We start from the raw sequence: 57237 nt of genomic DNA, 5'->3' as shown, positions 1-57237 counted from the left end.
TTGCGCGCGCCTGCGTCCGGCTCCAGCGGCGCAGCGTCTCGGCGTCCTCAAGCTGTCCGTGCTCTGTGAGCTGCTCCGCGGCGAGATCCAGGAAGGCCATGGTGGGGGGAGGCTCGCCTTCGGCGTGGTTCATTTGGGCCAGATGCAGGAAGGTTTCCCAGCCAGTCGTGCACCACCTCGGCAGCTCCTGGAACCGCTGCCTACTCACCCGTCGCGCGAGTGCCTCCGACTGCGGGGCCCCCACCGTCGTCAGTGCCGGTCGAAGGGGCCGGAGATCGACGCCGTTGAAAAACTCGACTGCCTCCCACTCCTCCACGAGCGGCCCCAAGGCGGTGGAAGCCTGCGACGAAGGCTCAATGTAATCTAGCGCCCGCGGCAGACACCAGAGATCGCCTGGCACCTGGGTACAGGTTCTCACCACTTCCAGCAGCCAGCCGCGCAGGTGCTTCCCCCCGTACGGCTCGACGCGCCTGCCAAGTTCGTTCGCGAGCATGTCGCACCAGATATCGCGGACACCCGGTTCCGTCACCACGGCCGAGAGCTGGAGCGCGTCCACCATGTCGGCAATCAGCCCGTGGCGCACCCGCTCTGGACGACGTTCGTTCGGCGCCGGAGGCGACTCGGGCCCGGCGCTCGTACTGGGGAGGTCCTCGCGGCTCGTATGCGGTTCGGCAAGGGGCTCGGGGTAGGAGGTTCGGGAATCGCCGCGCATGGTGATCTCTGCGAAGGGTCGGCTGGGCATGGTAAGGGCGACTTCACCCTGCCCAGAGGGCAGCACGGCCAGGGCCTGTGTGTCCCGCGCATCGCCCGCGTGGGCCGCGAGATAGGCGGAGACCTCGTCGTACACGCGACGGCTGTCGGAGCGTCGCAAGGTGCTGAGCAGCACCTCTCGTACTCCCTCCGCGAAGTCGTACACGGGGTTCGCGGAGTCCGAAGGGATGTGGTGGACGAGGCCGCTCAGCAGCACCTCGGCCAGATGAGCCGACCCTGATGCGGGGAGCATGACGCGCTGGACGAGTCGCATCACGGGAAGCGTGAGTGGCAGTGAGGCCAGGCAACCGGCGAGGCGGTAGGCCTGCGCGGACGCGTGTGCGCGGAAGGCGCGCACCAGGCTCAAGGGGTCGGTGGGAGCAGGGGTGGGAGAGATGGTGTCGTCGCCGGATGCGGTGGCGGCGCCGTCGAGGGTGTCGGTCGTCGTGATGACTGCCGGGACTCCACCGGGGGCGGTTGCGGTGACCAGGCGGGTCCATCCGCTGAGCCAGGAGCGGTCGAGTTCGAGGACGGGCACAGGAATACCCGCGGCAGGTTTGCGGAGGAGAGCAGAGCTGTCGGACGAGGTGGTGCGGAGCCGGGAGTTGGGGGCAGCGGGCGAGGCGGTCTGCAGGCGGACCGGCTCGGGACGTAGTCCGGTGCGGCGCCAGAGCCGTTGGGGTAGGGGCTGGATGATCGCCAGTGGGCCGTCTTGTCCCCATGTTTCGAGGAGGCGGTCGGCGCGGCCGTCGTGCCAGAGGGCCGATACGCAGTCGCTGACGCACCAGACGGCCTGCCGTCCGGTCGGGTCGAGGATCTCGCGGAGGCTGTGGAGCGCACTCGTGGGGATCGCCCGGGGATGGAGGCCGCTCGCGCCGTCGGGCGTGGAGTGCAGGTGCCACAGACGGATGTCGCGGAAAGCGCCCGTGCGCTGCAGCAGGACTGTCAGCTCGTTCACGAGGGGGTGCCAGACCGTCATGGTGGGTCCGGTTTCCACGACGAGGGCGAGGCTGAGCCAGCGTTCGGGCTCGGGGCGGGTCGCTGGGAGGAACAGTCGCTCCTCCGCGCTGCGCTCGGCGGTGGCGGTCTCGTCGAGGATCACACGGTGGCGGGAGGGCACCTTGCGCTTGAGCGGGCGCAGGGCTCGCATCAGTTCGAGCCCATGAGGCAGCGCCGGGACATCGGCGACACGGACGGCGATGGCACGCGTGGTGACCGTGCCTGACTCCGCTGTGGCCGCCGCAACGGTGGGGGCGTGCAGGGTGGCAGGCTTGCCCGGGTTAGCGGAGCGGGCTTCGCGCCTCTTCCTGTCACGGGCCGAGGCGTCCTTGCCGGCGGATTGCGCGCGTACAGTCTCCTGTGCGGTTGTGCTCGCCGACCCCGCGATGTGCGTGGCGAGCCAGAGCGCTTCCGCCGCCTCGCGGGCGGTGGGTTCGACCCCGATTCCCTCCAGCGCCGCGAGGACGCGGTCGAAGCCGCCGCTCATGGGGTGGAAGCGGGGAGGTGGCCGAGGAGCTGCTGGGCGAGCTGTTCTGGGTCACCGCCGCCGCGGGCGGCGTGGAAGGTCAGGAACAAGGCGTTCAGCAGGTGGTCGGTGGCCAGGTCGGCGGCGTCGCGTCGGCGCAGGAACTCTGTCACGAGAGCGGCGGCCTCCGCGCTGATCTCCGGATCGAGCCGGGCTTCGACGATACGCATCAGTTCGTCGTGGTCCGGGGGCAGGATCTGCAACGGAACGCAACGGCGCAGGAACGCGGGCGGGAACTCCCGTTCCTGATTGCTGGTGAGCACGACGAAGGGGAAGGCCCGGCATCGGACACGCCCGCCGTGCACGACAGCGCCGTCGGACCCGCGGTCGGCAGTGGACACGCGGACTTCGGTCTGTTCGTCCCGGGCGGCGCGCTCGAGTTCGGGGATGGTGAACTCGCCTTCCTCGAAGACGTTGAGCAGGTCGTTGGGGAGGTCGATGTCGCTCTTGTCGATCTCGTCGATCAGCAGGACCCGCGGGTGCTCGCGCGGCAGTAGGGAGGAGCCCAGCGGGCCGAGAGTTATGTAGCGTCCGATGTCGGTCTCGGCGTCGTCGCGTTCCTTCGCGGTTGAGACGTCGTGGAGGCGCCCGATGGCGTCGTAGGTGTACAGGCCGTCCTTGAGTGTGCTTCGGCTGGTGATGGGCCAGCGGAGTACCGGACCGAGGCGCAGTTCGTGGGCGATGGCCAGTGCCAGCGTCGACTTGCCGACACCGGGTTTGCCCGTGACGAGCAGGGGGCGGCGCAGGTATAGGGCCGCGTTGACGAGGTCGAGGATCTGCGGGTCGGCCTGGTAGAGGGAGGCGCGCACGACGTCGACGGGCGACCATGTGGGCAGTTGGTCGGTGATGGGAGGACCGCCGTCGAAGGCACGCCACGACTGTGGCGGAGGGAGTTGGCTGATCCTGTCGTGGGGCGCGTTGGTTCCACGGAAAATCCGCCAGTCGGTCAACTCGGCTGCCCTCCTTGGGCGGTGCGCTCGGAAATCCGCAGGGTGGGGCCATCACCGGGCAGTTTGCGGGTGGCGTCGTCCCAGAGCAGTACGACCTTCTCCCCGCAGTGGCTGGGTCTCGTGGTGAGAGCGGCGTCGACGCGCAGCCTCATGATCAATTCAGGCAGATCGGTGATGCCGCTTTCGGCGAGCTCCGCGTCGATCTCATTGCGAAAGTCCCTTCCCACACAGGCCTCTGACGTGTCGTCGGACGCGGACGTGTTCGCCCTGCCCTGGTCCGGCCCAGCCTTGAGGCGGCACCGCGTGGAGCATCCGGCCCGTGTCCACACCGCCACCGGGATGCCCGCGTACAGTGCCGTCTCCAGCACGTGCTGACGCGCCGTGGCATCCGGGCTGAAGGGCAGCCCCAGCACGGCCAGGGCCGGCTGCCGCTGGAGCCGGGCGTAGAACTGCTCCGGGCGCACGTCGTTGTGGCAGTCCACCCAGTCCATCGTCGCCGGAGTGCCGTCGAGGGTGGCCTCACGCAAACGCCGCCACCGTGCCGTCCACGACGGGTACGTCTCCGGTTTCCGGTCCAGGACGCGGAGCACCACGGGGTACTGACGACTGACCGGCGCCCATGTCTGCGATAGGTACCAGGTGTCCACGTCCACAGCGCTCAACTTGGCTATCGGCAGGGCGAACTCGATGATGACGTCGCTGCTGATCTCCGCGAGGTCTGCCACGGCCTGGGGGACCACGGCCCGGAACTGCTCCTGTGCCTCGGTGAGCGTGAGTGGCTGATCGTCGCACTGCACGGCGTACGGGGGCTCGGTCACGTCGGGGTACTTCCAGACGCGGAGAAAGTAACGGTCGCTGTCCGCGCCTTGAGCGTCCAGGTGCACGCTGATCGCCGCGACACGGTCGGCGGGCGCGGACAGCGTGGCCCAGGCAGGCGGCGCGGGCACCCCCAGTCGCTGGGCCACCAGGTCGACCAGTCGCGTGAGGGGGCCGGCATCCTTCGGTGGAGTCGCGTCGGTCACCTGTCGGATGAACTGCAGGAGTGGATGCGGCCCGTCCAGCATGGCCGGGGCGTCCGCGACCTCCCGCAGCACGTCGGCCATGGTGTCAAGGCGTCCGGCCGGCTCTCCGTAGTCGCGGTGGACCGAGCGCCAGTACAGGGCGGCGGGCGCCAGACCAGATCCTTGAGCGGCGCGAAGCAGTGTTTCTTCCTCGCGCAGCGACAGCACCGCGCCCGGCGCGTACTCGTGCTGGAGCGCGGCCCGCAGCCGCCAGATCTCCGTGTCCAGGGCGCTCGGAGCCTTGTTCGCCTTCCACACCTCGGGGAATTCGGCCCGCACCGTGGACACGTCGAGTGCCAGGCCGCCCATGTCGAGGTTCTCCCTGCGGGCGGTGGTAACGATCCCGCACACTTCGCCCCTCTCCAGATCGAGCAGTGGTCCGCCCGAATTCCCCGGGGGCAGCTCGCCGTTCTTCAGCTGAAGCGCTGTCTGGCCGGAACCGTGGTTCTTCGGCCCCTCGTACTCCACAGCACTGACTCCCAGCTGGGGGTTCTGCTCGTAAACCGCGCTGTAGCCGACCGCGTACAGGCGCTGTCCCAGGCCCGGCGGCTGTTCGGCCATCGGGATCCACGGGTGATCCGGCACCGGCTCGTCCAGCGTGATCACTGCCAGGTCCGGAGCCTCCCACAGGCGCTGACCGCTGTGTGTCGGAGGCAGCGCGATCACTGATCCCGCGGCGTGGCTGCCCAGCCAGGTGGCCACGGCTCGCTCGGCCGTCGCCTGGCTGCCGCCCGCGGCCGGCAGCGCCACGACGTGCGCGCACGTGATGACGAGTCCACGGCCTACGAAGAAACCGCTGCCCCCGCGCAGGCCAGGTCCACTGACCTGGACGACGAAGCCGCCCAGCAGATCGAGGACTGAGCGTGATCCGGTGTCCATCCGCGTCACCGGCTGTTGGCGACCGAACCGTTCTGCCACTCCAGGCGTACGCGCAACGTGGCCGTAGCCTCACCGCCGACCAGCAGACACACCAGCTGCGATCCCTTCAGGGCGAATTCGAGCCCGAACTCAGCCTCCACCACGTCGGGCTTGACCGACTGAAGGGCATCCTGCACCGTGGTGGCCACTCCGCGCACCGCAGTGCTCACCGCCGTGAAGGAGAGTGCCTCGCGGAGCCCGATGTTCGACGGCCCGCCGTCGTCGTGATCCAGATCGTCGCCGCCGGCCGACACCGACAAAGCCCGCACCAAGAGTGCGCCGCCGTCGGGCAGCTCCAGTTCGACGACCTCACCGTCCCCCATCGTGTGCCCCCCGTGAACCTGCGCCTTCGTGCGGTGTTGGCTAGGCCATCGTGACACGACCCGTACCGGCTGCGGCACCTGTTCATCCGAATCCGATACAGCCGAAGGCGACGGCTCCGTCGTCTGAGCGGTCGGGGTCAGGGTGAGGGGAGCTGTCACCGTGGCGACGACGGCAGCGGATCGAATGGTGCCGAGGTCAATACGAGCGTGCACGGGGGCGAGTGCTCCCTGGTCGGTGTAGAGAGTACGGGCGATCGAGCCCGACCCGGGGCCGAAGTCGGAGGAGGTGGGACAACCGGCGAGAGCCGGAGGGCCCCTACTTGGCAACTGCCTCCTAAAGGCGGCGGGTGCGAAGGGGGACGTCCTTTAAGTGGGGCTGAGAGTTGACTGTTGGGTACACCGCCGGCTGCCAGCTTCACGGACCCGCGTGATGCGCTGGCCTCCCCTGCGGGCCACTCGAGGGGACGACGCAAAAGATCCCCACCCACAGAGCAGTTGAAGCCGAGGAACCGTGGCTGTCCTCGGTGGTCGACGACCTCGGTGCCGGACCATCCGGCCTACCAGCAGATCATGGCGGTGTTCGCCGCGGCCTACGCCCCCTGCGGGCACGGCAGGTGTGCGAGGCGATGGACATGGCGATCGCGCCCAATGCCATCAACAACACGCGCCTGGCTCTGTCGGTGAGTCGCGGGTTCTGGCACAGATCTTGGGGAGCGGTCGCGGAGCGTCACCTCGGCGTTCGATTGCGAGGCTTCGGACTCGTGTGAGACCGGGTGCGCCCATCATCTGGCGGGCGAGAGTGACGCTCCACCAGGTCTTCCGCTGTCTCCTCCACGGTCGGCTGTGGCCGATGACAGTGCCGGTCATGCAGGCGCCGATACGCACACTTCACTGCGCGCCTCAACTACGTCCTGGAACGCATCGGTCTCGCACTCGCCGGACGGTCCGGGGCACTCGCTGATCAACTGAGCCTGCGCGCAGGGCGGATGACCTTGCTGCGTAGGTCATGGCGCTTTCGGACCCACAGCCCAGCACGCCGCGCGCAATGGGCGTGGACGACTTCGCGACGCGTCGGGGCCGAACCTATTCCACTGTCTTGGCCTGCGGAGAAGCCCATCGCGCAATCGATATCCTCCCGGTGTCATCTGCCGACGCTTCGCGGACCGCCGCGCCGCTCCCGAGAACGCCTTTCTAACGGAAAGAAGATTTCCGCCTCCCTGACGATGAGAGCGCTCTTTGCTGTTGCGAAACGCCATACCGCGCCACCCCATGCGCCACCGTTGGTGAACTGCCTTTTTTGGTAGCAGTGAAAGAATTCCGCCCCAGTTTGAGCGAACGTGAAATTGCGCACTCCGCTTCGCGAAGTGATTCAGATCACTTCCCATCATGCGTGGCGGAAACGATTCGATACACCGTCAATTGGCCCACCCTGCACGGCGCGCCGCCTTGACCCGCAATGAAGCGATCGATATTGGCGGTTGCCTCCTCGCGCCGGGCGGATCACTTGGTTCCTCCAGCCCGACCGCACTTCGGCCGTCAGAGGCCTGCCCTTGAAGCCCCAGGTCCCGGCACGTGCGCCCGATATCGGGAGTCCTGAGGTCGTCGCGGCGCACGGCTGCACGCGCCAACGCTGTTTGTCTCTTTGCTGGGGTGTTGAGGGAGACCCGGCACGGTCACTGAGGGCCAAATCGCCGAAGGTGCAAGGTGTTGCACGTCGTCACATCTTGATCACATAATGACGCCTGTCGCACAAGTGTGCGGAACTTTCAGGGGGGTTGATGAAGTACAGGAAGACCTTTGCTGTGGTGGGCGCCGCGCTGCTGACCATGAGTGTCCTCACACAGGCGGAGGCCGCATCCGGGCCGGACGAGCTGCAGCAGGAGATCAACGAGGTCCTCTCGAACACCCAGGGCGGAGTTCAGATCAGCCGGAACGAGATCGCCTGGAACGGTGGGGAAGCGATCATGGCGTTCCCGCTCCCGGGTGAGGAGACGGCACCACCGAGCAGTGCGGCTGCCGTGAAGCTGCAGACCAAGAAGTCAGGTGTATCGGCGAAGTCAGTGCAGAGTGCGTCCTCCGGAAGCGAGGCACTCGCCGCCGATGACGGATGCCCCACGCAGGTTTTCGGACCGGACTGGTACTGCTTCTATCAGTACGAGAACTTCGGCGGCCGGCGCCTGCAGTGGAATGCCTCGCACGGTCACGACGATCTGGTCTTCTTCTCCGAGTACTACTTCGACAACAAGACGTCTTCGTGGTCCAACAGGGGCGGGAACTACATCTACGTCGAGGGCCGGTCCGAGACGGGCCAGGACAGGTCGTGCAACGACAACCCGATCGAACTGTGGATCGAGTCTCCGCACAGCAGCAAGTCCTATGTCGGCGCCGCTGACGACAACAAGGCCGACTGCTTCTGGACCACCTGATTCCACATGAGATCCGCAACAAAAAATGCGAAATGAAGGCGGGACGTGCTGATCACGGCGCGTCCCGCCTTCGTTTGGTCGACTGGCTGATGGCTCTACTTGATCAACCCGCTGGTCACCCCTGCAGGAATGTGACGTAGTTGATGACGGCGGGAATCTTCACGTTCAGGGCTCCCGGGTCTTCGGTGAGGATCTCGTCGTACGCCAGAATCCTGCCGTTGTCCGCATCGATGACGAGCATGTGCTTCGAGGGGAGACCACTGCTGTCGGACTCCACGGTGAAGGCCAGTCCCTCGCGGCCTGCACGGTCTTTAGTCGTGCCGGAGAGTTTGAGATCCTTCCTCGCCGCAAGCGTGCGCAGCATTTCCGCGCGCTGCTCGGGATCGAGGTGATTGGTCATCATCTTCTGGACAAGTGACTCAGAGATGAATCCGGCGGTGTCTCCGGGGGAGCCTTCCTTCAGCCACTGGGCCATTTTTTCGGGCGCGGGCGGATTGCCGTAGGAGGAGCCGCCTTTCCCGGAGCGCGTCGTGGGCTCGTCGAGGGCGCTCCACTGCTGTTCCCACAGCTTCTTTTGACCGGAGTTCTGAAACTGGGGCTTTTCGGCTTTTACCTTCCAGTCGATGGAGCCGTCGGACCTCTTCCACGAGTCGCGGCGCTCAGGGACGACTGCCGAGGTGATCTGATGGCCGCCGATCCGCGTCGTGAGCGACCAGGTGTCCTGGACGAAGTGACCGTCCGACGGTGCGGTTTCCTTGAGTTTCTCGGTGCGACGGGCGATGGCTTCGAGGGCCTGAGGCGCGGACATGTTGTCTTCGGCGCTGACACGGAGCATGGGAGGGGTCGCGGGGTTGGCCGGCTCCGGAAAGGGCTGGTCCAGAAGACCGCTACCGAAGACTGCCGCCGCGGCCCCAGCCGCCAGGAGGCCGACGAGGGAAAGATTCCTGGCCTTGCGCCCCCCGCGCTTCTTCCGGCGGCGTGCCGGCCCTCGTGACTGCTGCGGCTCCAACAGGATCCTTTCCAAAAGAGCATCGATCTGCTGCGGCGTCGAAGGTTCCGGCTGGATGCGGGCGCCCAGTGCGCTCAGAGATCGTTCAATGTCACGCATGAGATTCCCTCCGAACACGTCCGTCGTCACCGCTGAATTTAATCGCTCCAGCGTCAGGCAAATGTTTTCGAAGTCTTTTTCTGGCCCGGAACAGACGCACGCGCACAGTCGGAACGCTGCACTCCAATACCTGAGCGCACTGAGTCAGAGAAATTCTTTCCCAGAGTGCGAGTCGAAGGACTTCTCGGTCTTTCTCGTCAAGCAGGTCGAATGCCTTGGCAAGGTCCATCTCGACAAGAACGTCGTCGGGCTGCCGCTCAGTATTAAGAGGAGGAGGCTGTACGGCCAGCAGTTCGGCAAGGCTGAGCTGGCGCTGCTGGGCTCGCCGGTCATTGGCAAGCGTGCGTCGGGCAACTCCATACAACCAGGGAAGCTCCGTTTCATCAGGTATGTCTGCAAAACGGCGCCAGGCGGTGAGGAACACGTTCGCAACGACGTCCAGCACACTGCTCGGATCGGTACGTCTTGCGACATAGGCCTCAACCGCGGCGTGGTGCTGCCGGTACAGCTCCGTGAACCGCTCTTCGTCGTTCATCGTGTCTATCTGCCCTCCACTCCAGATATGTCCGACCCGCCCTCACGTGTTACACAGGACTCCGAAGCAAAGCATGTGGCGCCAGTCACATATTGCTCAATCTGACGCACCATGCGGGCGGACTCGCAGACGACGACGGAGACCGCCCTGTCATGAGCGGCGCCGACACGTTCTCCTGTGCTGCGGTTCTGGCGCAGATCTTGGGGAGCGGTCTCGAAGCGTCACGGCAATGTTCGATCGCGTTACACCGAGCGTGTGTGAGACCGCGTGCGCCGTGCCGCCGAACGGCGGGTAATGACGCTCCGTCAGGTGTTCCGTCGTAGGCGGCTGTGGCCCGTGACGGTGCTGGGCATGCAGGCCAACGTATCGCTCTGGGACTCGTTGGTGTTCGACGGGATCGACGACCTGGTCGTCGAGGCGGTGACGGCCGTTTTCGACACGGTCGACGTGGTGCCAAGAGGATGGGCGGTCGGAGCCCTCTGTCCGGCCTGCAGTGGCTTCTCGGATCGGGTACACGACTCCTACCAGCGCAGACTCAAAGATCTCCGAGCCGGAGACCACCGCAGCGTAGCCATTTGGCCCGGGGCCTCCGCCTCACCAAGACGATCGCGTCGGCGGCAATCTGGTGCCCTCTCGGGTGATCCCCGGTCTCTCACCAAGACAGCAGCCTTCTGGCGTGCCTGTCGGTCGCGCTACTCGCTGAAGCGAATCGCTTGGGATGGGCACCACTCAGCCGCTTCCTGTACCTCGGGCTCATCTCCGGTGTCCTCACGGTCGGACAGGACGGTGCCGTATCCGTCGACCAAAGCCAAGACGGTCGGAACCCTGATGGCGCAGTCACCGGAGCCGTAACAGACGGCGAACAGCTGGCCAGCAGGCTGAAGATGACCCTCTCGGGTCAGGGACGTCCCCGAGGACGAGGCCCCACGCTGGCGAACAGTCCAGCATCTGTCCGATGGTTCGTGACAGGAACCATAAGCGGATCTCGTGTATGCCCGGGAGCACGGTGGGCCGCCGGGTGCCTCCCGTTCTGATGGACAGCGCCCCCAGGCCAATCCGGCTGCCTCCCGAGATGGTGAACAACCGCTGTCGAAACTCGGTTCTGGCACAGATCTTGGGGAGCCGTCGCGGAGCGTTACCTCGGTGTTCGATTGCGAGGAGACTGGCTCGCGTGAGACGGGGTACGCCTTGTCGTCTGACAGTCGGAAGTGACGCTCCATCAGGTACTGCCGGTCGATGCCCTCGTCGGCTGTGGACGGTGATGGTGCTGGTCATGCAGACCGATGCACCGTTCTGGGACTCGCCGGGGTCGACGATGTGGATGTCGAGGCGGTAACAGCCGCGTTCGGCACGGTCGAGGTGGTCGCGAGAGGCCGCGCGGCCGGCTCTGCATGTCCGGACTGCGGTCGCTTCTCGGACCGAGTCCACGACCGATACCAGCGCAGGCTGAAGGACCTACCGCTCGCTGAACAGGGCTTCGTGATCCGGCTGACGGTCTGGCGCTTCATCTGCGGAGCGGCGGACTGCCCACGCCGAACGTTCGCCGAGCCGTTCTCCCGGCTGGCCGCCCCACACGCACGGTTCACCACGCGGCTCAACCACGCTTTGGAGCGAGTGGGGCTCGCGCTGGCCGGCCGGGCCGGCGCCCGACTGGCTGCCCAGCTGGGATTCGGCGTGGGACGGATGACCTTGTTACGTAGGGTCATGGCATTGCCCGATCCACGGTTCGGCACGCCGCGTGTGCTGGGCGTGGACGACTTCGCGATCCGTCGCGGCCAGACCTACTCCACCGTCTTGACCAGCGTCGAAGACCATCGCGTGGTCGATGTGCAGCCGACCCGCGAAGCCGGGCCACTGGCCACCTGGCTCACTCGGCACCCCGGCGTGGAGATCATCTAATGGGTCCTGAAGGCGGTTCATGAGCCTCCTGTGGGACGGAGCTCTTGCCTTATTTGTGCAGGGCCGAGTCCTAGAGATCATCTGGGCCTTCGAGTCCTATCGGCAGACGGGGCCGGCACCGCCGCGCCGCACGCGATCCAGGTCGCGGATAGGTGGCACATCTGGAACAACCTCGGCAAGGCTGCCGAGCGGTGCGTGACCGTCCACCGCCGCTGCCTGCCGCCCTGGCCTCCGCAGGTGGGGCCGCAGCAGGCCGACAGCAACGAGGAGGAGACGTTCCCCGCTTCGCACCGGCGCACCGCCGAACTCGCCCGCATCCGCTGGCACCAGGTCCATGACCTGCTCGATGCGGGGATGGGCATCCGCGCGATCGCGCACTGGCTGGGCTGGGGGCGGCACACGGTGCAGCGGTATGCCCGCGCCGCACGCTGGCAAGACCAGGTCACCCTCCGACCACGCCGCTCCAGCATCCTCGACCCGCACGCCGACTACCTGCAGCAACGGTGGCAGACCGGCAACGTGATGATCAAGGATCTCCAACGCGAACTCCAGGTGCAGGGAATCAACGTCAGCTACACCACCCTTCGCGACTGGATCACCCGCACCCTCCCGCCCCGCCAGACACTTGAGGCGCCACCGCTGCGACCACCGACCGTCCGTCAAGTGACCGGCCGGCTCACCCGACACCCGGACACGCTGAGCCAGGAGGAGACCCGCCAGCTCAAGCTCACGCTCGCTGCATGCCCTGAACTGGCCACCGCCCACGAACACATCCGCGCCCTCGGCCAGATGCTCCAGACACGCCACGGCACCGAACTGCCGACCTGGATCGAGGAAGTGAGCACCAGCGGGCTGCCCGGTCTTGCCGGCTTCGCCAAAGGACTGGCCATCGACCTCGACGCGGTCACCGCCGGCTTCACCACCGATTGGAGCTCTGGCATCGTCGAAGGCCGCGTCAGCGATCTCAAGATGCTCAAACGGCAGATGTTCAACCGAGCCGGACTCCCTCTGCTGCGAAAACGCGTCCTGCTCGTCGCTGCCTCCCGACACTCACACACCGTGTCGGAGGACCGACGAAATGTAGCTGCCGAGGTGACGGAATGCGCGGAGCGGGGTCAGCGGGCCGTACGGCTGCCGTGTGTTCATTGATCTGTCGCAGGGAATGCTGAGCGCTTCTCGCTGACGACCGAGTGCCGGACCGCGCAGAACCGAGGCGGTGGTGATCCGGGGCGTGCTACTCGCCGTTCCGACGCTACCGATGGGGCTACAACGGCATCAGGCGGGGCATCCTGGGCTTACCGGCCTTTCCCGCTCGTGCTGTGGGTCCGGCCGAGGAGGGGGAACAACATGAGCGCCGACGACCAGACGGGCCCCAGTCAGTGGGGCGCCGCGTCGCTTGAGCATTTCGAGCAGCTGGCTCGCGGGGTGTTGAGGGCTGCCCGCGAGGCGGAGAGGGAGCTGCGGCGAACCTCTCCGGACCCGGAGCAGCCGACATGGGCTCTCGCTGTCCTGGCGGGGCAGGCACAGGCGATGCTGGGGCATGACGGGCCGGCCCACCCGCCGGTCGGGGCCGCGGCGCAGGAGGAATTCGTCTGTACCTCGGTCAAACTCGCCGTGGACGCCCTGTCACATCGATGGGCAGAGGCCGACCTCGGCCTGGCCGGCGTGGCAGGTCAGGCCGATGCACCGCATCTTGGGGAGCGCGAGACGGCCGACGCCTTCGACGTGCTCGGGCGGCTGATGCTTCCGAACTCCACACCCGAGGGCTGGACCGCCGCCGTCTTGACCGATCTGGCCCGCGGCGACGAGACGTGGGAGGCGGTGGTCAAGGTGGGCAAGTACATCCTGCACCCGACCTTCCTGGCCTTCGCCGACGACGCGACCCGTGTCGTCGGCGAGGCCGTGCACAACCTCAATGTGCGCCACCTGCGGGCGCGGGCCCACTTGCTGCGAGACCACATGGGCGCCTCTAAACCCTGCCGCCCGGCAGCGGAACCGACCCTCGCCGTCAAAGAACGAGAACCCGAGCGCAACTGGATGTCCGGGCCGACGCTGCTGGAATCCCCGCAAAAGCGCCGCACCTTTACGCCCCCTGCCAGGCCGCCGAGAAAACGCACGACAGGCCTCCCCCGCACTCCCTGCTTGGAGTTGAAGGACGGAAACATGGCTAGCCCCGGACCTGTTCACACGGCCCCGGAGGAACAGCCGTCGCCGGAACCTCGACACGCCCCGGACTCGGCATCCCCTCAACTGCGCGACTAGCGAGTTCGGCCCTTGACCGGCACCGTGCGTGCCGCGGTTTACCGGGAGACTCCACACGCCGTCACGGGATGCCCATGCTCCAGGAGCCGCGTTTCAGGAGGTCAGCGAATTCCGTCGGTTGGCCGTGTCATATACGCGAGCAGCATGATCGCCTTCACGGAATGCGCGCCAGGACCCACGGAGAGACGTCAGAGCCAGCAGGCCTTGCAGTTCGCTTGGCTTGGCAGACGATGGGTTCTCCGGGTGCGTCAAGCTGCCGTGAGTAGCAGGGCGGCTACCGCGACTTCCGGCGAATGGACATCACCCTGATCATGTCTCGCGAGCGATGGGGAACGCATGAGCCGACGGCAGGGTTCGACACCCGATGACATCCCAGCCTGCCCTTCGATCCATTTTGCTGAACTCTGCCTCGCGGCGAGGTAGGTAATGCGGCGTGGCCGGACGGTCTCACTGGCCTGGTGGGCGTCGGGGCTGGCGATGGCAGCAGCGGCTCCGGCCGTGGTTGTGGCACTTGGTGTCAAGTCCACTGCGATTGCAGCCGGAAGTGCCGTTGTCGCTGCCCTGGCCACGGCGTTGGCGGCTGGGATCCAGCAGCGCTATGCGCGTTCCCTCGATAGTCGAGAGTCCCAGCGGTTGGCGTTCCGTAATGGTTGTCTTACCGACCGGCGTGGGCGGGCATGGCGAGTCCGCGACGTCGCGGATCCCACGCTGCTGGGCGTGCATCCGGCCATCCAAACCACGGCGGACCGGGTCCCCGCGTACGTACCCCGAGATGTGGACGAACGACTCCGCCATCGAATTCGTGACGGCGGCTTCGTGGTTTTGCTCGGAGACTCAGCTGCTGGCAAGTCCCGCGCAGCTGTTGAGGCTATCCGTGCCACTGTTCCAGAACACGTGCTCATCAGCCCGCTGACCAGGGCAGGGGTGAAGGCTGCCGTCGTCGCGACAGGCGAGCACCAAAGGTGGGTACTTTGGCTCGATGACCTGAAACGATTCCTTGGCCCCGATGGACTCACCAGAGCCCTGGTGCTGCAGCTGCTCGCAGAGGCTGGACCGGATCATCTCGTCCTTGCCACGATGCGTGCTATCGAGCACCTTCGATATCTAGAAGCTGCACACCCCCGCGAATCCGCTACGGGTGGCAATGTGAGCGAAGAGCACGCCGCTGTCGAACAGGCTCAGGACGTACGAGATTTGTTGGAGCATGCCGACCTGATACGGGTCGACAGGATCCTCAGTGAGACGGAGCTTCGCAACGCCCTAGCGTATGCCGATGATCTACGCATTGCTGATGCGATTGAGCACGCCCAACGTTATGGCCTGGCTGAGTACCTGGCCGCCGGTCCCGAGTGCCTGGCGATATGGCACAACGCATGGCAGTCCGGTGGACATCTGCGCGGCGCAGCACTCGTTGCCACCGCCGTGGACGCCCGTCGTGCTGGCATCACCGTCGGGCTGCCGCGGACGCTACTCGAACGGTTGCACGGGTACTACCTGCAGCGACATAGGGGCGCGGCGCTACGCCCCGAGCCCCTCAACGAAGCCTGGGACTGGGCCACACGACCGCGACTTGGCACCACCGGGCTCCTGATGCCCACCACCTCGGAGAATCACGTCGACGTCTTCGACTACCTCGTGGACGACGTGGAACGAAGCGAGAGAGCAGATCGCGACATCCCCGCTGAACTGCTGACGGCGCTCCTAGCCATTGCCGACCCCACGGAGATGACCCGTATCGCCGCCACCGCGTCCGAGTTCGGGCACCACGAGGTCGAACTCCAAGCGCACCGCCACGCCTACGACCGCCGTCGAGTCCTGCTCGGGGTTGACCATCCCGACACTGTTTCCAGCAAACACAGCGTCGCCTTCTGCCTGCTTAGTCTTGGGCGACTTGACGAGTCTCGGCCCGTGTGGCGCGGGCTGATCGAGACCTACACACGGACCCTCGGAACAGAGCACGCACTGGTGCTGCGCAGTCGCCAGGGCCTTGCAAACACGTTGGAGCCAGGGTCAAAGGAACGCGAGCTACGCCGAATCTGCAGGGAATACGGACACACACTGGGGCCAGAGCACCCGTGGGTCATCAGTTGCCATCGAAACCTTGTCGAGACGCTCGAAGACCTTGGCCGCCACGACGAGGCGATGACCGAACGGCAAAGGGCGCTCCACGATCTCCAACAGGCACACGAATCAATGCCTGGTGAGCCGGTGAATGCGTCTCACCAGATTGCGTTCCTCCTTACCCAGCTCGGCCAACTCGACGCCGCAGAGGATAAATGGCGCGAAGTGCTCCACAGATACCTCGCCGAGCTGGGAACAGACCACGCGCTCACACTCCGCGCACGCCACGGACTCGCCTGGGTGGAAGCAGAACGCGGACTGATACACCAGGCTCGACGCAGCCTTCAGCTCCTCACCGAAGACTACTTGCGTGTACTCGGTCCAGATCATCCATGGACACAGTCGTGCGTCGACCATCTCGCAAGAATCGAGACGAGCTGAAGACAGCTCGCCAAGCCCAAGTACCGGGACCCACCCCACACCCGTGACCAGTATGTTCCTGCTCCCACAAGGTCCCGTTCAGGGCGGGGCTTCTGCGGTCCGGTGCAGCAGGAGCATGATTGTGGCCAGGTAGATCGCGTTCTCCTGGCTGGAGGCCAGGTACTCATAGTCCTTGGAGAGTCTGCGGTACCGGCCCAGCCAGGCAAAACTCCGCTCGATGACCCAACGGCGCGGAACCACCGCGAACATCGGCACCTCACGTGGTGGAGCGTTGGCCTTGGCCCAGGTGCTGCGGAAGCCGCCGTCCTTGCGCTGCACGACCTGGATGGTGATCCCGGTTTCCTCCTGGACCCAGGTCAGGAAGTCCCGGCCGCGATAGCCCTGGTCGGCCCACAGATGCCTCAGCCGAGGGAACTTCCCGGCACACCGGGCCAGCAGCACCATGGCCCCGTCCCGGTCACTGACGTTCGCCGGGCTGACACAGACCGCCAGGGCCAGGCCAAGGGTGTCGACCAACAGGTGGCGCTTGATGCCCTGCACCTTCTTGCCGCCGTCGTACCCGTGCCAGCCTCCGCGCTGGGTGGCCTTCACACTCTGGCTGTCCACCACCCCGGCGCTCGGCGTCGCCTCACGTCCCTGGCCAGTACGTTCCAGGGCCCGCAGCGCGGCCAGCATCTCCTCCCAGCAGCCCTCGGTGCGCCACTGCCGCCAGTAGTGGTAGACGGTCTGCCAGGGCGGAAAATCATGCGGGAGCAGTCGCCAGGCGCAGCCGGCCCGGATCCAGTACGCGAGGCCATCGATGATCTCCCGCCGCGGATGCTTGGGCGGGCGCCCACCAGGCTTCGGCGGTGGCACGAGCGGCGCCAGCACGGCCCACTCCACCTGCGACAGATCCGTCGGATACGCGAGTCGAGACCCGGTCATCCCAGCCTCCACCGGCACAGGGACTACCAACTCACCTGCCCTGAAAGGGACTTCTCAGACACCCTCTAGCCGGTTCGGAGCGACCTATGTAGCTCTCCACTTCGCCCTCGGCCGAGTTGCGATGGGGACGCCTGCCTCCACTGGAGCCTTCCGGCACAGCCGTGCAACGGGCCACCCGGCTCGGCCGCGACGGCGCGCAGTCGGCCACGCAGGCGGGAGCTGGCTCGCTGATAGGGCTCGGTCACGCCGTCGGCCAGTTCAACGAATATCCGCAGCAAGCAAGTTGAACTGTCGCAGAAGAACCGGCGTCCGATTAGCCGGACCATCACCGGCCTACCGACTATGGCAGACCGTCCAGCTGACATGCCCCTAAGGCTTGTCCCGTAACTGCTGGTCACGGCGATGGTCGGGTGCGGAAACCCGGTAGCTGCTGAGTTCACGTTGCCGGTAGGGTCCGGTCTCCCGACCGGCCGTACCAGCGGCTTCCCAGGTTCAGAGAGCGATTCAGATGACCAGCCAGCAACCAACAACGACCCTGTGGCGCCCCACCGGCCCCAAGGAGCTGGACCTGGTCCGCGATCTGAACTGGCGTGCGTGGCCGCCCCGGCTCCCCGAGCAGCCGATCTTCTACCCGGTCCTCAACGAGGACTACGCGATCAGGATTGCGCGGGACTGGAACGTGAAGCACGACGGTGCCGGCTTCGTCACCCGATTCGAGGTCGAGTCGGAGTTCTTGAGCCGGTATCCCGTCCAGCAGGCCGGCGGGCGGACGATCCTCGAGCTCTGGGTTCCGGCTGAGGAGCTGGACGACTTCAACGCCCACATTGTCGGCGAGATCCAGGTGCTCCACGAGTTTCGCTGAAGTAGGGAGGCTTGCTGACGGGGCATGCCAGCCCGGTGCGATGATCGCGGCGTGACTGCTGTGATCACGGCGTCGGAGCCGTTTTGGATAGCCCCGTTCACCGGGCTGAGCCCTCGCCAGTTGGGCAAGTTGGTGAACGCGCTGCGGCGCGAGGGAGCTGACGCTGCACGGCGAGGTCGGTCGTGGGGTCTGTCGCTGGAGAATCGAGTGCTGCTGGTTGCGGCGTACTGGCGGACGAACTTGACGATGCGCCAGCTCGCCCTGCTGTTCGGGGTGTCCAAGTCGGCTGCGGACCGCATCATCGACCATCTCGGGCCGATGCTCGCGCTACAGCCCCGCAAGCGCTTCGCCAAGGACGCCGTGCTGATCGTGGACGGCACCCTGGTCCCGACGTGGGACCACGTGGTGGCCGCACAGTCCAAGAACTACCGGTACTCCACCAACCACCAGGTCGTCATCGATGCCGACAGCCGTCTGATCGTCGTGGTGGGTCGGCCCCTCGCCGGAAACCGTAACGACTGCAAGGCGTGGGAGAAATCCGGTGCCAAAGCAGCCGTCGGCAACACGCTCACGATCGCCGACGGTGGCTATCCCGGCACCGGGCTCGTCATGCCCCACCGACGCCGCAAGGGCGAAGACCTTCCGGACTGGAAGGAAGCGCACAACAAGTCCCACAAACAGGTCCGTGCCCGCGTCGAGCACGTCTTCGCCCGCATGAAGAGCTGGAAGATCCTCCGCGACTGCCGCCTCAAGGGCGACGGCGTTCACCACACCATGCTCGGCATCGCCCGCCTGCACAACATCACCCTCGCCGGATAGACGAGCAGTCAACGCCCGAACCGAGCACGTCGGCATCGACATGAAGATCAGTTACGGGACAAGCCTTGGGGACGGAACCCTGGATTCCGCCTTCCCCTTCACGACGTGCATACTGCCAGCGGCCCCCACCTCGTGCGTCGCGACGCTCTTTCTGGAGAGATACGTTCATCTATGGGATTCCTTGGCCCCGCATGCCTGCTGCTCTCCTGCTGGCTCTGGTACACCCTGCTGCCGCTGCGATGGCAGAACTCCAGCCTTGCTGGCCCCGATGCCGCGTTGCAGCGCGCGTGCAGGGCTGTCGCCCGGGGGCGCTGGGAGCCCGCCGCCCGTCTCTTCGAGGACGTCGGTCAGGACTGGGAGCGCCGCTCCCTGTACGCCGATCGGTTGGGATACCTCGCTGCCGAGAGGAGCGACCGTTGGCTGAAGGCATGGCAGGAGGCCCGGCCCGGAGACCCGGACGCCGCGCTCGTGATGGCGCGCACCCGAATCCAGTACGCGTGGAAGCTACGAGGCAGGGCGCGTGCGCGATACACATCGAGCAGCCAATTCGAAGGATTCCACCGGGAGTTGCTGGCCTCACAGGACGATATCGGGCGGGCCTCGGCGCTCTGCCCTGACGATCCCAGCCCCCTCGTCGCGGAAATCTGGAGGGCGCTGGGACTGGGCTACTCCAACGAGGAGATGCACAGGCTGTGGTCCGAGATCACGGCCCGGGCGCCGTATCACTACGAGGCGCACTACAGTGCCCTCCAGTACTGGACCGCGAAATGGCGAGGCTCGAAACAGCTCGCGCGGGAGTTCGCCGAGCAGGCGGCGGCCGCCGCGCCGCCGGGCAGCCTGCTGACCGTGATGCCGGTGATCGCCTGGTTCGAGAATTATGCGTCCGAGCTCGGCGATCCCGGATTCCGCAGCTCGCAGGTAACTGCTCTGGTTGACACAGCGCTCGCCGACGTGGCGCTCGCTGACCCGAACCATCCGAGGCTCCCGGAAGCACGGCACCTGCTGGGGTACTTCTTGTACCGGCAGGGGCGTTACAAGGCGGCCAGGGATCAGTTCCGTCGGGTCGACGGATTCACCAACGCACTTCCGTGGCGGTACGCCGGCTCCGTGCAATGGCTCTACTACCGGGCAGTCCGTACGAAGACGGCCCGCAAGGCACTCATGAAGCCCCGGCTTACTGATCACCAAGCCGAAAGCGCCCACCATCTCCAGCGCTAGGACCTGTCCGATGGGTCGCGTGAGGTGGCTCTTCTGTGGCCTGGTGTGTGGTGCCGAACAAGGGGGATCGCTTGTCACGGTATACGGCTGAAGCCGAAGCGGGGATGAAGGGGATCACTTTCCCTTTCCGCCGCTGTCTCCCGTAGTACGCCACCGCGCACGAGTCGGACGGGCACGCAGCTGATCGGTACGCATGGCCTGCGCCTGAAGCCCGTCTCCAGTCCCTGAACACCGATGCGTACACTGCCTGCATTTATCGCCGGCCTGCCGAAGGGGGCGGGCCTGACCTTCGGGAACGCAATGCAAAGATCGACGTTCGGCTCTGCTCTGCTCGGCTCTCTGGCCATAGCCGCCCTCCTCACTCCAGGTGCCCAGGCGACCGAGGTAGTGGGCAACGCTGATGTCGGCGACTTCCGGATCACCGGCGGAGGCGGCTCGGGCAACGACGTCGTCCTGGGCACCACCGACTCAAGGACGATCACCGTCAAGGTGACGGCCAGCGACGACTCGGGCATCAAGTCCGCGGACTTCACGCTCTTCCACGGAAGCAGCCTCAGCAACGCCGACGCGGTCCTGAAGCCCAGCGAAGCGGCGGCGGTGTGCTCAGCCGACGGAACCACTTCCGTCTGCACCGCGCACTACACGATCGACCCCCGGCGTGATCTGAAAAACTCGCTGGCCGGCATCTGGAAGGTCAACGTCGAAGCCGACGCCAACGACGGGGACTACGTGAAGGTGGACGGCTTGACCACCTTCTTCATGAAGCGCTATGCCAAGCTGACCGCCAACGCTTCTCCCGAGCCTGTCGCCAAGGGCGGCACCATCACCGTCACGGGCAAGCTCACCCGGGCCAACTGGGATACCCACGACTACCGCGGCTACACGAACCAGCGCGCCTACCTCGAGTTCCGCCGACCGGGCACCGACTACTACGAGTCTCTGGGCTACACCACCACGAACTCCACCGGGGTCGCCACCGCGAAGGTCACCGCCACCGCCGACCGCTACTGGCGCTATGAATTCAGAGGCACCATGACAACTCGTGCCGTCAAGGCGACGGGTGACTTCGTGGACGTTCGTTAGACGTGTCGGGCTCGGTCGATCGGCTGGGCCCGGTGCACTCCCTCACAGCGCGGGCGACGTAGCGACTTTGGCCGGGAGTTTCAATGGGCAAGTCAACCTTCAAGCGATCTTGAAAACCGTCGTGGCAGCGATGTCACCGTGGGTTTAAATCCCACCGCCTCCGCTTACTGAGCATGGAGAACGGCCCCTGACCTGGCTGGTTGGCTGGGGGGTCGTTCTCGCGCCGGGCTACCGTGATTGTCCGGCATTCCCCGTGGTTTCCCGCTTGATCGGGCACGGCTGGGGCACGGTCGAGCCTGACGACTGGGGCAACTTCCCCTGGAGCGTCTTGCCTCCAGTACATAAGCCCGGAAAGACGCCCAAGGAGAACAGGGAAGCGCTCTGAACTGCGCTTAGAACTCGTAACACGATCTTGTTGGTGAGATTGATGAGGCACGGGGGTGCCGGTCGAATGCGGCTGGAATGATTGCGGGCATGACACTGGACTGGTCCGGTCTGAAGCACGCCTATGGATCCGCGTCTGACCTACCACGGCTCTTTGACGAGATCGGTGATCCCGAGCTGGCTGACGAGGCGTGGGAGGAGCTGTGGGCTTCTCTCTACCATCAGGGGACGGTGTACACGGCTAGCTTTGCCGCCCTGCCTGTTCTGACAGACATCGCCACCGGTCGCAAGGCGGGTGGTCGCTGGCAGGCTCTTGCGCTGGCCGGCCGCATCGTCGTCGAGGAACAGCAGCATCACGAGCCCGGTTACGTCCAGGCGCGCTTCCCGGCTGCGATCAAGGAGCTGCACCAGCTGACGCAGAACCACGTGATAGCAAGGCCCTTCGATGGCGATGAAGACGACTTTTTGTACTGGCTGGAGCACCTTCTCGCCTTCGAGGGAGAGCCCCTATGGCTCAGATGCCTGGCCCGCGATGCGTACGCCGTGGTGTGTCCGTCCTGCGCGCAGCAGCTGGTGATCGACCTGTCGAGCACACCCGCGGGCACCCGTCGCCGAAACCCGTCGGGCCTGGTGCGTGTGGGCCGCGAGGGCCCTGTGCTGACCGGCATCCGCCGGGCGGCCTCCGCGGACCTGCCGCCGCTGGCAGCGCGGCTGTACCAGCTGGCCGCCCACGCCGGGCAGCCCGCGGCGGCGGAGCATCTGACCCGGCTGTTCGGCCGCACGACGTGCCCGGACTGTGCTTCAGACTTCTCGGTGCCGGACCAGGTCGTAGCCTTCCAGGCGTAGAGCAGCCTATGAGCGCGTAAAAGAATCACCCGCGGGCCTTCCTGAGGCGTCTCCAGCAGATGAGGCTGCAGGCCAACGAGACGAAGGCGTCGTGGAGTTCGGTGCGGCGTTCCCAGCGGACGGCGAGGCGCTTGAACTGATGGAGGAGGGCGAAGGTCTGCTCGACGACGTAGCGGAGTTTGCCCAGGCCCTTGATGCTCGGGGCGCCCTTGCGTGAGGCGCCCCGAAGTTCTCGGACAGCGGTCCCCATAGGATCGACGTCCGGAACGGCGGAGAGAGCACGTGGCACAGAAGCGTAGGAGTTCAGTCCTGAGTTTCGGGACGAGGCGGTCAAGATGGTGGTCGTGGAGTCCCGTCCGATCGCCGAGGTCGCCCGAGAGATACAAGTGAACGAGGGAACGCTGGGCACCTGGGTCAGCCGGTACCGGCAAGAGCACGCCGGGGAGGAGCCTCCCCTGAACATCAGCGAACGCGCCCGCCTGCGCGAGCTGGAACGCGAGAACCGGGAACTCCGTATGAAGACCGAGTTCCTAGGAAAAGCGGCGGCCTTCTTCGCCCAGGAATACCGGTGACGGAGAAGTACGAGTTCATCGACGGCGAGGCCGACAACTTTCCCGTGCAGCAGATGTGCACCGGGCAGGAGTATCCACGTCGGGCTTCTACCACTGGAGATCGAGGCCGTTGTCGGCCACCGCGAAGCGCCGTACGGAACTGAGGGCCGTCATCCTCCAGGTCTTCTTTGACTCGCAGGAGACCTACGGCTACCTGCGTGTCCACGCCGCGCTCCAGCGGATGAACGTGCAGGCCGGAGCGGAACTGGTCCGCGCGCTGATGCGCGAGCTCGGCCCTGGTGCCATGCCAGCCGCGGCCCTGGCGGGCGACCACGATCGCCGATGATGCGGCGCCGGCCACGCCCGACCTGCTGGCCCGTGACTTCACCGCTGACGCTCCCGGGCGCAAACTGGTCAGCGATATCACCTACGTTCACACCTGGGCCGGGCTCCTGTATCTCGCGACCGTCATCGACTGCCACACCAAAGCTGTGGTCGGCTGGGCGATGGCCGACCACATGAAGACCTCTCTCATATCGGATGCACTCGATATGGCGGCCCGGAACATCGACCTCGCCGAAGGCTGCATATTTCATTCCGATCGCGGCAGTCAATACACGTCTCGGGAACTTCGCTGCAAGCTCAGCTCGTTGGGCCTGCGAGCGTCGGTCGGCCGCACCGGTGTCTGTTGGACAATGCGATGGCTGAATCATTTTTCGGCGCCCTCAAGAACGAACTCGTGCACCGAACTACGTTCCCAACACGCACACATGCCCACCGGGCGATCGTCCGCTACATCGAGATGTTCTACAATCGAAAACGCCTCCACTCCGGACTCGGCTACAAGACTCCCGCAGAAGTCCACGCCGAGTACGAGGAGTTGCAGGCAGCGGCATAAGGAGAACCCTCAACACCGCTGTCCGAGAAGCGCAGGGCCCCTCAGTCGGTTGCGGCCCCTCAGTTGTTGGTCAAGCGCTTGGAAGGCGCTTTGGTCATTGGTCCTCATGAGGCCCATGATCTGCAACGCAGCCAGCCATCGCCTCCCGGCCAGGCGAACTTCGGAGCCATGAACCTGCCTTGTCGGAGACTCTTCTCGTCTCCGACTGGCGGATCGCACGGGCGCGCTCAGAGCTCAATGCGCTCTGTCACGACACCGTCAACAGGCTCTCCGTAGCGCAACACAGCGTGTGCCGGCCGAAACGGCAGTGCGCGCAAGCCAGGCTCCATCGCTCGGTACAGAGTTTCCGCATCAGGGCCATAGGCGAAGATCACAACCTCACCGCCGCCGAACTCATTGCCGTCGACCTCCCCGACACCAGCGGCTTTGACTGCGGCCCCCATCGACCGCTCGGCTGCAAAGACCAGTGACCACTGGTCAGGATCGCCAAGGTCGTCGCAGTCCAGATGGAAGCGAGCGACCACGGCGTGCTCCGGAGGTGTCTCTGGCAGGTCGAAGAGTGCGGTTTGCATGGGGGGGCACCCGAGTAATTGTCAAGAGTTGTGGGTCAGCAGCGGCTCACCATGATTCGCGGCCCAGGTGCACGAGACCTTGAATGGTGCCCAGGCGGGTGTGCAAGGTGGGCTCTGGGGCCGGAGTGTCGGTGAGCAAGAGGACCCCGGACCGCCGGGTGTTGCGGGGTGTAGAGGTCGTCCTGGCCGTCATCGCCGGGGATGGCGTTCGGCTGGATCTCGATGCGTCCGTAGGTGCCCTGGGCGAGGTGGTAGACGCCCCGGTAGTCACTTTCGCGCTCGGTGAAGACCACATCGAGGCGGCCGGTGACGAGGTGGACCAGTTCACTCGCGGTGTGTGTGCTGGTGCCGTAGGTGTCGTAGTCGGTCATGGTGGTCTGACCTTATGCCGCGAGCGTCTCGGGGCGTTCGAGGAGCTCGCCGCGTTCGAAGCGGGCTCCGGCCCTCACCAGGGCGACGAGGTGGGGTGCATTGACGGCCCGCCATCGTGCCTGGGCGGACTCGACGAGCTTGAACACCATCGCCAGGGCGGCCGCGCGGGAGCCGGCCCCCTTGGTGACCTTCGTCCGCAGCCGCACGGTCGCGAAGGTCGACTCGATCGGGTTCGTGGTCCGCAGATGGATCCAGTGCTCGGCGGGGAAGTCGTAGAAGGCCAGCAGCTCGACCTCATCATCCGTGATCTTCTTGACGGCCTTGGGGAACTTCGCCTTGTACTGTTTCTCGAACGCCTTGACCGCCCTGGCCGCGTGCTCCTTGTCCTCAGCGTTGTAGATGTCCCGGATGGCCTTCTTCGCCGCGGGCTGGGCCGACTTGGGCAGGCTGTCGAGGACGTTGGCCGTCTTGTGAACCCAACACCTTTGGTGGCGAGTTTCGGGGAAGACCTCGTGAAGCGCATTCCAGAAGCCGAGGGCGCCGTCGCCGACGGCGAGGACGGGAGCGCGCATGCCCCGCCGGGCGCCATCCCGCAGCAGGCTCGCCCAGGACTCCGCGGATTCCCGGTAGCCGTCGGCCATGGCAATCAGTTCCTTGGTGCCGTCCGCGCGCACGCCCATCACAACCAGGACGGCGGCCTTGGTCTCCTCCAGGCGTATGCGCAGGTGGATGCCGTCGGCCCAGACGTAGACGTAGTCCGTGGCGGACAGGTTGCGTTCGCCGAACGCCTTGTGGTCGGCCTGCCACTGGGTGGTCAGCCGGGTCACGGTGGCCGGGGAAAGACCGGCGGAGGAGCCGAGGAACTGCTCGAGCGCGGGCACGAAGTCGCCGCTGGACAGGCCGTGCAGGTAGAGAAGCGGCAACACCTCGCTGATCTTCGGGGACTTCCTGGCCCAGGGTGGCAGGATCGCCGAGGAGAACCGCTTGCGCTCGCCCGTCTCCTCGTCGATGCGCTTGTCGTTAACGCGTGGAGCCTTGACCTCGCCCGTTCCGGCCGCGGTGGTCACGTTCCGGGGCTGGTGGTGTCCGTTGCGGACCACGAGCCGCCGCCCGCGCTCGTCCTTTTCGTCGGCCAACTCGGCTATGTAGGCGTCCACTTCGGCCTCAAGTGCGGCGGCCAGCATCCGCCTGGCGCCCTCCTGGACGATCTCATCGATCAGGGACCCGCCTCGCGTCGAGCCGTCCTCGGTGACTACCGTGAGCATGGGCGTACCTTCCCAGCCGACGGGCCAACGTCGGCCTACTCGATTCCAGTCAATCGATCACCCGGGAAGGTACGCCCTTCGCGTCCAACCCGGGTTCGATCCACAGGTCTTGAGCATTGCTCGCAGCACCCTCCCACCGGGCTCTGACAGCGGGATCTGCCTCGGGTATCCGCGCTGGGAACTCTCAGACGACGCCTGCCTTGTAAGGGCGGACGTGGTCGATCGGGAGGACGTCCAGGTCACTGCGGTCGTGGCGCCATCCCTGCTCAGCGAGGCATCTTGACTGCGGTGAGCCGTCGTTGACCGTGACTGACCGCAGGAAGTGGCACGGTCGTGGCACGCGACCGCTCTCCCCTGCCCAGCTCTTGCCTGGTTCCTGTACGAAGGGGAAGATCCCTGAGCCGCCGGGGTCACGGTGACCAGGGGCAGGGACGGCGGGGGATGTCGTGGGACAACGGATGAATCTGCTGGGAGAACCAGGGGTGGGGCTGTCTGGGGGACCGGGCACACCTGTTCCGAGCCATGCGGACGTGCAGCTGGCCCGCGGCCGGGTGTGGGGTGTGTTCATCGCGTTGATCCTCTTCGCGATTGGTCTGTTGGTGACCTGGTATCAGTCGCGGGACGTGTTCAGTGGAGCCCGCGGCCCCTTTCCGGCCGCGTTCGCCGCCGGTGCCCCGGTCGCACCTGACCGCGTCGTACGCCGGACTTCGGATGAGCAAGCCTTGGTGCACGGGCTGTCCCTCCAGTGGACGGATTCCGGCGTGACGGCGGTGAACCTGCGGACCGGCAAGGAGTACTGGCGCTATGAGCGCCGGGACTCGAACGAAGTTGTGTGGGATTTCAAGGTGTCGGAGCGCACCGTGGTCATCGGTCACGATGACGGGAGGCTTGTCGGAATCGACCTGCGTACGGGCAAGCTGCTGTGGCGCGTAGAGATCCGGGATGACGGATATCGGTCCGTGGAGCTCGCTGGTGGCCAGGTCGTCACCGATGCACCCGGCGCCGTGCGTGCCTTTGATGAGCGTGAGGGCCGGAGCCTGTGGACGGTGAAGATGCCTGAGTCGTGTCCCGAGGTACTCGTCTATTCCGTGCACGCCCTGCCGGAGCATCTGAGCGCCGTCCACGTGATGTGCAACGTGACGAGTCTCGACCGGGACGAGTACGACCTTCTGCTCGGTGTCGACAACCGCACGGGCAAGGTCCTCTGGCGGCAGCGCACCGTGGATCCCAAGCTGACGGTCTGGGGTGACGGGCACACGCTCGTCGCTCCGGACCCAGACCACCCACAGACCATCCAGTTGCTCGATATGAACCGTCAAGGGATCTCTCCGCGCGCCGCTCTCCCCCTGGATGGGTGGGACGTGGTCGCTGCGGGCAGCGGCACCGTACTGTCCGGCACCGACCCGAAAGAGGACTCCGAGGACCACGACACTCTCCTGCAGGCCTACGACATCCGAGACGGTCGAACCTCCTGGCAGTTGCGGGCGCCGGCCGGCCAGGAGTACGGGTTCCCCGAGATCGCCGACGGCCGGGTCTATGTCGTACGTCAGCCCTTCCTGGCCGAGGCAGACGCAGGGCGCCGGATACACGCGGACCTGCTCATCCTCGACGCGGACAGCGGCCGCCTCCTTCACACCCTGCGGCTGCCGGCCATGACCGCGCCGGAGGACTATGACTACTTCGAGAAGCTCGACATCCTCGACACCGCCGACGGCGCGGTGAGCATCGGCTGGAGAGACGGCGAGGGGGACCTGCTGATCGCCACGGACTGACCCCGCGCGCGCCACGCCACCGACCAACGGTGCGACCTGCGACTTGACCGTCGAAGGTTGTCAGCGTCGATCGTCGTTGAGCACCCTCGGACGGCACCGAGGTGGCCCAGGGAAAGCTCCGGAGCCGCCGACGCTTTCCGCTGCTTGGCCCGCTCGATGCGAACTATGGGGGCGGCGGTCGCTGGGGTCTGCTGGGCACGTCAGTCGGCCGCTTGGGTCTGGTGGCGGTCGGTCAGGGACGCGGGGGTTGCTGTACTTCGCTGCGGTACAGCACCAGTTTGGAAGTCTGGATCACCACGTTAGGAGTTCGTTCATAGCTCCGGACGCGCTGCCACGTTGCTACGACAGGAGCCCAAAGCGGTCCCTCGGCAACTGGCAAGGTCTGCGTGCGTTCGACTCCGTTGCCGTCATCCGTTGCCGTCAGGCGCCGTGTCATCGAAGCCCGTCGTCGCGACTGCTCGCCAGAGGCACCAGAACCACGGAGGCCCCGACCGCAATGATTCAACCCCGACCGGGGCACTCGTCGCACCCCCGGCCCGTCCCGCGCTCTTCCGCACCGGCTGTCCTGGAGGAAATGATTACCACCATGAGCGGACCACACCGTGACGACCAGCTTCCCCGACTGTATGAGGAGCACATGCGGGCACCGTTCCCTGCAGGCTTCCGCGGTGTGAACATTGAAGGCGTGGAACTGATCCTGCTCGATGCGGATGTCGCCGGCGTCGTTCAAGGGGAGCTCAAGGGCGGGCTCAGTGGTGAGGACGTCGCGATCCTCTGGGCGTGCATCACGGGCCTCGACAAGATCCTGCCCCTGATCGGCGACGAGTACTGCAGGTCCTACTATGCGAGGCTGCGGATGATGGCCGGACTCACAGCAGCGAGATACATGCCCAGCGCGATCTGACGAGCGGTTTCCGGCTTGCTCATCGCGACCGGCAAGCGGTCTTGAAAACCGTCGTGGCAGCGATGTCACCGTGGGTTCAAATCCCACACCCACCGCGCAGGTCAGAAGGGGTGCCACTCCCCGGAGCGGCACCCCTTCTGCATGACCCTGTCTCACCCCGACTCGCGGGTTTCCCAGCCTTGACCAGTGCGTGCGGCCAACCTGCGGCCAGGATTCGCAGCCCCTCCGTTATCCGCCCACGTGGTGGACACGGCAGCCGGAACTCCGGGGCAGGCTTGCGGCGAGCGACTATGTGCGCTGCGCCTTGAGCCGCTTCGCGACGGCATCGAGCCGTGTGGCACAACGCTGCTTGCCATCGCCCTTGGGGAAGCCAGCGGCGAGCTCGGCGAGTACCGGGTAGACGTCCTGGTGGGCGTGCTGTGCGTCCACCAGGTCCGTGGCCGTGTTGGCGGCGGCGAACTCAACTTCCAGGACGTCGTCGGTGCAGCGGGCGCGGAGTTGCTTGACCAGTGTTCGACGTCGGCGCGCGAGCGGCGGTGGTTGTCGACGTTGTAGAGGTAGGCCACGGCGCCAGCCTCTGGCGGGATCGATTTCGTGGCGGGATGGTCGCTCTTACCGGATGAGCATTCGGTAAGAGCGACCAGAAGTGCGGCCACGCAGACAGTCAGAGCAAGGGTGTTGGTACGCACACGTCCCCCCGGGGCGAATGATCGAGGGCCGCATTATGACGCGCCGGTGAGGCCGGGTCCCCAGTTCGCGACTAGGCGCTGTCCGGGCGATCACGCGTCCCGCTAAGACTTGTCCCGCAAATGATCTTCGGGTTGGGGTCACGTAGCTGGTCGAGGTGCGGCCTGCTCGCCTATCCGGCGAGGTTGAGGTTGTGCAGGCGGGCGATGCCGAGCATGGCGTGGTGGACGCCGTCGCCTTTCAGGCGGCAGTCGCGGAGGATCTTCCAGGTCTTCATGCGGGCGAAGGCGTGCTCGACGCGTGCACGAACCTGTTTGTGTGAGCGGTTGTGTTGCTGCTTCCAGTCGGAAGTTCCTCGCCTGCCCGGCGGCGGTGCGGCATCACGAGTCCGGTGCCCGGGTAGCCGCCGTCGGCGATCGTCATCGCCCTGCCGACTGCGGCCTTGGCCCCGGATTCCTCCCATGCTTTGCAGTCGTTGCGGTTGCCTGGAAGGGGTCGGCCGACCACAACTATCAGGCGGGTGTCGGCGTCGATGACGACCTGGTGGTTGGTGGAGTAGCGGTAGTTCTTGGACTGCTCGGCGATGGTGTGGTCGCGGGTCGGCACCAGGGTGCCGTCCACGATGAGCACGGTGCCCTTTGCGAAGCGCTGCCTGGGTTGCAGGGCAAGGCGCGGGCCGAGCTGGTCGATGATGCGATCTGCGGCCGACTTCGAGATGCCGAGGAGCGGGGCGATCTGGCGCATCGTCAAGTTCGTGCGCCAGTAGGCCGCGACCAGCAGTATTCGGTCCTCCAGCGGCAGTCCCCACGGCCGGCCCCGCCGTACCGCGTCCGCACCTTCGCGACGCAGTGCGGTCACCAACTTCCCGAAACTGCGCGGGTTCAGCCCGGTGAACGGGGCTATCCAGGACGACTCCGACGCCGTGATTACACCAGCCACACCAAGATCATCGCACCGTCACCGGCGAGATGACTCAGATGCGGGAGCTCAGATGCAGGGCAAGCAGGCGGCGTAGACGAGCAGAGGCCCCGCGATGAGTACCGAGCCTCCTCACCTCGTCCGCCTCAAGCTCCGTCCGGGCTGCGAGAGCAAGCACGGCGGCGTAGGGCCGTTCACCCTCATCAAGCTTCGCTGCCACGGCATCGAGGACAGCTCGAAGAACGATGTGGTCCGCGCCAGGATGTTCTGCCAGCAGGCGCAGCAGCTTGTTGTCATTCCAGACGCTGTCGCGGGCCTTGCTCAGTTCCAGGAGAGTTACGTGTGGGGTGTGGGGATTGGTGGCCAGGGCCTGCCAGACGAAGGGGTACGGACATTGCGCGAGACGTTGCAGGACAGGGCCGTCTGTCTCGGCATGCGCCAGTGCGAGGTAGTCGGCAGGCGTGGGCACGAGGATGGCCTCTCATGAGCGTCGAAGCCGTCATCTTGCCACCACGCCTTGACTACCCGCGGACACACGGGACCCGCACGCCCCATCTCAACCGCCTCGACCATCACTTGCGGGACAAGTCTTAGAGATCATCTCATTTGGATTGGTCGGTAGTCTGTCTGTGTGTTGATGGTGGAGCGGTTGGTGCCGGACGGGTTGTGGGAGTTGTTCCAGCGGGTGGTTCCGGAGGCGCCGTCTCGTCCTCAAGGGGGCGGTCGGCGCCGGTACGGGGATCGTGAGGTGCTCGCGGCGATCATCTTCGTAGCGACGACGGGGTGCACATGGTCGCAGGTCCCGCCGGTGTTCGGGCCGTCCGGGGCGACGGCCCACCGCCGTTTCATGGAGTGGAGCCAGCTGCGGGTGTGGGCGAAACTGCACCGCCTGGTCCTGGACGAGCTCGGGGCCCGCGGCGAGCTGGACTGGTCGCGGTGCGCGATCGACTCAGTGAACATGCGGGCCCTGAAAAAGGGGACCTCACAGGTCCGAATCCTGTAGATCGGGGCAAGTACGGCTCGAAGATCCACTTGATCACCGAGCGGACCGGCCTGCCCCTTTCCATCGGCATATCCGGCGCAAACCTCCACGACAGCCAGGCACTTGAGCCGCTCGTCCGCGGCATCCCTCCGATCCGCTCCCGCCGCGGCCCACGCCGACGCCGACCCGCCAAGCTCCACGCGGACAAGGCCTACGACAACCGTCACCTGCGGCTATGGCTCCGATCACGGAACATCACACCCCGCATCGCCCGCAAAGGCATCGAGTCCTCCCAACGACTCGGACGACACCGCTGGACCATCGAACGCACCATGGCCTGGCTCGCCGGCTGCCGCCGACTCCACCGCCGCTACGAACGCAAAGCCATCCACTTCCTCGCCTTCGCCAGCATCGCCAGTACCCTGATCTGCTACCGCCGACTTACCAAATGAGATGATCTCCTAGGGTGACTCGGTCGAGGGCTGCGTTCTACGCCTTCGTCGAGGCCCGGCACGGGCGTGTCCCCGCGCCCCGCTCGCGGGCCACAGCCGGCCAAGAGCCGGCGCCCATTTCCTCGGCAACCTGCCGGGCACCGGCAGGCGGAACCGATCGTCACGCGGCGCCCAGGCCGTTTTCGGACGAGGTGAGCTCCGTGGGCGGTCACCGCACGGCAGTGGCCCGTGGATTGACCTCACAGCGAGCGATCTCGTCCACGGGTCCCGCGCTGGCAACGGCCACCCGGACCTTCGCCTTGCTCTTCGCAGGCACCGACACCTCGTCGTAGGTCTCGGTCATGGTGAAGCCGTTTGCGTTCTTGTAGCTGATTCTCACGGCGAAGAGACCCTGGCGCCCGTTCGGATTCTGGACCGCGACGGTCGCGTACGGGTCGTCCGTGTCTGCGCAGTGCGTGAGCACGGCGGTGCCGTCCTTCAGAGGCCGGGCAGCAGCGACGGAGGGGGACGCCGTGGGGGTGGAAGGGGCGGTCGGCCGCGAACTCTGCTTGCCGCCGGTTTCACCGGTACTCGACGCGGAGTCGGCACTGGGGGCGCCGACCGCGCTGCCAGACCTTGCCGTTGACGCAGGCTGCGGAGTGGACTTCGCTTTGTCCGACTTCGTAGCGCCGCATCCGGACAAAACGACTATGACTGCCGCCAAAACCACTCCGGCGGTCATGTGCACCCGCTTGATCACGTCACTCTTTCCAAGAACGGAGCCGCAGGATCGATTCCAGGACGGCTGCGCTGGTCAGCGCGTGCAGAGGCTACCAGCGGGCGGAGATCGGGAACCGGCCGCCGTGAGGCGATAACGTGATCACCATGTCTCGGCCCACGGCTCGCCCACAGGCAGACCATGCTGCTGGTCTCGTACGGCACCGCCCAGCCGGCCGACGATTCCTGGAAAAGACAGCCTCAAGCGTCAATCGTTCGGTGGGTCAGGCCGCCGAGCAGTGCCGTGATCAATCCTCACAGTCGTTCGTACAGTGGCGCGCTCCACCTGGACGCCAGGAACCACGCCCGCTCCACGGTGTGTGGGCCGACGGCAGACGGGATGGGAGCTGGGGTGAGTGGTGGGTGAAGGAGGGAGGCCCGCGGGCCACACTTGGGCCGTGACAATCAACGATGGCAACGGGGGAATCGATCCTTGGGCGCTCCTCCTGGAGACGGACTGGAGCAGCGTCGAACACTGCTGCCCCAACACAGCCCCGGCGACCCCCGTCATTCTGGCCGAGCTACTGGATGACGACGAAGATGTTCAGCGAACCGCCGTACGCAACCTCGGTCAGGTCGTGACTCACCAGAACAGCATCTACGGCGCCGCCGCCCCGGCCGCTTGCTTCGTTATCGCCATCCTTGGCCACTCACGAACGATGACCTTGGGGGTCTACTTCCACGAGGAGCGCCTCCGGCCTCTGCGCGCGGCACTCCTGCAATGGCTAGGTGACCTCGCCTACGACGCGACCTATGACGAGGACGGCCCGGGAGAACCTGACGACGTCACCGCGGTGCGTGCCATTCTCCCGCTGATCTACGAGGCGGCGCGGCCGTACCTTATCGATGCGAACCTTCTGATCCGGGAAGCTGCGGTGCACGCAGCCGCGATGACGCTCGCCGCGCCTGAACTGGCCATACATATCCCGAAGCTCGTGCCGCTGGTACGCAGCACGCTCAGTGCCAGCGAGTACCGGGTTTACCGATACCTCGCTAAGCGGTGCCTCGTGACCTGGGGTGTGGAGCCCGGCCCCCTACCCGACCCACGGATCTCAGGTCCCGAACCGATGGATCGCCCCTGGGCGGGCGGCTACTCCGACGACCCGCCATTCTGAAAGCGGTGATCGGCGGGATAGCCGCACTTGTCAAGACCGCGCACGGCGGTTGACACCAGCGACTGACACCAACAAGCGCGAACAGCAGTGGTCGTCGTCGGACCTCGATGGACGATCTGCCGAGGGCTAGGACCGGTTGACCGACGTCGACGGTCCCCAGTGATTGACCTGATAAGGATGAGGCCAGACCTCAAAAGTTGGGTATCGCGCGCGGAGCGCCACCTTCAACCGAGGGCTGGCATCTGGCCAGCGGGCGGACGCGGTATCAGGCAGGCGGAGGTCTTTGACAGCATGAGCTTGTGAACATGGCGAACGACTCGGACGACCCGCTCCAGCTACTGATGGGCTTGGAGGTCAGCGCCGTCTCTTTCGTGCGCGACTACGTCGAGCTCCACTTCGACGGGCCCGTACTGCGAGCTTTGGGTGACCCCTTGGGAGTGTACGGGGGCCGCGAGTGGCGCTTTCCCGCCCCGGGGTCGATGGAACTCATGCGCTGCTACATCGGTGAGACCGTCGACGGCTACGAGCTGGATCCGGACCGGATCCTCGCCCTGGATTTCGGAGAGCACCGCTTCGTCATCCCGCTGGACTCCGATTCAAGCGGGGGTCCCGAGGCGGCCCACATGGTCGGCGTCGACGAGAACGGCCGCACTTCCATCCTCGGCGGGATGTGGATCTGGTAGCAAGGGTGGCGCGGACTCGGTAGTCAGTCCACCTCCGCTGTACAGCAGCGAAGTACAGCAACCGAGGCGACCGCAGGTGACCGTCCAGAGCTCCCAAGGTCCTCCTGGCCAGCCCGGGAGACCTCACCGACCTCCGCGCCCATAGTTCGCATCGAGGGGGCCAGCCAACCGAGTACAGCAACACGCACCGGCAACTCAGGGCATTGTGCTAGCCGTTGTTCGTGAGGGACCTGGCTCTTGCGGACGTTGCATAGTACGGGGAGCCGCGGAAATTCTCGCGACCTACGGCGGACAGTGCCGGCTTCCATAGATGGACGCCGTGCCGACGCTCCCACCAGATCGCAGTCCGCCAGGTGTGAACGAGACTGAGGACCAGTATCAGCTGAACGCCCAGGCCAAAAAGCGGCCGATGGGCGACATACGCGCCCCCCAGCGTGAGCAGGAGAACGAAGGCCGCCACACGAACGCAGCCTCGCCGCAGCTGGCGAGTCCGCTCCTCGTTCTGCCCCAGCACCAACACATCTTCGACCGCCACAGCGGAGCTGAACGCACGCAGCTGACGCGGCCGGGACACCAGAAGATTGACCGCCCAGAGCAGCGTCACGACGACAACGCCGCCGATCTGAACGCGCCCGGCGGTGCCGGACAGCCTCAGATCATCCATGGTGGAGAAGATCAGTACGTCCGCGGCAATCCCCACCAGGATCCCTGCCAAGCCCTCTCCAAGCTCGGCAGCAACAATCCGCACAAGCGGCGGCGCACCAGCCATGGCAGTTTCACCCTCCCCCGTCGCGGACCGTCCTATATCGAACACCGCCCGCCGACGCCTGTCCAGGGCTCGCCCGACCTCCTTGGCTGCACCTGACCAGCCCAAGAGACCTCAGCGACCGCCCAGCCGGTAGTTCGCATCGAGGGGCCCAAGGCACGATTGCCGTGCCACTCTCGTGCCAGAACGGACGGGGACTCGCGGGGAACCGGGGTTCGCAGGGGTGAGTTCGGCCGGAGTCTGCCCAAGGTAGGGAATCCGCAGGTCACGCGCAGGATCGCCCAACCTCGCCCCTAAAGCGGTGGTCGGCCGGCGAGGCCGGTGGCGGTACAGCAGCGAAGTACAGCAACCACACCAACCAGCCCCGTCCGGCGGCGACCTCGTAAGGCCGTAGCGCGACCGGTCTGACCCTCACCGACCGATCCACATAGAGCTACGGATCAGAAGGTTCCGCCACCATGAGACGGCTCGGGCTCTCGTCCCGGGCCGTCCGCGGGCAACGAGGGATTCGGCGCCGCGGAGTTCAGCGCAGAGCCCGACGCTCGTCTACACGGCGTGTCGGCACACCCAGAAACACGTCGGGTGCCGCAGAGCCATAAACGATGTTGAACGTTTCCAGTCGATAGGACCAGGCACCGTCACAACGGCCGACGAACCGGTGGTTGATCTGCCATTGCAGCCACTGGCCGGGAGCCAGACGAACGGCAGGCGGGCGCCGATCGCGTCGTGGCATGGCGAACATGCTCACCTCTGGCGGGTCCACGCGCAGCAGCCCGTCAACCTCGCGAAGGATCGTCCCGGGTGCCGACAGATCCCGTACTTGCACGTGAGGTTCGAAGGAGTCGGACTCCTGCATGGCGACCTCGTGAAGGGCGGCATTCAAGCGCGGGGGCAGCGAGAAGGCCGTTGGTGCGGCGTTTCTGCGAGCAGCTCCAGGGCCGCCGCGCGACTTCTTCGTCCACGACGTGCGTATCCGCTGAACGACAACATCCATGGGACCAATCATCAGGCGGGACGCCGCACCGCGGCCACAGAGTTACGCGCCGTGCCAGAACCGTGCCAGATCGAGCGGGGAACCACGGGGAACAGCAGCGAGCGGCAGGCAACTTGAAGCGATCGCCCGTGGCCCGGAAGCCGCAGCTCACGGCGCACCCTCCCCACCTCGCTCCTAAAGCGGTGTTCCACACCTGGCCGGTGAGATCATCCGTGGATGGCCGACGCACAGCTACCCCCAGGGTGGACGCTTCAGCAAATCCGGGACGTGTCTGGGGACCAAAGGGCTGTCCCCCTGGATCCAAACCGGGCGGTGAAGTGGGTCGCCTTCGCCGGAGCCGACGAGATGCTGCAGCCAGAGATCGTTCTCGGGTTCGGCAGCTTGTGTCTCGTCAAACCCGTCCATGACGACGACTGGTACATGGGCAGCTTGTACGACGACGGCAGCATCGACTGCTGGTCTGCCTACGACGACCTATACGAGGCACTTCGCGGCCTGTAGAAGCATGCGGGTTGGGCTGCGCTACAGAGACTCAGTTCAGACGATCCCATTCCGTCTGTCCTCGCCACCAGTCGCCAGGGCTCATGACTACCCCGGGCCGTCTCCGGGCCGTCCGAGGGTGCTCAACGACGACCAACGCTGACAACCGTCGACGGCTAAGTCGCAGGTCGCAGCGTTGGGCGGTTGCAGGGGTACAGGTCAGAGATCCGGCCCTTCACTTCTTCGGCTACTGATCGGATCACTGCGACCGACGCTTCGCGGCGAAGTGGTCGCGTCGGTTGGTTGTCAGTAGCTGTGGCCGGGCCAGTGCGGATCCGTCCAGCGGTCCAGCTCGGTGAGACCGAGCAGCCGTATCCGGTGCTGCAGATCCGTCGAAGCGCCCGACTCGCGGAGCCGTGCCGCAGCGTGTCCGAGGAGCCATGCGACCAGTTCGGCGCGCATCTCCTCTTCGTCATGCTCGTACCAGCTCAACCGCCACGGCAGGCTGTCCCCCAGGAGCCTGTACTCCCATTTCGCCGCCGTCTCGGCGAGACGGCGGTCGCTGAGGGGACCGGTCTGCTCCTCCCAGTCGGCGAGCCAGGGCCCGAGCGTTCCGGACGCTTCGGCGCACATCGCGAAGACCTGGTGCGCCGGGACGATCGCATCCGGGTCGGTGAGGCTCTGCACCCACCAGGCGTGCAAGAACTCGCGTACCGGACCGGCCTGATCGTCGGGCCACTGCTGCCAGCGGCCGAGGGCGAGGCAGTACCCGGCCTCTTCCAGGCCGAACAGGGGCTCCGCGCGACCGGCGACCAGTGCTGTGGCGAACTGCGGCAGTATGCGGCGCAGCACGGCCGCGTGATCGGTCCAGGACCAGGACTGCCAGGTCCGGCGCAGGAGGTCCGGCTCCAGCTCCACGTTCGGCGTCTTCAGCAGGGAGAGTTCTTCCGAACTGCCCCAGTGACATTCGCAGTTGTGCTCGTCCGGATGCGTGGTCGCATCACGGAAAGTGATGGCGAGGTTGTCCAGCGCGGCACTGAGACGGCGGCGTGCGGGGTGGTCGGCGAGATGCATGATGTGCCTGGCCTTCGAGAACTCCGTACGGCTTCCGCCGGCCGAAGATCGGCACCTTACCGGGTGAGGACAGCGCGAGCAATGACGCGGATGTCCGGACCTCTCACCTGAATCCAGCCCAAGGCGGCAAGCCCGCCTGCGCTTGCCTCGGGGCGAAGAGGCCGTGCCAGACGTGTGCCAGATCGTACGGGGAACCACGGGGAACACCGGTGAACCAACTGGCCTCACAGCAGACGCCGACGGCACTCAGCAACAGGTCAGCCTCGGAGTAACCCCCAGATCACCTCAGCTTCCCAAGCTGAGAGTGCGAAGGGCTTACTGCTGCTGTCAAGACTCCCAAGCCCTTTCACCGCCGGGACCTACAGTGACAGCGTCGATGCCGCTCCCAAGCAAGTGCCAGGACTCGAACTGTGGGTCCGGGGCGATGCGCAGGCCGGCACCGTTTTGGAAGTCGATGGTCAAGGTGCCGAGACCTTGGACGCCGACGGTCGCGAGCGTTTGACCGAAGAGTCCGAGCACGGGAGCAAGGCAGACGCCCTTCCCCGGCTCCAGTTCGTGCTCCTGGCCAGTCGAGTCACGGAACAGAAATGGTGTCTCCAGGATCAACTCGGCTTCGACACCACGCCCTCCCTCGCCCGTGGAGCTCAACAGCAGGTGAACCTGGTAGTCGAAGGCGATGCGGATCACTCGGGTGCCCACCAGGGCCACGGGCACCCTCATTCCTGTTCCCATGAGGCCCAACTTGCCACAGTCGGTGGGAACGTGGTGCCGCCAGGCTGGGCCGTCTCTGGGCCGTCCGAGGTTGCTCAACAGTGGCCAATGACGACCAACGACGACGACCAAGCGCACGAGCCCATTGCCCCTGAGCTGGGAAGCAGCAGGTCGCCAAGATTCCCGGCAAGACCCAGGGCAAGAAGAAGTAACTCGCATCATCAATGACCCCCTGCCTGCGGTTTTCCCGCAGGCAGGGGGTCATTTGCTGCGGTCAGCTGTCGCGTTGCGCTGCCCTCGGACATCCGATCCAGCCCGACCGCCACTTCCCAAGGCCCGGCGCGTCATCGGATGCGCCGGGCCTTGGGGGCGGGCGGCCTCAGCTGGTGAAGGTGAAGTACTTCCAGGAGCCGTTCGTGGTCGAGTTCACGGTGTCGCCCGAGGAGTCGTTGATGTAGGACGACCGCACGCGCATCGAGTAGCCGGTCTGGTGCGTGCCGCCCAGTTCCACCACCGACTTGCCCGTGGAGTCGAGCTTGAAGTACTGGGACCCCGCCGACCGCCAGGCGCCGTCGGAGTAGATCTGGAACTGCAGCCTCTGCGAGCGGCCGGGGTAGGCCGTCATCGTGGTCGTGAGGAGCGGATTGGTCGTCTTCCGGAAGTAGTACTTGGTGTACCCATTGACCGTGGCCGTCTTGTAGTAGCGGCTCAGGCTCAGCGACACCTTGGCCTTCGCGCCCACCCAGCTCGTGGCCGTCTTCGGGGCGGTCCGCGCGTCGCCGGAGAAGGACGCGCTCACCGTGGTGTCGCGCTTCAGGGTCAAGGAGACCGACAGGTCGCCCCCGCTGTTGACCGTGCCGGTCTTGACCAGGTACTTGCCCTTGCCGTCGCCCGCGGTGTCCGCGTAAAGCGAGAGCGTCCGGTTCTTGTACGTCGTGCCGAGGTGGGCGGTGAACGTCACGTTACTGGCGTAGGCGTAGACGTTGCCGTTCTTGTTCACGGTCAGGGTCGGCGAGGTCCGGGAGACCTCGACCGTGTCGGAGGCGGAGGCAGCCGTGCGATCGGCGCCGCCGGCATAGGAGACCTTGTACGTGACCTTGCCGCCCGCGGGCGGGGTGTCGGTGAAGGAGAAGGTCCCGTCCGCCTTCACCGTCGCGGCCGGGAGCGCTTTGCCGTTCGGGGACTCCAGGTCCGTTCGGGTGACTGCGACGGTGGCTCCCGCGGGCAGCCCGAGCGTGTTCGTGACCTTGCCGGAGACGGTCAGCGACTTGGCCCGGCCGGCCGTCGCAGGGGCGTTCACCGTGATGCCGGTGACGGCCTTGCCGGGGTCGGTGACGACGCGCAGGCGGTAATAGCTTTGGAGGTTGCGTGTGACCGCGAAGAGCCGGCTGCTGTCGGGCGCGAAAGCGATGTCGCCGTGGTCGAGCAGGGTCTCCTGGGCGACTCCACCCTGTTCGTCGGTGAAATTGGCGGTCCGCCTCGGGGCCGTGCCACCCGGCTTGTAGATGGACACCTGGGGGGAGAAGTTGGCGTAGGTGTCGGTGCCCACCGCGACGAGGCCGTCCGGCGCGACATCCACCGACCGTTGTGCCCAGTAGCCGCTCGGATACCTGATGGTCTCCGACAGGTCCGATGTCCGGAAGACCTGCTGGAAGTCGCCTGCCGTGGTGGCCACCACGAGCTCTGTGCCGTCCGGGGTGAGCGCCAGGTCCTCCGCGGTGTTGCCGATGGCGGCGTCCTGCCCGCCGAGGAACGCGGTCCGGCCGGCCGTGCCGGACGACACGTCGTAGATGCCGAGGGTGAAGTAGTACTGGCGCGAGCCGGCCGCCAGGGTGTTGGGAGCGCCGGGTACCGAGTCCAGCAGGGGAGCGTCCTTCCACGTCCCTTCGGCCTCCTGGGCGAGCGAAACCCGCGTCTGTCCGCCGGACAGGTCGAGAGAGCCGATGTTGCCGTGACCGACGCCGCCATAGCCGAACCAGAGTTTGCCGCCCGCGAGCGCCAGGTGCTGCGGATCCGTGCCGTCACCCGTCGCGTACCGCCCGGCCTCGGTGACCGTCGCCGTGTCGATGGCCACGATCTCATCAGTTCCCGGCACGGCGACGTAGAGCGTTGCCGAGTCGGCGGAAAGCTCCAGGCCGTCAGCCTGCGGCAGCGAGGTGACCGTCCCGATGACGGTGCCGTTGTAGTCGGTGGCGACGACCTTGCCTCCCGACGGGTCACTGATGAAGACCCGCTTGTGAACGCCGTCCACGATGATGTCGCCGCTGGACCTGATGGGCAGCGCGGCGCTGCTGTCGGCGACAGCAGGACCCGCGACCGACCCGATCAGGGCGACAGAACCGAGAGTGACCGCGAGCGCTGTCACGGCCGAAATGCTGCGCACACGCACAGTGATGCAACCCCCACTAGGAAGACAAGACTGCTCACAAGACCCCCAGAGCCCCTTCAGGGTTGCACGGCACACCTGCGCAAGTTTCCGCAGGTCCCGCTGGTTGCCGCCGAGAAGCCGGACACCTTCGCAGGCGCGCACTCGGATCGCTGCGATCGGAGTCGAGCGGGTCGTAGATCGCGGCCAGCCGTGGGTGTCCGAAACACTCGTCAGACATGCGGCCGACGATGCCCAGGGACGGCGCTCAACGGCTGCTGAATCACAGCAGTGCCCAGCAGTGCGGCAGGAGAGTGCCCCAGGCCCCGACCGCAGTACAGCAGGGCTGTACAGCAACCACCACGACCGCAGCCGACCGTCAATGTTTCCAATCACCTACGTAATCTGTCGAGCAGACCTCAACGACCGTCCCGCCCATAGTTCGCATCGAGGGGGTCAAGGCCCGGTCCCCGGGTCGTGCCACCCTCGTGCCAGAGCGGACGGGACTCACGGCGAACCGGGGTTCGCGGCGAGTTCGGCCGAACTCGGCCCGAGGTAGGGAATCCACAGGTCACGCGCATGGTTGCCCCGCCTCGCTCCTGAGGCGGGGGTCAGTCAGACCATGGCGATCAGCAAGTCTCCCCCGTGGTCTCGCCAGCCGATGCTCACCGCGCCGTCGGCGATGTCGCCGATGACGAGCTTCTCGTAGTCGGCGGTCTCGTCGTCCGCAGTCATGGCTGGCAGCCGCAGGGTGTGGAGCAGGCGCCCGGTGTCCGCGTCGAGGACGAGCAGGTCGGCGTGGAACCGGCGACCGGCGTCCGCCTCGGTGAGGTACGGCTGGCGTGAGACGTACACCCGGCCGTCGGCGATCTTGGGGAGCCCGTACTCCTGGCCGCTCGGCGCCCGCAACTGCCAAGAGGGTTGTCCGTCCACGGTGTCGAAGGCGCGCAGGAGAGTGTCGTGTTCGCCAGAACGGTTCTTCGGGTCGGTGCCGGACAGTACGGTGCCGCTGCCCACAGCGACCACGTCCCACTTGTTCAGGGGGAGAGCGGCGCGTGGAGAGATCCTTTGACGGTTCATGTCGAGCAACTGGATGGTCTGCCGGTGGTCCGGGTCCGGAGCGACCAACGTGTGCCCGTCATCCCAGGCTGTCAGATCCGGGTCCACGGTGCGCTGCTGCCACAGGATCTTGCCCGTGCGGTTGTCGACACCGAGCAGCAGGCCGTTCTCGTCCGGGCCGTAGCGTCCCGAGGCGTTGCACAACACGTGGACGGCGCTCAGATGGTCCGGCAGGGTGTGCACGGAACTGAGGAATACCTCGGGACACGACTCAGGCGTCTTCGCCGTCCACAGATTCCGGCCGTCGCGCTCGTCGAAGGCGCGCACGGCACCGGGATCCTCGGTGACGGCCTGGCCTCCGACGATCTTCACGGTCCGACCGCGGTCGCCGGCCCGAATCTCCGCGTGCCACAGCAGCTTGCCGGTGCGCAGATCGATGGCGACGAGCTTCCCGTCGGTGAAGCGGGCCACCACCGTGCGTTCCGACACCCCGAACTGCCACACAACAGGGTGGTCCACGTCCCGGCGCTCGTAACGCCAGTACTCCTTGCCGGTCCGCAGGTTCAGGGCCGCCATGCCGTTGCCGTTGTCCGTCCACCGCAGGGACAACCCGTGCACCAGGACTTGCTCACCCCCTGGGCGGCGTATGAGGTGTTCAGGCGCGCCCGGGGCCTCGGCGGCGAACGCGGCGGGAAAGGGGCCGTGGGCCCCGGTGAACACGTCCCGTGAGATGTACCAGTCCACCAGCCCAAAGATCACTCTGGACAGGAGGACCACCACGAGCAACACGATATATATCCAGTCGCGGTCCATCAGCCCGCCCGCACGGCCCGCCACGGGCCTGCCCGGTCCCCCCGACACTCCCACCCCGGGTTCTCCCAGCAAATTCATCCGCTGCACCACGACTGTGCCCCCAAGGCCCTGCCCTGTCACCGTGACGGGGCAGCTCAGGGATCTTCACCCCCACACAGGAGCCAAGCAAGTCGGGCCACCGTTGAAACCCGGTCGCCCGCACAGACGCGTGATCGACACATGAGACTGAATCATGCCCTCCTGACGTCCGGCCAGATTCGCTCATATTCGACCACGTGGGGCGGCCGCGCGTTCGAGACCCTAGCCACGGGCACTGACAACGCGCCCCATGAGCGTGACCTCTGACGCGGTGCGGCCCGCACCACAACCGCACCAGAGCCAGCGGGGAATCACGGTGAAAGCAGGCGAGCCCGACCAGGCCGCAGCCCGCCGTTCGCCCAGGTCGGCACCCAAACCGCCCACAAATGCCCGCAGCTTCCCAAGCTGAGGTTCAGGCACCGGGCGTCCTCTCTACCGTGTCGAGAGGAACGTCAATGCGAGTGTCGTCTCCGAAGATCTGCACAACCAGCTCCACTCGGTTCCGCTCCCGGTCGATGGCACGAACCGGACCCATGCTCTGGGCGAACGGGCCATCAGTCACCAGTACGGTGTCCCCTGGCTGTAGCTCCGGGGTGGTCGACATGCTTACTCCCAAGTGACGTCAGGTGGCCTTGCCTTGATAGGGGCCGTCCAGGACATCATGGTGCCGGGGGTACCCGTAGGGCCGTCTCAGTTCCCGTCTCATTCAGCCCTGTTCGGGGCCGTTCAGGCGAGACCCGGAGCCGTCACCGCCCAGACGGTCAACCGCCCATGAACCCAGGTGAACGTCCCCGCACACAGCCCAAGGCCCCACCAGCACAGTTGGAAAGCGTGTTGGCCCAAGGCGCGCTCTCGCCTGGGAAGGCCGTCAGCCGCTTGTCTCCGGACCCCAGCGTTCCGGCCCCACTCCGCGCCAGTCGATCCACGGCGCGCCTGCGACCTCGGCAGGGTCGATCTCCAACCCGGCTCGACGGAGGAACTCTGCGACGTCGGCCACATTGTGGGCCAGGCCGAGGATCTCGCCGTCCACGCGCACGCGCCGGCCACCTGTGGGCGACGGCGGATGCACGATCACGCGAATCGGTCCGGACACGTCTTCAGGATCATCCGGGATGCGCGGCCCCGCATTCCAGCGCGTCATTCGAGGACACTCAGTGCCCGGACTGGCAGAGCGCGTCGCGTTGAAGCCGTAGGTAGATCCGGTGGTGAGGTCACTCAGCTCACGTCCCGGTCCGACCGTCCAAGGTCACGCAGTTCCCACCACTCCGCGGCGCTCGGCCGCCGTTGCCGCCAGTAGGGGTGGAAGAACAGCTGAGCCGACAGCCGGTACAGATGCCGGCGCAACTCGGTACGGCCGGGCTGCTCTGCAAGCTGCTGGTAGGTGGCGCTCCACTCCTGCTGCGCCCGAGCAAGGTCGGCGGGAAACGGTCGCATGCTCAAATTCAAGCATGTGTTCGATTCATGAGTCCATCGAGGAGCAGGAGCTCGCCTGTGATGTTCAGCGAGAAGAGTGACGTCAGCCGGTACGAAGAGGTCACCGTGTCGGCCGCACGGCTACCTTCAATGACCCACCTCTATAGAGCTACGGATCAGAAGACTTCTGACATCCACGGCTGACTGTGAGGATGCCGGTGGTGCCGCCCTGGGGGCCTGACTCTCCGTCTGACCGACGCCATCCGGCTGTCCTGTTGATGATTTGTCGGCCGTCCCGGGCGGTGCCGCTCCGCGCGCGGCCGGTCGGGCGTCTGTGACCTCATAGGAGCCCGGCCAAAGGTCCCATCACAGTCTTGTCCTGCCGCCCGACCGGCACGCGCCGCCCCTCACGCAGCGCACGGAAGGACAGCAGCAACCAGAATGGCAGACCAAATAGCGGTAGTCGGCGGCGTCGACACCCACACCGACTTCCACCAGGCCGCCGTGATCGAATCGATCGGCCGGCACCTGGCCACCCAGGCCTTCCCCACCACCCCCGACGGCTACCGCCAGCTGCTCAACTGGCTGCGCTCGCACGGCGAGGTCATCGCCGTCGGAGTCGAGGGCACCGGCGCCTACGGCTCGCAACTCACCCGCGTCCTGCGAACACACCAGGTCACCGTCATCGAGGTGGACCGGCCCGACCGGCGGGCCCGCAGAGCCAACGGCAAGTCCGACCCCCTCGACGCCTACGCCGCCGCCACCGCCGTGCTCTCCGGCCGGGCCAGCGCCACACCCAAGAACCGCGACGGCACCGTGGAAGCCATTCGCACCCTGCGAGTCGTCCGCCGCTCGGCAGTCAAGGCCCGCACCCAGACCCTCAACCAGATCCGCACCCTGATCGTCACCGCACCCGACCAGGTCCGCGAACGACTGCGCACCCTGCACACCGCCGAGCTGATCAGGCACCTGGCCCGCTCCCGCCCGGGACCAAACCCCAGCGACCCGGCCTGCGCAGCCCGCACAGCCCTGCGACGCCTGGCCCGCCGCTACCAGCACCTCACCGAGGAAATCACCGAAGCCGACACCGAACTGGAGCCCCTGGTCGCCCAGGCCGCCCCCACACTGGTCGCCCTGCCCGGCGTGGGCACCGAAACCGCCGCCCAGCTCCTGATCACCGCAGGCGACAACCCCGACCGGCTGAAATCGGAGGCATCCTTCGCGCACCTGTGCGCGGCTGCCCCCGTCCCCGCCAGCTCGGGCCGCACACACCGGCACCGCCTCAACCGCGGCGGCAACCGACGGGCCAACCACGCCCTCCACATCATCGCCCTGGTCCGCATGCGCTACGACACCCGCACCAAGAAATACGTCGCCCGCCGCACCGCCGAAGGCATGTCGAAGAAGGACATCCTGCGCTGCCTCAAACGCTTCATCGCCCGCGAGGTCTACCAACACCTCACCCGTCAAAATCCCACGCCCAAGCCACTCCTGCAGACCGCTTGACGGTCTATAGGAGCTTCATCAACGACGCCGGACGGGGGCGTACGCCAGCGCCTCTGTCCGGCCGTCGCGCCAGTCGACGGCCACAGCGGGAGCAGGCTCGGATCGAACTCCTAAAGCGGTGGTCGAAGGCGAGCGCCCCAAGACTGTCCTGGGGGTCGCAGCAGCCCCCTGCGGCCATCCTCTGGCCAGATTCGCCCATGCAGCCAGACAGAGACAGCGAACGTCCTGGTCAGCGTGCCTTGGGTCGTGCCTTTTGGGCGGTCTTGAAAACCGTCGTGGCGCGAGTCACCGTGGGTTCAAATCCCACACCCACCGCAGGTGAACGGCCCCTGACCAGGTGAATCGGTCAGGGGCCGTTGCGTTGTCTGCTGCCCGAGAGTGCCCGCGGTTCACCGTGGTTCCCCGCTCGATCGGGCACGACTGGGGCACGGCGCCTTCTGATCCGTAGCTCTATGTGGATCAGTCAGGAGCGGTCATACAGGTTCGTCTTGTGCCCTTGAAGAGCACTACCGGGCACGGACGATTGCTGTGGTAACCCGACCGCGTCAGGGCCGTGATTGACCGTACAACCAATCCCGCTCGCCGAAGGTCTCCTACGCGCCCGGACACGGTTCCGGCTCACCGTTCTTGGAGAACCATGCGTATGCGTACAGCCGCGGCCGCCACCGTCGGCACCCTGGCACTGCTCTCGTTCGTGACGCCCGCCGCCCATGCGGACTCGAGCAAGGGCGACACCGTCTTCACCTCCGTGACCTTCAGTAAGACGACCGTCAACGTCGGCGTCAGCGCGGCGCAGAGCCTCACCGTGACGGCCACCGCCAAGGACGGCTCAGGGATCAAGGGCATCTACGGCGGCAAGCTGGTCAGTTCCGACAGTCGGCTCATCTATGCGGACTCCGCCACCTGTACCCGGCCCACGTCGACGACCATGAAGTGCACGTACACGTACACGCTCGAACCCGATCGCACCGACTACTTCGACCTCAAGAACAGCTCGGCGGGCACCTGGCACTTCAATGCCGAGGCCGCCGCCTACGACCAGGACTATTTCACCCTGGACACCGGCGCGCCGTTCAAGGTGAAGCGGTACGCGAAGTTGGCGACCACCCAGGCCACGCCCGAGCCAGTCACCAAGGGCGGCACGCTCACCGTGTCCGGGGCGCTCACCCGGGCCAACTGGGACACCAACGTCTACGCGGGGTACGGCAGCCAGACGGTGGCCCTTCAGTTCAAGAAGTCCGGATCCTCGACGTACACCACGGTCAAGAACGTGACCACCGACAGCGGCGGCAAGCTGAAGACGACGGTCACCGCGAGCTACTCGGGGACCTGGCGGTGGAAGTTCGCCGGTACGGGGACGACGAGCGGCGCGACCGCGTCAGGGGACAGCGTCGCCCTGGGCTAGCTCCTTCCCGCTCCAGGTCCTGGTGTCCCACGAAGATCCGCCGGACAGGTGGTCCTGGCTGTCGGTCGAGCGTGGCCCATGCGGCGGCTACCCATTCCCGCCATCGTCCTAAGAACTCCTAACGAAATGATCTTCAAAGTGGTTGGATCACTCCGGGACTGATGATCCGGGGGTGCGGGGTGGCTCGGCCGAAGCCGTGGGAAGTCGATGACGAGTTGTGGGCGGTGATCGAGCCGCTGTTGCCCAAGGTCGAGCGTCGGACCCGGCATCCGGGGCGCAAGCGGCATCCGGACCGGCTGGTGTTCCAGGGCATCCTGTTTGTCCTGCACACCGGGATCTCCTGGGAGCACCTGCCGCAGGAACTCGGCTTCGGGTCGGGCATGACGTGCTGGCGTCGCCTGGCCGAGTGGACCGAGGCCGGTGTGTGGCCCCGGCTCCACGAGGTTCTCCTCGCCAAGCTCCGCGGCGCGAACGCCCTGGACTTCTCCCGGGCGGCGGTCGACGGCTCCCACATCCGGGCGTTAAAGGGGGAACCAAGACCGGACGAAGCCCCGTTGACCGGGGCAGAACAGGTAGCAAGCATCACCTGATCACCGACGCCACCGGCATCCCGCTCGCCGCCACCTTGACCGGTGGCAACCGCAACGACGTCACCCAGCTGATCCCGCTCCTCCAGGCCGTGCCGCCCGTGCGGGGCAAAAGCGGCCGGCCCCGGCGCCGCCCGGACGTGGTGCTGGGCGACCGCGGCTATGACCACGACAAGTACCGCCGCCTGGTCTGGGACCTCGGCGTGAAACCGGTGATCGCCCGCCGCAGCACCGAGCACGGCTCCGGCCTGGGCACCCAACGCTGGGTCGTGGAACGCGCGTTCGCCCACCTGCACTGGTTCCGCCGCCTGCGGATCCGGTGGGAGATACGCGACGACATCCACGAAGCATTCCTCACCCTCGGATGCGCACTCATCTGCTGGCGCCGCCTGAAGTCATTGCGATAGGAGTTCTAAGGGCTGTCCCGTAACTGATCAGGTGAGTCGACAGCCCTCGTTCGGGCGGCGAGGATGTGTGCGTCGTTGATTCGTTCCGGACTCGTCTGGGGGCAGCTCGTGAGCCTGTCGTATCGAGCCCGGGTGGCGGCACTCCTTGAGGACTCGCCGCTCACCTCGGAGGCTGTCATCACGGACGTCCGCCATCTGCTCTCGCACGGCGAGGAGGCCCTGGCCTTCGACACCATGTGCTCGTGGATCTATGAGAACGCCCTGCCCATCACTCGCCAGTATCTGGACCGATTGGTGGCAATGGCCGACGAGATGGGCACCCCGCGATCTGTTCAGCGCCTTGACGAGCTACTGGTCGACTGACGCCCGCCCTTCGGCGATCTTGCTGGGGGATGATCCTTCCGTGGCTGGACGGCACCGGGGTTCTAAGGAGCGCATGAGAGTGACCGACGGAGAACCAGTGCTGATCAAGCTCACACGCGACCAGGCATTCGTCCTGTCTGACTGGCTCTACGAAGTCCTGATGCAGTCCGACAAACTGGAGGCCATCGTACCGGACCGCGCGGTCTGGTCCGAGATCTACGTGATCTCGGGCACCCTCGAAACGACGCTGCCCGACGTCTTCATGCCGGACTACGGCCCCCGTGAGGCTCTTCCGGAGCTCCCGTCAGCGCGTCACGGTCACCAGCCCCAGGGCCACGGACGCGACCCCCACGATCCCGAACCCGATCCTCATGTGGTCGAGGCTCTTCCAGGGTCCACCCCACCGGCTCCTACGCGTAGCCACTACGTCCGCCCAGTCCCATACCCATACGTCCACGCCGCGGTAGCCGCAGGCCACCACGATGAATCCGCTCCCCACGAGTAGTTCGAGCACCCCGCGAAAGATCAACGCCGCTCCCTTCCCCCTGCCCCACGACCAGCGTCGCCATCGCGGCATTGTCGCAGGCAGCGCCGGTTGACGCGCTCAGGGCGACCCGCCAGGATGCGCGTCATGTTGCAGCTCAGCGCGCAGGCCACCCACGGCGGTCAGCTGTTCCTGTTGATCTGGGGGGTGGGCGCGCTAGCCATTGGATCGGCGCTCGCCTCGAAGAAGGGGTCCAGCTGGTTTCGCGAAGTGATCGCGTCCGGGCTCCAGGGGAGACCCGTGGAGGAGGCCCGCGCGCAGAACTTCGGTGGCCTGCGACTGATAGCCACGGCGCTTGCCGTAGCAGGCCTGATCGGAACCGGAGCGGCCGTGGCCCTGCTGACACGAGGCTAAGGGGTGTCCGGCAACTGCTGGCCACGGGTGAGATGATCTTGGTGTGACTGGTGTGATCACGGCGTCAGAGCCGTCTTGGATACGTCCGTTCACCGGGCTGAGCCCGCGCTGCTTCGGCAAGTTGGTGACCGCGGTGCAGCGCGAGAGTGCAGCCGAACCACGGACGGGGCGTCCGTGGGGCCTGTCGCTTGAGGACCGTATTTTCTTGGTCGCGGCCTACTGGCGCACCAACTTGACCATGCGCCAACTGGCCCTGTTGTTCGGGATTTCGAAGTCGGCGGCCGACCGGATCATCGACCACATCGGCCCTCTGCTGGCCTTACCGCCCCGACGCCGGTTCGCGAGGGGCACTGTGCTGATCGTGGACGGGACGCTAGTGCCCACCCGCGATCACGCGGTGGCCGAGCAGTCGAAGAACTATCGGTACTCCACCAATCACCAGGTCGTCATCGATGCCGACACCCGCCTGGTCGTTGTGGTCGGACGGCCGCTGCCGGGCAACCGGAACGACTGCAAGGCGTGGGAGGAATCGGGGGCCAAGACAGCGGTTGGCCGGACGACCGTGATAGCTGATGGCGGCTATCCAGGGACCGGATTGATCATGCCGCACCGCCGCACCCAGGGCGAGGAACTGCCCGGCTGGAAGCGGGAGCACAACCGCTCACAGAAGCAGGTCCGTGCACGAGTGGAGCACGTCTTTGCCCGGATGAAGACCTGGAAGATCCTCCGCGACTGCCGGCTCAAGGGCGACGGCGTCCACCACGCCATGCGCGGCAAAGCAGCTCCTGGCCAAAGTCGCTACGCCGACCGCGCGGTATCGTGCGCCCGAGAGGGGGCCTGATGACCATAAGCGCTGCTGGAAGAGCGACCCGCCGATGGCTGGCCATCGGAGGACGTTGGGGCATGCTGGTGTTGATCGCCAGTCAGCTCTACCTGGGCCGAGGCATTTGGGGCAAGGCCGCGGAAGGTAACCCCATTGCACTGGGCAGCTTGGCCTTCGGACTGATCATCGTGTGCTGGACCGTCTGCTACAGGGTTCGATGGGCCGGGCGATCACAGGAGGAGGCGTCGGATCGCCCGACCGGCCCCGTGAGCGTCGACTAGGCCCCGGTCACCTCAGGCCGCATCCGCATACGCGATCTTCCAAACTGGTTGCTGTACAGCAGCGAGGTACAGCAACCGTCATGACCGCAGCCGACCGTCACCAGCGCTTGGCAACCGGTTCACCGGCCCAGCAGACCTCAACAACAGTCGCGCCCATAGTTCGCATCGAGCGGCAGCAACGACCGCACGGGACATCCTCATCACGCGAACGGCGACAGGCCCTTGCTCTCCAGGTGAGCGAGCAGCGAGTCGAGGCATGCATCTGCTGTAGCCAGGTCAGCACGGACGAACGAGTCCTCGCCAAGCGGCCCACCACTGACGATGACCATCCACGCCTTCCTGTGCTCAACTATGCGGTCACCGTCGACCTTGAACACGGTCGTGACTCCGCGGTCGGCCAGCCACTCCATCAGTTCAAGCATGTCCACTCGCACCCCTCCGGAGAGATCATCCCATCCCCAGAGCAGGCGCCCTCGGGCCGTCCCTGGGCCGTGCGAGGGCGCTCAACGACGACCAACGCTGACAACCGTCGACAGCTAAGTCGCAGGTCGCAGCGTTGATCGATTACACGGCCGCAGGTCAGAGAATCGGCCCTTCACTTCTTCGGCTACTGCTACCCGTGGAAACAGATGGGTGCCGACGAGGCATCATGAGGGCAAGACCGTGCCATTCGTCAACAACCATGGGGTGCCGGAGACTGGCACGGAGCCTTGCCCGTGCTGTCATCACATGACGCTTACCTGTCGCGACGGGTATGAAATGTGCGAAGTGTGCGGATGGGAGGACGACGGGCAGGACGATCACGATGCGGACGTCATCCGTGGTGGCCCCAACGGCTCGATGAGCCTCACCGAAGCCCGCCGAAGGTTCCAGAGCCGCGAAGCCTGCGATGCTCGGTGTTCACCTTGCCGATGAGCCGCCCAGGGTCGTACAGCAGCGCAGTACAGCAACCGCACCGACCGGCAGTGGCTATAGTCCACCGCTTCCACGGTCTCGATAGCCAGGTCAGAGGGTTGGCCGCTCAAGTCTTCAGTGCGGTCCCGCACCGGGGACCCACAAGCCCATCAGCGGAAATTACCGATTACTGAAGTAATCCGAAATCCACTTCGACCCCGATCGACCCCACGCCCCCAGCCGCGCATAGATTCCGGCCCCTGACCTGCGCAAATACGTTGATAAATCGATCAAGCCCTACAACTCGTGGTAGTAGCCGGTGGACTGCGAGGGCAGCACGCCCTCCCGGTTCTGGAAGACGGCCCCGTCCTGCGAGTACGGGAAGGGACCTCCCGAGTCGATCAGGTCCAGCGTGTCGTACGCCTGTGACGGCAGCGCGCTGTAACAGATGCTGCCCACGGCAGTCGCCGCCGCGTTGGCCGGTACCACGGCGGTGCCGCCGATGAGCAAGGCGGACATCAGGGCGACAAGAGCGCCGATGCGGGTGGTTCGTGGGGGGAATCTCATGGACATAGAATGACGCGCGTAGACCCTGGCATGTCAATGTCAAGGTAAGGGTTTTCTCCCGCCAAGTCCGATGAGTTTTCCGGGAGTTAACCTGCCGACCGGCGTCCCCACGCGGTCCCCGCGAGGACGAGTACGCCGCCCATCAGCCCCAACGCGCCAAGGCGTTCACCGCCGAGGGCGATCCCCGCTCCGGCGGCCCACAGAGGCTCGGTGCCGAGCAGCAGACTGACCCGGGACGGCGAGGTCCGGCGTACCGCCCACATCTGCACGAAGAAGGCGAACAGCGTGCAGAACGCCGAGAGGAAGAGCAGCCCGGCCCACTCCCGCGCGCCGAAACCCGCGGCCGTGCTCCACGGCGTCGCGTCGGCTCCGGTGGCCAGTACGGCGAACACCGCCACGGCGGCGCCCAGTTGGACGGTGGTGAGCGACAGCGCGTCGGCGCCCTGGACGGACTTGATACGGGACATGGCCAGCACGTGCACGGTCCGGGCGAGGGCCGCGAGGAGCATCAGCAGATCGCCCGGCGAGGGGCGGGTGAAGCCGCCGCCCTGGGTGAGCAGCACGACACCGAGCACGGAGACACCGGCCGCGGCGAGGAACGCGCGCGAGGGCCGGACCCCGGTCACCGCCGCTTCGGCGAGCGGCGTGAAGATCATGGTGAGGCTGATGATGAGGCCGGCGTTGGTCGCCGAGGTGTGGACGACGCCGTACGTCTCCAGGAGAAAGATCCCGCTCAGGATGAGCCCGAGCACTCCGGCCTCGCGCCACTGCGCTGCCGTCAGGGCCCGCAGCGACCGCCACCCCGCCGTCACCAGCACCGGCAGCACGATCGCGAAGCGCAGCACCAGCACGGCGATCACCGTCCGTGCGGTGGTGATGTCCTTGGCGGCGAGATAGCTCGCGCCCCACACCACCGCCACGAGCAGTACGGGCAGGTCGGTGAGCCAGGCACGGCGGGGCGCAAGCGCGCCGGGTACGGCGATCGAGGACATGGGAGCGGTCTCCAGCGGTTGTCGCAAGACAGGCAGCGCGGAGACGTCGGCGGCTCCCACGGGGGACGATCACCGTACAGGCGGGGGTGGGTGAGGGCTACACCCTTTTTCTTCGGCTGAGCGGTTCCGGGAACGCACCCGCTCTTCCCCGGCAGCGCTCAGTAGCTCCCGTACGTGGGGCGGCCCACCCGCTCGTACGTGTGGATGGCGACGCCCGCGCCCGTGATGCTGCCCGCGGCGTGCCGGAACGCGGTGGGGACGGCGCCCTCACCGAAGAGGCGGCGGCCTGAGCCGAGTACGACCGGGAAGGTCAGCAGGTGCAGGGTGTCGACCAGGTCGAGCGCGAACAGGGACTGGGCGAGGGCGCCGCTGCCGTGGACCTGGAGTTCGCCGTCGATGCGCTCCTTGAGGGCGGTGACCTCCTTGTCGAGCTCGCCGGCGATCACCGTCGTACCGTTCCATTCGGTGTGCGTGAGACTCGACGAGGCGACGTACTTGGGCAGGGAGTTCAGCTGGGAGGCGATCGGGTCGGCCGGGTCGGTGACTTTCGGCCAGTAGCCCGCGAAGATCTCGTACGTCCGCCGGCCCAGCAGGAAGGCGTCCGCGCGGGAGATGACGCCGGTCATGAAGCGTCCGAACTCCTCGTCCCCGTACGGAACGCTCCAGCCGCCGTGCTCGAAGCCGCCGCTCGTGTCCTCCTCGGGTCCGCCGGGGGCCTGCATGACGCCGTCGAGGGTGACGAAACCGGTGAGGATGAGCTTGCCCATGAGGGTGCCTTCTTCCTTTTCCTTCGGTGGGCTCTGCTGTCATCAGGGCAGACCCCACGGGCACCCGCAACTCATCGGTCCACCGGAACGCGGTGTCCGTTCGCCGCCAGCACCTCGGTGCCGCGGCGGCTGAGATGGACGCATGACCTCACAACGAACCATGAACGGCAAGGTGGCCCTGGTGACCGGCGGGAGCCGCGGTATCGGGGCGGCGACGGCGGTACGGCTCGCCCGGGAGGGCGCGGATGTGGCCGTCACGTACGTGCGCGGCAAGGAGGACGCGGACGACGTCGTACGCGCCGTCGAGGCGCTCGGGCGGCGCGGGGTGGCTCTGCGGGCGGACTCCGCGGACCCGGAGGAGGCCGCCGGTGCCGTGCGGCGCGCGGCGGAGGAGCTGGGCGGCCTCGACGTCCTCGTGAACAACGTGGGCATAGGTGTGCTCGCCCCGCTGGACAGCCTCTCCCTCGCCGATGTCGACCGGGTCCTGGCCGTGAACGTACGCGGCGTCTTCCTCGCGTCCCAGGCGGCTGCCTCCCGCATGGACCGCGGCGGGCGGATCATCACGGTCGGCACCTGCATGACACAGCGGGTGCCCGGGCCCGGCGGAACCCTCTACGCGACCAGCAAGTCCGCCCTGATCGGCCTCACGAAGGCCCTTGCGCGGGAGCTGGGTGATCGGGGGATCACCGCGAACATCGTCCATCCCGGGCCGATCGACACGGACATGAATCCGGCGGGTGGGCCGTATGCGGCGGGTCAGGCTTCGATGACTGCGCTGGGGCGGTTCGGTGCGGTGGATGACGTGGCGTCGTTGGTGGCGTATCTGGCGGGGGTGGAGGCGGGGTACGTCACCGGGGCGGAGTTTTCGGTGGACGGGGGGCACGCGGCGTAGAGCCGGGTTGTTCTCGCCCCCGCCGCCCCTACCCGTCCCATCCCTGGGGGCTGCGCCCCCAGACCCCCGCCAAAAGATTGCGCAGTTCCCCGCGCCCCTAAAAGGGGCGCGGGGAACTGCGCAATCTTTTGGACCAGCCCCCACCCACCCGCAGACGACACGGGTAGGGGCGGCGGGGGCGAGAAAACGTTTGTCAGCCGCCGAGTTCCTGGTGGCGGGAGGTCAGGTGGGACGTGCCCTCCGGGGTCAGGGAGCCGAACAGGTGGAGTCGGGAGATGCCGCCGTCCGGGAAGATGTCGACGCGCGCGTGGGTGGCGGTGGCGGGCGCGGAGAGGGTGAAGCGGTGGTTGGTGTCGGGCTGGAGGCGGGTCCGGGGGAGGATCTCGGTCCAGTCGGCGTCGTCGCCGTTCTTGACGGACACCGACGCCCAGCCCGCCGAGTTGCCCTTCAGATACGCCGTGTCGATCTCGATCGCACGGATCTCGGACTGCGCCACAAGCTGGTACCGAATCCAGTCGTTCCCCTGGTCCCGACGCCGACGCGTCTCCCAGCCGTCGTCCATCTTGCGGGAGCGCCCCGGCTGAATGGTGTTCGTGGCGGGCGAGTAGAAGAGGTTGGAGGCGTCCTCCACCTGGCCACCGTTCTCCAGGGCGACCACGTCGAAGGTGCCGAGGACGGACAGCCACTTCGGGTCGGGCACGACCTCGCCGTACACGCGCAGCCGGGCGACACCCCCGTCGGGGTGCTGGTTGACGCGCAGATGCGTGAAGCGCTGCTCGACGGAGACGGCGAAACCGTTCGCCGCATGCCCGCCGACCGCCGTGCGCGGCACGAGTGTCGTCCACTTCACGTCGTCCGCGAGCAGTTCCTCCGGCGAGGGGGAGCCCGCGACCGACACACCCTCGACCGACACCGCCTGCGGGTAGTTGCCACGGAAGTGGGCCGTGTCGACCACGATCCCGCGGATCACGCCGGGCGCGCCCAGCCGGACCAGCGCCCAGTCGTGGTCCTCGGCCGTCGGCCACGGGTGCTCGGCGGAGACGCCACGGCGCCGCCGCGTCTCCCAGCCGTCCATGATCTTGCCCTTGTGGCCGAAGTGCTCGGGGTCGAACTCGGCGGCCCCGGGCAGCAGAAGGTTCTCGCGCTGGGCGAAGAACTCGTCGTTGGCGGCGATGACACCGGTGCCGAGCTGCCGGTCGGCGAGGTTGGCGTACTGGGTGAAGGGGAAGTCGGCGGTGCGGTAGTCCGCGTACGGGTCGCCGCCTCCGTAGGGGTTCGCGTCGCCGGTGAAGTGAGGTATCGCCGTCACGATGATCGATCTGCCTTTCGAGGGTCGGCCGCTGCGGGTGCGGGGCGTTCAGGGGCTACGGGGGGGGGCAGGGACTAAGGGTGGCGGGCCAGGAGTTGACCGGTCGGCTCGCCGAACTCGCCGTCGGCCACGATGCGTTCGCCGCGCAGCCAGGTGGACTTGACGACGCCGCTGAGGGTCTTGCCCGCGTACGCCGTTACCCGGTTGCGGTGCTGGAGCGCGGCGGGGTCCACGGTGAAGGTCTCGTCGGGCGCGAGGACCGCGAAGTCGGCGTCGCGGCCCGCTTCGATGGCTCCCTTGCGATCGTCGAGGCCGACCAGCCGCGCCGTACGGGAGGACATCCAGCGGACGACGTCCTCAAGGCCGTATCCACGCTTGCGGGCCTCGGTCCAGACGGCGGACAGGCTGAGCTGGAGGCCGGAGATGCCGCCCCACGCGGTCGCGAAGTCGTCGGTCTTCAGGTCGGCCGTGGACGGCGAGTGGTCGGTGACGACGCAGTCGATGGTGCCGTCGGCGAGCGCCTGCCACAACAGGTCCTGGTTGGCGGACTCACGGATGGGCGGGCAGCACTTGAACTCGCTGGCGCCGTCCGGGACTTCCTCCGCGGTGAGCGTGAGGTAGTGCGGGCAGGTCTCCACCGTGAGCCGTACGCCCTCGGCCTTCGCGGCGGCGATCAGCGGCAGCGCGTCACTGGACGACAGATGCAGCACATGCACGCGCGCGTTGAGGCGCCTGGCCTGGGCGATGAGGTTCTCGATGGCGGTGTCCTCGGCGTCGCGGGGGCGCGAGGCGAGGAAGTCGGCATACTTCTGGCCGCCCTTCTGCGGGGCCGCGGCGAGGTGGTGCGGGTCCTCGGCGTGCACGATCAGCAGGCCGCCGAAGCCGGCGATCTCGGCGAGGGACTGGGCGAGCTGCTCCTGGTCGAGCTCCGGGAACTCGTCCACGCCCGACGGGGACAGGAACGCCTTGAAGCCGAAGACGCCCGCGTCGTGCAGTGGCCGCAGGTCCTTGACGTTGTCGGGCAGCGCGCCGCCCCAGAAGCCGACGTCGATGTGCGCCTTGGAGCGGGCGACGTCCTTCTTGGTACGGAGGTTGTCGACCGTCGTCGTCGGCGGGAGGGAGTTGAGCGGCATGTCGACGAGCGTGGTGATGCCACCCGCCGCCGCGGCGCGCGTCGCCGTCCAGAAGCCCTCCCACTCCGTGCGGCCCGGGTCGTTCACATGCACGTGGGTGTCGACGAGGCCGGGAAGCAGGACGTCGTCGCCGAAGTCCTCCAGACGGGCACCGGCCGGTACCTCGGCGTCGTACGCGAGCACGGCCGCGATCTTCCCCGCGGCGACCGCGACCGATGCGGCGCGCGTCCCTTCGGGAGTGATGACGCGCGTCGAGCGCAGCATCAATTCGACCAATCCGACGTCGGACACCCGGACCCCTCTCTCTGTGCCGCTGTTGGCTCCCGATACCGCGGGTT

Annotated in this window: 53 protein-coding genes, 1 tRNA gene and 5 pseudogenes (1 of these 59 only partly in view); 28 read left to right on the top strand and 31 right to left on the bottom strand. The window is 66.5% G+C overall.

Going from position 1 to position 57237, the window contains the following annotated elements; translation table 11 throughout:
• The 4 genes in view from AB5J50_RS39825 to AB5J50_RS39810 are tightly spaced (at most 5 nt apart) and all read right to left on the bottom strand, a layout consistent with a single transcriptional unit that may run on beyond the window.
• Window positions 1-2236, bottom strand: partial view of an SAV_2336 N-terminal domain-related protein gene (locus AB5J50_RS39825; protein ID WP_369263525.1) — the 5' portion only. Its footprint begins 857 nt before the window's first position; 2236 of the gene's 3093 nt are visible here — the first part of the coding sequence; it begins with the start codon at window positions 2234-2236; the stop codon falls past the left edge of the window.
• On the bottom strand, window positions 2233-3225 hold the full coding sequence (locus AB5J50_RS39820) for an AAA family ATPase (RefSeq protein WP_369263524.1): 993 nt from the start codon (window positions 3223-3225) through the stop codon (window positions 2233-2235). The genes AB5J50_RS39825 and AB5J50_RS39820 overlap by 4 nt, the downstream gene beginning before the upstream one ends.
• The gene (locus AB5J50_RS39815) at window positions 3222-5165 is read right to left on the bottom strand and encodes a VMAP-related conflict system protein (RefSeq protein ID WP_369263523.1); all 1944 of its coding nucleotides are present in this window, start codon (window positions 5163-5165) and stop codon (window positions 3222-3224) included. The genes AB5J50_RS39820 and AB5J50_RS39815 overlap by 4 nt, the downstream gene beginning before the upstream one ends.
• A 5-nt stretch (window positions 5166-5170) precedes the next feature.
• Window positions 5171-5527 carry a CU044_2847 family protein gene (locus AB5J50_RS39810; protein ID WP_369263522.1) on the bottom strand — a complete coding sequence of 119 codons (357 nt, stop codon included), beginning with the start codon at window positions 5525-5527 and terminating at the stop codon, window positions 5171-5173.
• Between the two features lie 1778 nt (window positions 5528-7305).
• Here AB5J50_RS39810 and AB5J50_RS39805 point away from each other — a divergent pair.
• Window positions 7306-7953 (top strand): peptidase inhibitor family I36 protein, encoded by a 648-nt coding sequence (locus AB5J50_RS39805; protein WP_369263521.1) that lies wholly within the window; start codon window positions 7306-7308, stop codon window positions 7951-7953.
• Window positions 7954-8068: 115 nt separating this feature from the next.
• Here the strand turns inward: AB5J50_RS39805 and AB5J50_RS39800 are convergent, their stop codons facing one another.
• The 3 genes from AB5J50_RS39800 to AB5J50_RS39790 all read right to left on the bottom strand — a co-directional run bounded on the left by AB5J50_RS39800 (window position 8069) and on the right by AB5J50_RS39790 (window position 10816).
• Complete coding sequence (locus AB5J50_RS39800; RefSeq protein ID WP_369263520.1) at window positions 8069-9091, bottom strand: hypothetical protein; 1023 nt, start codon at window positions 9089-9091, stop codon at window positions 8069-8071.
• A complete protein-coding gene (locus AB5J50_RS39795) occupies window positions 9054-9596 on the bottom strand; it encodes an RNA polymerase sigma factor (RefSeq protein ID WP_369263519.1) in 543 nt (180 codons plus the stop codon). Before AB5J50_RS39795 ends, AB5J50_RS39800 begins: the two co-directional genes overlap by 38 nt.
• A gap of 692 nt (window positions 9597-10288) precedes the next feature.
• Window positions 10289-10816: a ferredoxin gene (locus AB5J50_RS39790; RefSeq protein ID WP_369263518.1), complete on the bottom strand. Its 528-nt coding sequence runs from the start codon at window positions 10814-10816 to the stop codon at window positions 10289-10291.
• A 16-nt stretch (window positions 10817-10832) separates the two neighbouring features.
• Between AB5J50_RS39790 and AB5J50_RS39785 the strand changes: the two genes are divergently transcribed.
• From AB5J50_RS39785 to AB5J50_RS39770, 4 genes are all read left to right on the top strand, one after another.
• Complete coding sequence (locus AB5J50_RS39785; RefSeq protein WP_369263517.1) at window positions 10833-11495, top strand: transposase family protein; 663 nt, start codon at window positions 10833-10835, stop codon at window positions 11493-11495.
• Between the two features lie 195 nt (window positions 11496-11690).
• Window positions 11691-12644, top strand: coding sequence for a transposase (locus tag AB5J50_RS39780; protein ID WP_369263516.1), 954 nt, complete (start codon window positions 11691-11693; stop codon window positions 12642-12644).
• Between the two features lie 198 nt (window positions 12645-12842).
• Window positions 12843-13757, top strand: coding sequence for a hypothetical protein (locus AB5J50_RS39775; RefSeq protein WP_369263515.1), 915 nt, complete (start codon window positions 12843-12845; stop codon window positions 13755-13757).
• Between the two features lie 774 nt (window positions 13758-14531).
• Window positions 14532-16259: a tetratricopeptide repeat protein gene (locus AB5J50_RS39770; protein ID WP_369263514.1), complete on the top strand. Its 1728-nt coding sequence runs from the start codon at window positions 14532-14534 to the stop codon at window positions 16257-16259.
• A gap of 78 nt (window positions 16260-16337) precedes the next feature.
• Here the strand turns inward: AB5J50_RS39770 and AB5J50_RS39765 are convergent, their stop codons facing one another.
• A complete protein-coding gene (locus tag AB5J50_RS39765; protein WP_369263513.1) occupies window positions 16338-17183 on the bottom strand; it encodes an IS5 family transposase in 846 nt (281 codons plus the stop codon).
• Window positions 17184-17691: 508 nt separating this feature from the next.
• On the opposite strand from AB5J50_RS39765, the gene AB5J50_RS39760 reads away from it, so the two are divergent.
• From AB5J50_RS39760 to AB5J50_RS39740, 5 genes are all read left to right on the top strand, one after another.
• The gene (locus AB5J50_RS39760; protein WP_369263512.1) at window positions 17692-18045 is read left to right on the top strand and encodes a hypothetical protein; all 354 of its coding nucleotides are present in this window, start codon (window positions 17692-17694) and stop codon (window positions 18043-18045) included.
• A gap of 51 nt (window positions 18046-18096) precedes the next feature.
• Window positions 18097-18864, top strand: a complete 768-nt coding sequence (locus tag AB5J50_RS39755) for a transposase (RefSeq protein WP_369263511.1) — start codon at window positions 18097-18099, stop codon at window positions 18862-18864.
• A gap of 171 nt (window positions 18865-19035) precedes the next feature.
• On the top strand, window positions 19036-20082 hold the full coding sequence (locus AB5J50_RS39750; RefSeq protein ID WP_369263510.1) for a tol-pal system YbgF family protein: 1047 nt from the start codon (window positions 19036-19038) through the stop codon (window positions 20080-20082).
• Window positions 20083-20382: 300 nt separating this feature from the next.
• Window positions 20383-21165: a DUF5707 domain-containing protein gene (locus AB5J50_RS39745; RefSeq protein ID WP_369263509.1), complete on the top strand. Its 783-nt coding sequence runs from the start codon at window positions 20383-20385 to the stop codon at window positions 21163-21165.
• A gap of 474 nt (window positions 21166-21639) precedes the next feature.
• Window positions 21640-22395: a hypothetical protein gene (locus AB5J50_RS39740; protein WP_369263508.1), complete on the top strand. Its 756-nt coding sequence runs from the start codon at window positions 21640-21642 to the stop codon at window positions 22393-22395.
• 25 nt (window positions 22396-22420) lie between these two features.
• Here the strand turns inward: AB5J50_RS39740 and AB5J50_RS39735 are convergent.
• A pseudogene (locus tag AB5J50_RS39735) lies at window positions 22421-22585 on the bottom strand (IS5/IS1182 family transposase); the annotation flags it as partial.
• Between the two features lie 145 nt (window positions 22586-22730).
• On the opposite strand from AB5J50_RS39735, the pseudogene AB5J50_RS39730 reads away from it, so the two are divergent.
• Window positions 22731-23844, top strand: a pseudogene (locus tag AB5J50_RS39730) (IS3 family transposase).
• A gap of 227 nt (window positions 23845-24071) precedes the next feature.
• Here AB5J50_RS39730 and AB5J50_RS39725 read toward each other — a convergent pair.
• Genes AB5J50_RS39725 through AB5J50_RS39715 form a run of 3 tightly spaced genes read right to left on the bottom strand, consistent with a single transcriptional unit; the run spans window position 24072 to window position 26053 of the window.
• Window positions 24072-24416: a hypothetical protein gene (locus tag AB5J50_RS39725; RefSeq protein ID WP_369263507.1), complete on the bottom strand. Its 345-nt coding sequence runs from the start codon at window positions 24414-24416 to the stop codon at window positions 24072-24074.
• Window positions 24417-24451: 35 nt separating this feature from the next.
• Window positions 24452-24787, bottom strand: coding sequence for a hypothetical protein (locus AB5J50_RS39720; RefSeq protein WP_369263506.1), 336 nt, complete (start codon window positions 24785-24787; stop codon window positions 24452-24454).
• Between the two features lie 12 nt (window positions 24788-24799).
• Window positions 24800-26053, bottom strand: coding sequence for an IS256 family transposase (locus tag AB5J50_RS39715; protein ID WP_369263505.1), 1254 nt, complete (start codon window positions 26051-26053; stop codon window positions 24800-24802).
• 530 nt (window positions 26054-26583) lie between these two features.
• Here AB5J50_RS39715 and AB5J50_RS39710 point away from each other — a divergent pair.
• The 4 genes from AB5J50_RS39710 to AB5J50_RS39695 all read left to right on the top strand — a co-directional run bounded on the left by AB5J50_RS39710 (window position 26584) and on the right by AB5J50_RS39695 (window position 29284).
• Entirely contained in the window at window positions 26584-27825 is a 1242-nt protein-coding gene (locus tag AB5J50_RS39710; protein ID WP_369263504.1) for a PQQ-binding-like beta-propeller repeat protein, read from the top strand.
• A gap of 574 nt (window positions 27826-28399) precedes the next feature.
• Complete coding sequence (locus AB5J50_RS39705; RefSeq protein WP_369253818.1) at window positions 28400-28729, top strand: hypothetical protein; 330 nt, start codon at window positions 28400-28402, stop codon at window positions 28727-28729.
• 3 nt (window positions 28730-28732) lie between these two features.
• A tRNA-OTHER gene (locus AB5J50_RS39700) sits at window positions 28733-28826 on the top strand.
• A 146-nt stretch (window positions 28827-28972) separates the two neighbouring features.
• On the top strand, window positions 28973-29284 hold the full coding sequence (locus AB5J50_RS39695) for a hypothetical protein (RefSeq protein ID WP_369263503.1): 312 nt from the start codon (window positions 28973-28975) through the stop codon (window positions 29282-29284).
• A 304-nt stretch (window positions 29285-29588) separates the two neighbouring features.
• Here the strand turns inward: AB5J50_RS39695 and AB5J50_RS39690 are convergent.
• A pseudogene (locus AB5J50_RS39690) lies at window positions 29589-30355 on the bottom strand (transposase).
• Between the two features lie 34 nt (window positions 30356-30389).
• Window positions 30390-30803, bottom strand: coding sequence for a hypothetical protein (locus AB5J50_RS39685; protein ID WP_369263502.1), 414 nt, complete (start codon window positions 30801-30803; stop codon window positions 30390-30392).
• 168 nt (window positions 30804-30971) lie between these two features.
• Between AB5J50_RS39685 and AB5J50_RS39680 the strand changes: the two genes are divergently transcribed.
• Window positions 30972-31768, top strand: a protein-coding gene (locus AB5J50_RS39680) for an IS5 family transposase (protein WP_369265642.1) whose coding sequence is annotated in 2 segments (ribosomal slippage) — window positions 30972-31304 and window positions 31307-31768 — 795 coding nt in all. Because the reading frame shifts where the segments join, the coding sequence is not laid out codon by codon here.
• A gap of 208 nt (window positions 31769-31976) precedes the next feature.
• On the opposite strand, the gene AB5J50_RS39675 is transcribed toward AB5J50_RS39680, so the two are convergent.
• Window positions 31977-32231 carry a hypothetical protein gene (locus AB5J50_RS39675; protein WP_369263501.1) on the bottom strand — a complete coding sequence of 85 codons (255 nt, stop codon included), beginning with the start codon at window positions 32229-32231 and terminating at the stop codon, window positions 31977-31979.
• A gap of 691 nt (window positions 32232-32922) precedes the next feature.
• Between AB5J50_RS39675 and AB5J50_RS39670 the strand changes: the two genes are divergently transcribed.
• The 3 genes from AB5J50_RS39670 to AB5J50_RS39660 all read left to right on the top strand — a co-directional run bounded on the left by AB5J50_RS39670 (window position 32923) and on the right by AB5J50_RS39660 (window position 35187).
• A complete protein-coding gene (locus AB5J50_RS39670) occupies window positions 32923-33639 on the top strand; it encodes a hypothetical protein (protein WP_369263500.1) in 717 nt (238 codons plus the stop codon).
• 305 nt (window positions 33640-33944) lie between these two features.
• Entirely contained in the window at window positions 33945-34322 is a 378-nt protein-coding gene (locus tag AB5J50_RS39665; RefSeq protein ID WP_369263499.1) for a hypothetical protein, read from the top strand.
• A gap of 355 nt (window positions 34323-34677) precedes the next feature.
• Window positions 34678-35187 (top strand): hypothetical protein, encoded by a 510-nt coding sequence (locus AB5J50_RS39660; protein WP_369263498.1) that lies wholly within the window; start codon window positions 34678-34680, stop codon window positions 35185-35187.
• 424 nt (window positions 35188-35611) lie between these two features.
• Here the strand turns inward: AB5J50_RS39660 and AB5J50_RS39655 are convergent, their stop codons facing one another.
• Window positions 35612-36082: a hypothetical protein gene (locus tag AB5J50_RS39655; protein WP_369263497.1), complete on the bottom strand. Its 471-nt coding sequence runs from the start codon at window positions 36080-36082 to the stop codon at window positions 35612-35614.
• A 216-nt stretch (window positions 36083-36298) separates the two neighbouring features.
• Between AB5J50_RS39655 and AB5J50_RS39650 the strand changes: the two genes are divergently transcribed.
• Window positions 36299-36583, top strand: a complete 285-nt coding sequence (locus tag AB5J50_RS39650) for a hypothetical protein (protein ID WP_369263496.1) — start codon at window positions 36299-36301, stop codon at window positions 36581-36583.
• Between the two features lie 285 nt (window positions 36584-36868).
• On the opposite strand, the gene AB5J50_RS39645 is transcribed toward AB5J50_RS39650, so the two are convergent.
• The 8 genes and pseudogenes from AB5J50_RS39645 to AB5J50_RS39610 all read right to left on the bottom strand — a co-directional run bounded on the left by AB5J50_RS39645 (window position 36869) and on the right by AB5J50_RS39610 (window position 44096).
• On the bottom strand, window positions 36869-37636 hold the full coding sequence (locus AB5J50_RS39645) for a hypothetical protein (RefSeq protein WP_369263495.1): 768 nt from the start codon (window positions 37634-37636) through the stop codon (window positions 36869-36871).
• 327 nt (window positions 37637-37963) lie between these two features.
• Window positions 37964-38344, bottom strand: coding sequence for a DUF6188 family protein (locus AB5J50_RS39640; RefSeq protein WP_369263494.1), 381 nt, complete (start codon window positions 38342-38344; stop codon window positions 37964-37966).
• A 382-nt stretch (window positions 38345-38726) separates the two neighbouring features.
• Entirely contained in the window at window positions 38727-40712 is a 1986-nt protein-coding gene (locus tag AB5J50_RS39635) for a YncE family protein (protein ID WP_369263493.1), read from the bottom strand.
• A gap of 151 nt (window positions 40713-40863) precedes the next feature.
• Window positions 40864-40953, bottom strand: a pseudogene (locus AB5J50_RS39630) (SAM-dependent methyltransferase); the annotation flags it as partial.
• Window positions 40954-41327: 374 nt separating this feature from the next.
• The gene (locus tag AB5J50_RS39625) at window positions 41328-42608 is read right to left on the bottom strand and encodes a PQQ-binding-like beta-propeller repeat protein (RefSeq protein WP_369263492.1); all 1281 of its coding nucleotides are present in this window, start codon (window positions 42606-42608) and stop codon (window positions 41328-41330) included.
• A gap of 466 nt (window positions 42609-43074) precedes the next feature.
• On the bottom strand, window positions 43075-43266 hold the full coding sequence (locus AB5J50_RS39620) for a KOW motif-containing protein (RefSeq protein ID WP_369263491.1): 192 nt from the start codon (window positions 43264-43266) through the stop codon (window positions 43075-43077).
• Window positions 43267-43530: 264 nt separating this feature from the next.
• Entirely contained in the window at window positions 43531-43803 is a 273-nt protein-coding gene (locus AB5J50_RS39615) for a hypothetical protein (protein WP_369263490.1), read from the bottom strand.
• Window positions 43804-43877: 74 nt separating this feature from the next.
• Entirely contained in the window at window positions 43878-44096 is a 219-nt protein-coding gene (locus AB5J50_RS39610) for a hypothetical protein (protein WP_369263489.1), read from the bottom strand.
• Window positions 44097-44516: 420 nt separating this feature from the next.
• Here AB5J50_RS39610 and AB5J50_RS39605 point away from each other — a divergent pair, with 420 nt between their 5' ends.
• From AB5J50_RS39605 to AB5J50_RS39590, 4 genes are all read left to right on the top strand, one after another.
• Complete coding sequence (locus AB5J50_RS39605) at window positions 44517-45581, top strand: IS110 family transposase (RefSeq protein WP_369263488.1); 1065 nt, start codon at window positions 44517-44519, stop codon at window positions 45579-45581.
• Window positions 45582-46218: 637 nt separating this feature from the next.
• Entirely contained in the window at window positions 46219-46986 is a 768-nt protein-coding gene (locus AB5J50_RS39600; protein ID WP_369263487.1) for a calcium-binding protein, read from the top strand.
• Between the two features lie 161 nt (window positions 46987-47147).
• Window positions 47148-47980, top strand: a protein-coding gene (locus AB5J50_RS39595) for an IS5 family transposase (protein ID WP_369263486.1) whose coding sequence is annotated in 2 segments (ribosomal slippage) — window positions 47148-47511 and window positions 47511-47980 — 834 coding nt in all. Because the reading frame shifts where the segments join, the coding sequence is not laid out codon by codon here.
• A gap of 75 nt (window positions 47981-48055) precedes the next feature.
• The gene (locus AB5J50_RS39590; protein WP_369263485.1) at window positions 48056-48343 is read left to right on the top strand and encodes a MafI family immunity protein; all 288 of its coding nucleotides are present in this window, start codon (window positions 48056-48058) and stop codon (window positions 48341-48343) included.
• A 304-nt stretch (window positions 48344-48647) separates the two neighbouring features.
• Here AB5J50_RS39590 and AB5J50_RS39585 read toward each other — a convergent pair whose 3' ends face one another.
• The gene (locus tag AB5J50_RS39585; RefSeq protein ID WP_369263484.1) at window positions 48648-48857 is read right to left on the bottom strand and encodes a hypothetical protein; all 210 of its coding nucleotides are present in this window, start codon (window positions 48855-48857) and stop codon (window positions 48648-48650) included.
• A gap of 117 nt (window positions 48858-48974) precedes the next feature.
• Between AB5J50_RS39585 and AB5J50_RS39580 the strand changes: the two genes are divergently transcribed.
• Together AB5J50_RS39580 and AB5J50_RS39575 are read left to right on the top strand one after the other, a co-directional pair.
• Window positions 48975-49241, top strand: a complete 267-nt coding sequence (locus AB5J50_RS39580) for a hypothetical protein (protein WP_369263483.1) — start codon at window positions 48975-48977, stop codon at window positions 49239-49241.
• A 43-nt stretch (window positions 49242-49284) separates the two neighbouring features.
• Window positions 49285-50082, top strand: coding sequence for a transposase (locus tag AB5J50_RS39575; RefSeq protein WP_369263482.1), 798 nt, complete (start codon window positions 49285-49287; stop codon window positions 50080-50082).
• A gap of 463 nt (window positions 50083-50545) precedes the next feature.
• Here the strand turns inward: AB5J50_RS39575 and AB5J50_RS39570 are convergent, their stop codons facing one another.
• Window positions 50546-50767 carry a hypothetical protein gene (locus AB5J50_RS39570; RefSeq protein WP_369263481.1) on the bottom strand — a complete coding sequence of 74 codons (222 nt, stop codon included), beginning with the start codon at window positions 50765-50767 and terminating at the stop codon, window positions 50546-50548.
• Between the two features lie 211 nt (window positions 50768-50978).
• Between AB5J50_RS39570 and AB5J50_RS39565 the strand changes: the two genes are divergently transcribed.
• Window positions 50979-51260 carry a CPCC family cysteine-rich protein gene (locus tag AB5J50_RS39565; RefSeq protein ID WP_369263480.1) on the top strand — a complete coding sequence of 94 codons (282 nt, stop codon included), beginning with the start codon at window positions 50979-50981 and terminating at the stop codon, window positions 51258-51260.
• A 282-nt stretch (window positions 51261-51542) separates the two neighbouring features.
• Here AB5J50_RS39565 and AB5J50_RS39560 read toward each other — a convergent pair.
• From AB5J50_RS39560 to AB5J50_RS39550, 3 genes and pseudogenes are all read right to left on the bottom strand, one after another.
• A pseudogene (locus tag AB5J50_RS39560) lies at window positions 51543-51806 on the bottom strand (ribonuclease domain-containing protein); the annotation flags it as partial.
• 86 nt (window positions 51807-51892) lie between these two features.
• Window positions 51893-52798 (bottom strand): DMT family transporter, encoded by a 906-nt coding sequence (locus AB5J50_RS39555; protein WP_369263479.1) that lies wholly within the window; start codon window positions 52796-52798, stop codon window positions 51893-51895.
• A 158-nt stretch (window positions 52799-52956) separates the two neighbouring features.
• Window positions 52957-53565, bottom strand: coding sequence for a dihydrofolate reductase family protein (locus AB5J50_RS39550; protein WP_369263478.1), 609 nt, complete (start codon window positions 53563-53565; stop codon window positions 52957-52959).
• Between the two features lie 142 nt (window positions 53566-53707).
• On the opposite strand from AB5J50_RS39550, the gene AB5J50_RS39545 reads away from it, so the two are divergent.
• A complete protein-coding gene (locus tag AB5J50_RS39545; RefSeq protein WP_369263477.1) occupies window positions 53708-54457 on the top strand; it encodes a 3-oxoacyl-ACP reductase family protein in 750 nt (249 codons plus the stop codon).
• Between the two features lie 193 nt (window positions 54458-54650).
• Here AB5J50_RS39545 and alc read toward each other — a convergent pair whose 3' ends face one another.
• Together alc and allB are read right to left on the bottom strand one after the other, a co-directional pair.
• Window positions 54651-55766, bottom strand: a complete 1116-nt coding sequence (gene alc, locus AB5J50_RS39540) for an allantoicase (protein WP_369263476.1) — start codon at window positions 55764-55766, stop codon at window positions 54651-54653.
• A 74-nt stretch (window positions 55767-55840) separates the two neighbouring features.
• Window positions 55841-57163, bottom strand: coding sequence for an allantoinase AllB (gene allB / locus AB5J50_RS39535; RefSeq protein ID WP_369265641.1), 1323 nt, complete (start codon window positions 57161-57163; stop codon window positions 55841-55843).
• Between the last annotated feature and the right edge of the window lie 74 nt (window positions 57164-57237).

The organism is Streptomyces sp. R35, from assembly GCF_041053035.1.
GTDB classification, from domain to species: Bacteria; Actinomycetota; Actinomycetes; order Streptomycetales; family Streptomycetaceae; genus Streptomyces; species Streptomyces lutosisoli.
Note: the sequence above shows the minus strand (reverse complement) of the source record. Positions and strands in the feature narration are given on the sequence as shown.

Coding starts and splice junctions, on each gene's coding strand:
- AB5J50_RS39580 (WP_369263483.1), top strand. CDS start 48,975: ATGTTGCAGCTCAGCGCGCAGGCCACCCACGGCGGTCAGCTGTTCCTG.
- AB5J50_RS39795 (WP_369263519.1), bottom strand. CDS start 9,596: ATGAACGACGAAGAGCGGTTCACGGAGCTGTACCGGCAGCACCACGCC.
- AB5J50_RS39645 (WP_369263495.1), bottom strand. CDS start 37,636: ATGCATCTCGCCGACCACCCCGCACGCCGCCGTCTCAGTGCCGCGCTG.
- AB5J50_RS39785 (WP_369263517.1), top strand. CDS start 10,833: ATGCCCTCGTCGGCTGTGGACGGTGATGGTGCTGGTCATGCAGACCGA.
- AB5J50_RS39550 (WP_369263478.1), bottom strand. CDS start 53,565: ATGGGCAAGCTCATCCTCACCGGTTTCGTCACCCTCGACGGCGTCATG.
- AB5J50_RS39620 (WP_369263491.1), bottom strand. CDS start 43,266: ATGTCGACCACCCCGGAGCTACAGCCAGGGGACACCGTACTGGTGACT.
- AB5J50_RS39605 (WP_369263488.1), top strand. CDS start 44,517: ATGGCAGACCAAATAGCGGTAGTCGGCGGCGTCGACACCCACACCGAC.
- AB5J50_RS39610 (WP_369263489.1), bottom strand. CDS start 44,096: ATGCGACCGTTTCCCGCCGACCTTGCTCGGGCGCAGCAGGAGTGGAGC.
- AB5J50_RS39790 (WP_369263518.1), bottom strand. CDS start 10,816: ATGGAGCGTCACTTCCGACTGTCAGACGACAAGGCGTACCCCGTCTCA.
- AB5J50_RS39715 (WP_369263505.1), bottom strand. CDS start 26,053: ATGCTCACGGTAGTCACCGAGGACGGCTCGACGCGAGGCGGGTCCCTG.
- AB5J50_RS39810 (WP_369263522.1), bottom strand. CDS start 5,527: ATGGGGGACGGTGAGGTCGTCGAACTGGAGCTGCCCGACGGCGGCGCA.
- AB5J50_RS39775 (WP_369263515.1), top strand. CDS start 12,843: ATGAGCGCCGACGACCAGACGGGCCCCAGTCAGTGGGGCGCCGCGTCG.
- AB5J50_RS39650 (WP_369263496.1), top strand. CDS start 36,299: ATGGCCGACGCACAGCTACCCCCAGGGTGGACGCTTCAGCAAATCCGG.
- AB5J50_RS39545 (WP_369263477.1), top strand. CDS start 53,708: ATGACCTCACAACGAACCATGAACGGCAAGGTGGCCCTGGTGACCGGC.
- AB5J50_RS39720 (WP_369263506.1), bottom strand. CDS start 24,787: ATGACCGACTACGACACCTACGGCACCAGCACACACACCGCGAGTGAA.
- allB (WP_369265641.1), bottom strand. CDS start 57,163: ATGCTGCGCTCGACGCGCGTCATCACTCCCGAAGGGACGCGCGCCGCA.
- AB5J50_RS39805 (WP_369263521.1), top strand. CDS start 7,306: ATGAAGTACAGGAAGACCTTTGCTGTGGTGGGCGCCGCGCTGCTGACC.
- AB5J50_RS39655 (WP_369263497.1), bottom strand. CDS start 36,082: ATGGATGTTGTCGTTCAGCGGATACGCACGTCGTGGACGAAGAAGTCG.
- AB5J50_RS39725 (WP_369263507.1), bottom strand. CDS start 24,416: ATGCAAACCGCACTCTTCGACCTGCCAGAGACACCTCCGGAGCACGCC.
- AB5J50_RS39555 (WP_369263479.1), bottom strand. CDS start 52,798: ATGTCCTCGATCGCCGTACCCGGCGCGCTTGCGCCCCGCCGTGCCTGG.
- AB5J50_RS39665 (WP_369263499.1), top strand. CDS start 33,945: ATGGCGAACGACTCGGACGACCCGCTCCAGCTACTGATGGGCTTGGAG.
- AB5J50_RS39765 (WP_369263513.1), bottom strand. CDS start 17,183: ATGACCGGGTCTCGACTCGCGTATCCGACGGATCTGTCGCAGGTGGAG.
- AB5J50_RS39750 (WP_369263510.1), top strand. CDS start 19,036: ATGGGATTCCTTGGCCCCGCATGCCTGCTGCTCTCCTGCTGGCTCTGG.
- AB5J50_RS39705 (WP_369253818.1), top strand. CDS start 28,400: ATGATTACCACCATGAGCGGACCACACCGTGACGACCAGCTTCCCCGA.
- AB5J50_RS39745 (WP_369263509.1), top strand. CDS start 20,383: ATGCAAAGATCGACGTTCGGCTCTGCTCTGCTCGGCTCTCTGGCCATA.
- AB5J50_RS39815 (WP_369263523.1), bottom strand. CDS start 5,165: ATGGACACCGGATCACGCTCAGTCCTCGATCTGCTGGGCGGCTTCGTC.
- AB5J50_RS39570 (WP_369263481.1), bottom strand. CDS start 50,767: ATGCTTGAACTGATGGAGTGGCTGGCCGACCGCGGAGTCACGACCGTG.
- AB5J50_RS39760 (WP_369263512.1), top strand. CDS start 17,692: ATGACCAGCCAGCAACCAACAACGACCCTGTGGCGCCCCACCGGCCCC.
- AB5J50_RS39600 (WP_369263487.1), top strand. CDS start 46,219: ATGCGTATGCGTACAGCCGCGGCCGCCACCGTCGGCACCCTGGCACTG.
- AB5J50_RS39615 (WP_369263490.1), bottom strand. CDS start 43,803: ATGACGCGCTGGAATGCGGGGCCGCGCATCCCGGATGATCCTGAAGAC.
- AB5J50_RS39740 (WP_369263508.1), top strand. CDS start 21,640: ATGACACTGGACTGGTCCGGTCTGAAGCACGCCTATGGATCCGCGTCT.